The 53333-nt window shown below is 62.0% G+C and carries 48 protein-coding genes; 19 read left to right on the plus strand and 29 right to left on the minus strand.

What is annotated here, in order from left to right:
• The 5 genes from GSQ88_RS27580 to GSQ88_RS27600 all read right to left on the minus strand — a co-directional run.
• Positions 1-1745 (minus strand): efflux RND transporter permease subunit (locus tag GSQ88_RS27580; RefSeq protein ID WP_159010902.1); only part of this gene is annotated, 1745 nt, incomplete at its 3' end.
• 569 nt (positions 1746-2314) lie between these two features.
• Positions 2315-3505, minus strand: a complete 1191-nt coding sequence (locus tag GSQ88_RS27585) for a CaiB/BaiF CoA transferase family protein (RefSeq protein WP_159010903.1) — start codon at positions 3503-3505, stop codon at positions 2315-2317.
• Positions 3506-3515: 10 nt separating this feature from the next.
• Positions 3516-5759, minus strand: coding sequence for an acyl-CoA dehydrogenase family protein (locus GSQ88_RS27590; RefSeq protein ID WP_159010904.1), 2244 nt, complete (start codon positions 5757-5759; stop codon positions 3516-3518).
• 8 nt (positions 5760-5767) lie between these two features.
• Positions 5768-6577 carry an enoyl-CoA hydratase/isomerase family protein gene (locus GSQ88_RS27595; protein WP_159010905.1) on the minus strand — a complete coding sequence of 270 codons (810 nt, stop codon included), beginning with the start codon at positions 6575-6577 and terminating at the stop codon, positions 5768-5770.
• Positions 6578-6636: 59 nt separating this feature from the next.
• Entirely contained in the window at positions 6637-7401 is a 765-nt protein-coding gene (locus GSQ88_RS27600; protein ID WP_210253904.1) for a FadR/GntR family transcriptional regulator, read from the minus strand.
• Positions 7402-7596: 195 nt separating this feature from the next.
• On the opposite strand from GSQ88_RS27600, the gene GSQ88_RS27605 reads away from it, so the two are divergent.
• From GSQ88_RS27605 to GSQ88_RS27615, 3 genes are all read left to right on the plus strand, one after another.
• Entirely contained in the window at positions 7597-8736 is a 1140-nt protein-coding gene (locus tag GSQ88_RS27605; protein WP_159010906.1) for an acyl-CoA dehydrogenase family protein, read from the plus strand.
• A gap of 41 nt (positions 8737-8777) precedes the next feature.
• Positions 8778-9980 carry an ABC transporter substrate-binding protein gene (locus GSQ88_RS27610; protein WP_174248132.1) on the plus strand — a complete coding sequence of 401 codons (1203 nt, stop codon included), beginning with the start codon at positions 8778-8780 and terminating at the stop codon, positions 9978-9980.
• Positions 9981-10051: 71 nt separating this feature from the next.
• Positions 10052-11302 (plus strand): cytochrome P450, encoded by a 1251-nt coding sequence (locus GSQ88_RS27615; protein ID WP_159010908.1) that lies wholly within the window; start codon positions 10052-10054, stop codon positions 11300-11302.
• 43 nt (positions 11303-11345) lie between these two features.
• Here GSQ88_RS27615 and GSQ88_RS27620 read toward each other — a convergent pair whose 3' ends face one another.
• Both GSQ88_RS27620 and GSQ88_RS27625 read right to left on the minus strand, forming a co-directional pair.
• Positions 11346-12536, minus strand: a complete 1191-nt coding sequence (locus GSQ88_RS27620; RefSeq protein ID WP_210253905.1) for a CaiB/BaiF CoA transferase family protein — start codon at positions 12534-12536, stop codon at positions 11346-11348.
• A 68-nt stretch (positions 12537-12604) separates the two neighbouring features.
• Positions 12605-13939: an enoyl-CoA hydratase-related protein gene (locus GSQ88_RS27625; RefSeq protein WP_159010909.1), complete on the minus strand. Its 1335-nt coding sequence runs from the start codon at positions 13937-13939 to the stop codon at positions 12605-12607.
• A 322-nt stretch (positions 13940-14261) separates the two neighbouring features.
• On the opposite strand from GSQ88_RS27625, the gene GSQ88_RS27630 reads away from it, so the two are divergent.
• The 4 genes from GSQ88_RS27630 (at position 14262) to GSQ88_RS27645 (ending at position 18297) form a co-directional block, all read left to right on the plus strand.
• The gene (locus GSQ88_RS27630) at positions 14262-15434 is read left to right on the plus strand and encodes an acyl-CoA dehydrogenase family protein (protein WP_159010910.1); all 1173 of its coding nucleotides are present in this window, start codon (positions 14262-14264) and stop codon (positions 15432-15434) included.
• A gap of 121 nt (positions 15435-15555) precedes the next feature.
• On the plus strand, positions 15556-16314 hold the full coding sequence (locus GSQ88_RS27635) for a glucose 1-dehydrogenase (protein ID WP_159010911.1): 759 nt from the start codon (positions 15556-15558) through the stop codon (positions 16312-16314).
• A gap of 18 nt (positions 16315-16332) precedes the next feature.
• A complete protein-coding gene (locus tag GSQ88_RS27640; RefSeq protein WP_159010912.1) occupies positions 16333-17127 on the plus strand; it encodes an enoyl-CoA hydratase-related protein in 795 nt (264 codons plus the stop codon).
• Between the two features lie 24 nt (positions 17128-17151).
• Positions 17152-18297: an acyl-CoA dehydrogenase family protein gene (locus GSQ88_RS27645; RefSeq protein ID WP_159010913.1), complete on the plus strand. Its 1146-nt coding sequence runs from the start codon at positions 17152-17154 to the stop codon at positions 18295-18297.
• 308 nt (positions 18298-18605) lie between these two features.
• On the opposite strand, the gene GSQ88_RS27650 is transcribed toward GSQ88_RS27645, so the two are convergent.
• The 4 genes from GSQ88_RS27650 to GSQ88_RS27665 all read right to left on the minus strand — a co-directional run bounded on the left by GSQ88_RS27650 (position 18606) and on the right by GSQ88_RS27665 (position 22080).
• A complete protein-coding gene (locus GSQ88_RS27650) occupies positions 18606-19790 on the minus strand; it encodes an acyl-CoA dehydrogenase family protein (RefSeq protein ID WP_159010914.1) in 1185 nt (394 codons plus the stop codon).
• A gap of 2 nt (positions 19791-19792) precedes the next feature.
• Entirely contained in the window at positions 19793-20668 is an 876-nt protein-coding gene (locus tag GSQ88_RS27655; protein ID WP_159010915.1) for an HpcH/HpaI aldolase/citrate lyase family protein, read from the minus strand.
• Positions 20665-21117: a MaoC family dehydratase gene (locus GSQ88_RS27660; protein ID WP_159010916.1), complete on the minus strand. Its 453-nt coding sequence runs from the start codon at positions 21115-21117 to the stop codon at positions 20665-20667. The genes GSQ88_RS27655 and GSQ88_RS27660 overlap by 4 nt, the downstream gene beginning before the upstream one ends.
• Before the next feature lie 96 nt (positions 21118-21213).
• Positions 21214-22080 carry an SDR family oxidoreductase gene (locus GSQ88_RS27665; protein WP_159010917.1) on the minus strand — a complete coding sequence of 289 codons (867 nt, stop codon included), beginning with the start codon at positions 22078-22080 and terminating at the stop codon, positions 21214-21216.
• Between the two features lie 132 nt (positions 22081-22212).
• Here GSQ88_RS27665 and GSQ88_RS27670 point away from each other — a divergent pair, with 132 nt between their 5' ends.
• A complete protein-coding gene (locus GSQ88_RS27670; protein ID WP_159010918.1) occupies positions 22213-23016 on the plus strand; it encodes an enoyl-CoA hydratase/isomerase family protein in 804 nt (267 codons plus the stop codon).
• 14 nt (positions 23017-23030) lie between these two features.
• Here GSQ88_RS27670 and GSQ88_RS27675 read toward each other — a convergent pair whose 3' ends face one another.
• From GSQ88_RS27675 to GSQ88_RS27690, 4 genes are all read right to left on the minus strand, one after another.
• Positions 23031-24680, minus strand: a complete 1650-nt coding sequence (locus GSQ88_RS27675) for an AMP-binding protein (protein WP_159010919.1) — start codon at positions 24678-24680, stop codon at positions 23031-23033.
• Between the two features lie 145 nt (positions 24681-24825).
• Positions 24826-25713, minus strand: a complete 888-nt coding sequence (locus GSQ88_RS27680) for an alpha/beta fold hydrolase (protein ID WP_159010920.1) — start codon at positions 25711-25713, stop codon at positions 24826-24828.
• A 70-nt stretch (positions 25714-25783) separates the two neighbouring features.
• Positions 25784-26584 (minus strand): enoyl-CoA hydratase/isomerase family protein, encoded by an 801-nt coding sequence (locus GSQ88_RS27685; RefSeq protein ID WP_159010921.1) that lies wholly within the window; start codon positions 26582-26584, stop codon positions 25784-25786.
• Positions 26585-27466 carry an SDR family oxidoreductase gene (locus GSQ88_RS27690; RefSeq protein ID WP_159010922.1) on the minus strand — a complete coding sequence of 294 codons (882 nt, stop codon included), beginning with the start codon at positions 27464-27466 and terminating at the stop codon, positions 26585-26587.
• A 310-nt stretch (positions 27467-27776) separates the two neighbouring features.
• On the opposite strand from GSQ88_RS27690, the gene GSQ88_RS27695 reads away from it, so the two are divergent.
• Positions 27777-28295: a MarR family winged helix-turn-helix transcriptional regulator gene (locus GSQ88_RS27695; RefSeq protein ID WP_159010923.1), complete on the plus strand. Its 519-nt coding sequence runs from the start codon at positions 27777-27779 to the stop codon at positions 28293-28295.
• A 15-nt stretch (positions 28296-28310) separates the two neighbouring features.
• On the opposite strand, the gene GSQ88_RS27700 is transcribed toward GSQ88_RS27695, so the two are convergent.
• Together GSQ88_RS27700 and GSQ88_RS27705 are read right to left on the minus strand one after the other, a co-directional pair.
• On the minus strand, positions 28311-29090 hold the full coding sequence (locus GSQ88_RS27700) for an SDR family oxidoreductase (RefSeq protein ID WP_159010924.1): 780 nt from the start codon (positions 29088-29090) through the stop codon (positions 28311-28313).
• 43 nt (positions 29091-29133) lie between these two features.
• Positions 29134-29925 carry a crotonase/enoyl-CoA hydratase family protein gene (locus GSQ88_RS27705; RefSeq protein ID WP_159010925.1) on the minus strand — a complete coding sequence of 264 codons (792 nt, stop codon included), beginning with the start codon at positions 29923-29925 and terminating at the stop codon, positions 29134-29136.
• Between the two features lie 278 nt (positions 29926-30203).
• Between GSQ88_RS27705 and GSQ88_RS27710 the strand changes: the two genes are divergently transcribed.
• Complete coding sequence (locus GSQ88_RS27710; RefSeq protein WP_159010926.1) at positions 30204-30785, plus strand: TetR/AcrR family transcriptional regulator; 582 nt, start codon at positions 30204-30206, stop codon at positions 30783-30785.
• A gap of 181 nt (positions 30786-30966) precedes the next feature.
• Here GSQ88_RS27710 and GSQ88_RS27715 read toward each other — a convergent pair whose 3' ends face one another.
• The 3 genes from GSQ88_RS27715 to GSQ88_RS27725 all read right to left on the minus strand — a co-directional run bounded on the left by GSQ88_RS27715 (position 30967) and on the right by GSQ88_RS27725 (position 33835).
• Complete coding sequence (locus GSQ88_RS27715) at positions 30967-32031, minus strand: LysR family transcriptional regulator (RefSeq protein ID WP_246785045.1); 1065 nt, start codon at positions 32029-32031, stop codon at positions 30967-30969.
• Between the two features lie 181 nt (positions 32032-32212).
• The gene (locus GSQ88_RS27720) at positions 32213-33055 is read right to left on the minus strand and encodes a CmcJ/NvfI family oxidoreductase (protein ID WP_159010927.1); all 843 of its coding nucleotides are present in this window, start codon (positions 33053-33055) and stop codon (positions 32213-32215) included.
• Between the two features lie 39 nt (positions 33056-33094).
• Positions 33095-33835: an SDR family NAD(P)-dependent oxidoreductase gene (locus tag GSQ88_RS27725; protein WP_159010928.1), complete on the minus strand. Its 741-nt coding sequence runs from the start codon at positions 33833-33835 to the stop codon at positions 33095-33097.
• A gap of 53 nt (positions 33836-33888) precedes the next feature.
• Between GSQ88_RS27725 and GSQ88_RS27730 the strand changes: the two genes are divergently transcribed.
• Positions 33889-34413 carry a hypothetical protein gene (locus GSQ88_RS27730; RefSeq protein ID WP_159010929.1) on the plus strand — a complete coding sequence of 175 codons (525 nt, stop codon included), beginning with the start codon at positions 33889-33891 and terminating at the stop codon, positions 34411-34413.
• 887 nt (positions 34414-35300) lie between these two features.
• Here GSQ88_RS27730 and GSQ88_RS27735 read toward each other — a convergent pair.
• From GSQ88_RS27735 to GSQ88_RS27745, 3 genes are all read right to left on the minus strand, one after another.
• A complete protein-coding gene (locus tag GSQ88_RS27735) occupies positions 35301-36050 on the minus strand; it encodes a VOC family protein (protein WP_159010930.1) in 750 nt (249 codons plus the stop codon).
• Positions 36051-36116: 66 nt separating this feature from the next.
• Positions 36117-36722 carry a MarR family winged helix-turn-helix transcriptional regulator gene (locus GSQ88_RS27740; protein ID WP_159010931.1) on the minus strand — a complete coding sequence of 202 codons (606 nt, stop codon included), beginning with the start codon at positions 36720-36722 and terminating at the stop codon, positions 36117-36119.
• A gap of 36 nt (positions 36723-36758) precedes the next feature.
• Positions 36759-37433: a DUF2848 domain-containing protein gene (locus GSQ88_RS27745; protein ID WP_159010932.1), complete on the minus strand. Its 675-nt coding sequence runs from the start codon at positions 37431-37433 to the stop codon at positions 36759-36761.
• An 84-nt stretch (positions 37434-37517) separates the two neighbouring features.
• Between GSQ88_RS27745 and GSQ88_RS27750 the strand changes: the two genes are divergently transcribed.
• On the plus strand, positions 37518-38045 hold the full coding sequence (locus GSQ88_RS27750) for a flavin reductase family protein (protein WP_159010933.1): 528 nt from the start codon (positions 37518-37520) through the stop codon (positions 38043-38045).
• Positions 38046-38101: 56 nt separating this feature from the next.
• Entirely contained in the window at positions 38102-38482 is a 381-nt protein-coding gene (locus tag GSQ88_RS27755) for a cupin domain-containing protein (protein ID WP_159010934.1), read from the plus strand.
• A gap of 64 nt (positions 38483-38546) precedes the next feature.
• On the opposite strand, the gene GSQ88_RS27760 is transcribed toward GSQ88_RS27755, so the two are convergent.
• From GSQ88_RS27760 to GSQ88_RS27770, 3 genes are read right to left on the minus strand one after another with little or no spacing between them, the layout of a single operon-like run.
• Positions 38547-39743, minus strand: a complete 1197-nt coding sequence (locus tag GSQ88_RS27760) for an amidohydrolase family protein (protein WP_159010935.1) — start codon at positions 39741-39743, stop codon at positions 38547-38549.
• 10 nt (positions 39744-39753) lie between these two features.
• Positions 39754-41232, minus strand: coding sequence for a 4-hydroxyphenylacetate 3-hydroxylase family protein (locus tag GSQ88_RS27765; protein WP_159010936.1), 1479 nt, complete (start codon positions 41230-41232; stop codon positions 39754-39756).
• A 51-nt stretch (positions 41233-41283) separates the two neighbouring features.
• Positions 41284-41862 carry an amino acid synthesis family protein gene (locus GSQ88_RS27770; RefSeq protein ID WP_159011001.1) on the minus strand — a complete coding sequence of 193 codons (579 nt, stop codon included), beginning with the start codon at positions 41860-41862 and terminating at the stop codon, positions 41284-41286.
• Positions 41863-42108: 246 nt separating this feature from the next.
• Between GSQ88_RS27770 and GSQ88_RS27775 the strand changes: the two genes are divergently transcribed.
• From GSQ88_RS27775 to GSQ88_RS27795, 5 genes are read left to right on the plus strand one after another with little or no spacing between them, the layout of a single operon-like run.
• Entirely contained in the window at positions 42109-43341 is a 1233-nt protein-coding gene (locus GSQ88_RS27775) for an ABC transporter substrate-binding protein (RefSeq protein WP_159010937.1), read from the plus strand.
• A 56-nt stretch (positions 43342-43397) separates the two neighbouring features.
• On the plus strand, positions 43398-44276 hold the full coding sequence (locus GSQ88_RS27780) for a branched-chain amino acid ABC transporter permease (protein WP_159010938.1): 879 nt from the start codon (positions 43398-43400) through the stop codon (positions 44274-44276).
• A complete protein-coding gene (locus tag GSQ88_RS27785) occupies positions 44276-45109 on the plus strand; it encodes a branched-chain amino acid ABC transporter permease (protein ID WP_210253906.1) in 834 nt (277 codons plus the stop codon). The genes GSQ88_RS27780 and GSQ88_RS27785 overlap by 1 nt, the downstream gene beginning before the upstream one ends.
• Complete coding sequence (locus GSQ88_RS27790; RefSeq protein ID WP_159010940.1) at positions 45106-45867, plus strand: ABC transporter ATP-binding protein; 762 nt, start codon at positions 45106-45108, stop codon at positions 45865-45867. The genes GSQ88_RS27785 and GSQ88_RS27790 overlap by 4 nt, the downstream gene beginning before the upstream one ends.
• Positions 45867-46583, plus strand: a complete 717-nt coding sequence (locus GSQ88_RS27795) for an ABC transporter ATP-binding protein (RefSeq protein ID WP_159010941.1) — start codon at positions 45867-45869, stop codon at positions 46581-46583. The genes GSQ88_RS27790 and GSQ88_RS27795 overlap by 1 nt, the downstream gene beginning before the upstream one ends.
• 27 nt (positions 46584-46610) lie before the next feature.
• On the opposite strand, the gene GSQ88_RS27800 is transcribed toward GSQ88_RS27795, so the two are convergent.
• Positions 46611-47522, minus strand: coding sequence for a LysR substrate-binding domain-containing protein (locus GSQ88_RS27800; protein WP_159010942.1), 912 nt, complete (start codon positions 47520-47522; stop codon positions 46611-46613).
• A 326-nt stretch (positions 47523-47848) separates the two neighbouring features.
• Here GSQ88_RS27800 and GSQ88_RS27805 point away from each other — a divergent pair, with 326 nt between their 5' ends.
• Positions 47849-49063 (plus strand): MFS transporter, encoded by a 1215-nt coding sequence (locus GSQ88_RS27805; protein WP_159010943.1) that lies wholly within the window; start codon positions 47849-47851, stop codon positions 49061-49063.
• A 40-nt stretch (positions 49064-49103) separates the two neighbouring features.
• On the opposite strand, the gene GSQ88_RS27810 is transcribed toward GSQ88_RS27805, so the two are convergent.
• Entirely contained in the window at positions 49104-51284 is a 2181-nt protein-coding gene (locus GSQ88_RS27810; protein ID WP_159010944.1) for a PQQ-dependent dehydrogenase, methanol/ethanol family, read from the minus strand.
• Between the two features lie 253 nt (positions 51285-51537).
• Positions 51538-53333: efflux RND transporter permease subunit (locus GSQ88_RS27815; RefSeq protein ID WP_174248120.1), on the minus strand; the 1796-nt coding region annotated here is incomplete at its 5' end.

Raw genomic sequence — 53333 nt, forward strand, 5'->3', positions numbered from 1 at the left:
TGCGTCAGCTTCTTCTGCATCAGCTGAAACGAGATGCTTTGATCGGCCTGGATAGATCCGATCAAGAGCCCGGTGTCCTGCTGCGGCACAAACCCCTTGGGCACGGCGGCGTAGAGATAGAAATTCAGGCCGAGGGTGGCGAGCAGAACCAGCATCACGGAGCGCGGATGACGCAGCGCCACCGTGAGCGTCCGCCGATAGAAGTTCAACACCCCCTCGAACACACGCTCGCTCGCATGGTAGATCCATCCGTGCGGCCGTCCGCGTTCGGCGCGCAGCAGCACGGCGCACATCATCGGCGTCGTCGTCAGAGAAACCACCAGCGAGATCACGATCGCAATCGTGATCGTCATGGAGAATTCGCGGAACAGCTTGCCGACCAGGCCGCCCATCAGCAGGATCGGGACAAACACCGCGATCAGCGACACGCTCATCGACAGCACCGTGAAGCCGACCTCCCGGGATCCGACGAGGGCGGCCTCCAGCGGCGGCTTTCCCATGTCGAGATGACGGGTAATGTTCTCCAGCACCACAATGGCGTCGTCGACCACGAACCCGGTCGCGACCGTCAGCGCCATCAGCGAGAAGATGTTGAGGCTGTATCCGAGCAGATACATCACCGCGAAGGTCGCGACCAGCGACACCGATACCGCCACCACCGGAATCAGCGTCGCCCGGCCGCTGCGCAGGAACGCGAACACGACCAGGATCACCAGGATCACGGCAATGATCAGCGTGATTTCGACGTCGAACAGCGAGGTCCGGATCGTGATGGAGCGGTCGACCGCGAGATTGATATCCATCGCCGGCGAGACCGACGCACGCAAAATCGGCATCAGCGCCTTCACCCGTTCGACCATCCCGATGATGTTGGCGCCCGGCTGCCGGTACACGATCATCATGACCGCGAGCTTGCCGTTGGCGAGGCCCAGATTGCGCAAATTCTCCACCGAATTGAGCACGTCGCCGACATCGGTCAGGCGCACCGCCGCGCCGTTGCGATAGGCAACCACCAGCGGTTTGTAGTCCTCGGCCTGGATCGCCTGATCGTTGGAATAGAGCTGGTAGCGCTGGCCGCCGACGTCGATGCCTCCCTTCGGACTGTGGGCATTGGCGCTGCCGAGCGCGGCGCGAACATCTTCCAGCCCGATCCCGAATTTATAGAGCGCCGGCGGCTTGAGTTCGACGCGCACGGCGGGCAGCGATCCGCCGCTGACGCTGACTTCGCCGACGCCCTCGACCTGCGACAGCTTCTGCGCCAGCACGGTGGACGCGGCGTCATACAGTTCGGCAGGGGTCAGCGTATCCGACGTCAGCGTATAGATCAGGATCGGCGCCGAGGCGGGGTTGAACTTGCGATAGCTGGGATTGCTGCGCAGCGCGGTCGGCAGGTCGGCGCGCGCGGCGTTGATCGCGGCCTGGACGTCGCGCGCGGCGCCATTGATGTTGCGACTGACGCTGAACTGCAGGTTGATGCGCGCGGAGCCGAGCGAACTCGACGAGGTCATCTCGCTGACATCGGCGATCTGGCCGAGATGACGCTCCAGCGGACTGGCCACCGTGGTTGCCACGTCCGCCGGGCTCGCGCCCGGCAGGGTCGCCTGCACCGAAATGGTCGGAATATCGACGTCCGGCAGCGGCGAGACCGGCAGCTTGAAAAAGGCGATAGTACCGGCGACAACCAGCCCGAACGTCAGCAGAGTGGTGGCGACGGGCCGACGGATAGACGGGCTGGAAAGACTCATGCGTGAACTTGATCCCCACCCGTCTTATATGTCGTAAATTGACCTGTTCAACGGCCGTAATCTAATTTAACAAGTGTGCTCTCCCGCCCGCAGATGGCAGGATCGAAAATGCCCGAATTTATTTAGGTCAGGGGTAACCGGTCCCTCGCGGGTTCAATTATCGAACCCAGCGGACATCGCTCCCGATACGCGCTGTCGCACCGGGTCATTCACTCCGAATTTGGCTTATTTGCAGCAGGCGCGAAGGGCGTATTTTCGATAGATGGAGGGTTGGGTCATGGGATTTCCCAAACTCCCGTCGTGCCCGGCGGAAGGCCGCAACACACCGGAGCCGTCATCCCCGGGACGAACGCGGAGCGTTCCCCCGTGAGGAGCAGCCACCTGGCCGCGTCTCGAAGGATGGTGTTCAGCTCAGTGCTTGCGGCCATCCTTCGAGGCTCGCAAGAGCTCGCACCTCAGGATGACGTCGAAATAGCTTCACACGCTCGAACGCGGGGACCCAGGCCGGGACGGCGAGAGGTTTCGCAGGTCCTCGAACTTCCCGACCGATCGCATCGCAGCCGAAAGGGCTACGCCCGCGTCTTGCCGAACGCGCCCGCCGCTGCGAGGCCGGTGATCGCCTCCGCGGACAGGCCGAGGGTCTTTGAGAGCACCTCATCCCGATGGGCGCCGACACCGGGTATTTCGCGTTTCATCGCGGTATCCGCGCCGGACATCTTCCAGGGCGCATTGACGCCGGCGAAGGCGCCCGCTTTATCCGCAATCGTCGCGAAGGCGCCGCGTTGCAGCAGATGCGGGTCGGTCAGCGCCGCGCCAGGATCGCGGTATTCCGCACACGGCACCCCGGCCTTCTCGAGCGCGGCGATGCATTCGCGCACCGTGTGACGCTGCGTCCATTGTTCGATGACCTGCATCATCGCGGCCCAGTTCGCGCCCCGGGCCGGCACGGTATTGAAGCGCGGGTCGGTACCAAGTTCAGCCTGTCCCGTCACCTCACACAGCGCCGTAAAATTTCGCACCGTCACCGGCGCGATCAGGATGTCGCCGTCCAGGGTCCGCACCGGGCCGTAGGTCGGGCGCGATGCGTGGATCGGAAACTGAGCCTCCTGCATTTCGTAGACCAGGAGGTTCAACATGCAATCCATCAACGCAACGTCAATCCGCTGGCCCTGCCCGGTGCGTGCGCGCTGCACCAGCGCGGTCTGGATCGCGGAGTAGCCGAAGATTCCACCCAGCACGTCGGCGACGAAGATAGCTCCGGTCGCCGGCCGATCCCGGTCGCCGGCATACCGCATCAGCGAACGATCGAAGCCGCTCTCGGCATGAACGATCATGGCATAGGCCGCCCGCTCCGAATCGGGCCCGCTCTGCCCATAGCCCGAAATCGAGCAATAGATCAGGCGCGGATTGATCTTACACAACGCGTCATAGCCGAGGCCAAGCCGATCCATCACGCCCGGACGAAAGTTCTCGACCAGGATGTCGGTTTCCGCGACCAGCCGGTGCACCAGCTTGATCGCCTCGGTGTTTTTCAGGTCGAGCGCAAGGCTGCGCTTTCCGGCGTTGAGCTGGCCGAAATAGGCGCTGTGGCCGTCGCGAACGGGCGTCCGCAACCGCATGTCGTCGCCCTCCGGCGGCTCGATCTTGATCACGTCGGCGCCGACATCGGCCAGCAGCCGCGCGCAATAGGGGCCGGCCAGCATGATCGAGAAATCGAGCACGCGGATGCCGTCGAGCGGCGGCGTGTTTTGCTCTGGCATCCATCTGCTCCTATCTGGGCAGCCCGAGGCCGCGTTGCGCGATCAGGCTGCGTTGAATTTCGTTGGTCCCGATGCTGATGACCCACATCAGCGAATGACGAAGGTTTTGCTCGAAGCGGCCGTTGTCGAGCGCTCCCGGCATCTGCTCGGAAAGAGTGGCGCGCATGCCGAGAATGTCGAGCGCGGCTTCGCCGAAACGCTCCATCAATTCGCCGGAGAACACCTTGCTGATCGCGCCGTATTCCGGCGGCGTGATGCCGTCAGCGGCGAGTTCCGCGCAATGCACCATCAACTGACGGCCGACCTCGATCTCGCACGCCAGCGTTGCCATTCGGTCGCGGACGATCGGATCATCCGCGAGCGGCTGCGCGCCGCCACTCTGCGCCATGACGCGTTTGCGCAACTGCTCGAAGGCGTGAACCACCTTGAGCACGATGCCGCCGCCGACCAGGCCGCGCTCATAGGCGAGCGCGCCTGTCAGCACCTTCCAGCCGCCATTGACTTCGCCCACGAGATTTTCCAGCGGAATCCGCACATTGTCGTAGAAGATATTGGCAAAGCTACCGTCATACATGGTGGTCGCGGGCCGGATGGTGATGCCGGCCGCGTCCATCGGAACGATGAACATGCTGATACCCGCGTGTGGCGGCTTTGCTTCCGGGTCGGTTCGCGCCGCGAGGAACATGTATTTTCCCCACCAGGTCGTGGTCCAGATTTTCTGTCCATTGATGACCCAGCCATCGCCATCGCGCATTGCGCGCGTGCGCAGCGCAGCCAGATCCGACCCCGCCTCCGGCTCGCTGTAGCCCATCCCGTGCATGGCTTCGCCACGCAAAATCTCCGGCAGATACTTCTCCTGCTGCGCCAAGCTACCGAACATCATCAGCGCGTTGGCCTGGATCGCGGCGCCAATCCGCGGTGCTTCACCCCGCTCCATGGTTTCGATGAAGGCGATCTGCTCCAGTGGCGTGCGCGCTTGACCGCCGAATTGACTTGGCCAACCCAATCCGATCCAGCCGGTCTGGCCGATATCGCGGGCAAACTCAGGATCGAACTCGCGCTTGGAGAATGGCCTTGCGTCAAAACCGGCCTTGCGCGCGCCGGACCAGTGATCGTCCAGCCACGCCTGCGCCTCCTCACGCAACGCGTTTGCCGCAGGACCCAGATCATATTGCGGCAGGTCGTGGCCGCCGTGGTCGAACAGGAACGAGGCGACACGCCGCCGCGCTTCGCTCGCGCCACCGAGCGCAATGGTGTCGAGATGCACCCGCTTGAAATGGCCGGGCGCCTGATGTTCCTCGGCATAGCCGATCGCGCCTAGCGTATGCTGGGTTTCGAGCGAAACCCGCCGCAGCGCGTCACAGCCAAAGGCAATCGCGGTATTGGCGAAATAGCGCCAGTTCCTGTCCCCGCGATCATGTAGATGCGCGGCATGATCGAGCGTCAGCCGCACGCCTTCGAGGGCGATCAGGCCATTCGCAAGCTTGTGCTGGATCGCCTGAAACCGCCCGATCGGCTGGCCGAACTGCTTGCGCTCCCGGGCATACTCGACCGCCAGCTCGAAAGCCGCGCGCGCCGCGCCCTGCGCGCGCGCCACCAGAGCGAGCTTACCCGCCAGCAGCCGGTCATCGAGAGCGCCGGATGCCAGATCGACACGTTTCGCCGGCGCTTGCGTCAGGCGGACTTCATAGAGGCCCCAGGCGCCCATGGCCCGGGTTGCCTCCAACTCAACGCCAGGCCCCTGCAATGCGATGATGGCAAGGCTCGCCGGCGCCATCGCGGCGACCAGGTGCGTGCAACTCCCGGCCACTTCGACAAAGCGCAGTAGCCCGTTGGCGCGTCCATCGGCGAACTGGATGCTGCCGGTGTTATCGTCGGGATCGAGTGCCCCGAACGAGAAGGCGACGCGCGCCGTTCCCTCATGCAGTCTTTCGAGCAGATCGACCGCCTCTTCCGCCCGACAGCCCGACAGCGCCAGATTGGCGAGCGCGGCCGACCACATCGGCGCTGGGCACGCGGCCCGGCCGAGTTCCGTCATGACTACGACGATCTCGCGAAGTCCGCCTTCATTGAGGTCGCAGCCCAGCGCCGCGACACCCTGCCCGACCAGCTTGGTCCAGATCGAAGTAATCTCCTCCGCCGATCCCGAAGACGTCGCAGCCGTTTGCGGATTCCATTGCGCGCCAAGAAAGCGCGCCAAGGAATCGCGGAGCATCGTCCTGACGTCGTCGCTCGGCAACTCGGTCGAAGGCATCGACGGAATTACGCCTGGCCGAATTTCGGCTTGCGCTTTTCCTTGAAGGACATCGTCGCCTCCTTGTGATCGGCGGTCGCAAACGTCACCTGCTCGAGCGCCATCGATGCTTCGAGCATCAGGTTCACCCGCTCTTTCAGAATTTGGTTGATCGACAGCTTGGTCCAGCGGATCGCCCAGGTCGGGCCGTTGGCGAGTTCCAGCGCAATCGCCCGCGCCTTCGCCAGCACCTCGGCACGCGGCGCCACATGATTGACCAGACCGATCCGCTCGGCCTCCTTGCCGCTCAACAGCGTGCCGCGCATCAGGAATTCCTTGGCCTTGTTGATGCCGATCAGCAACGGCCAGATCACCGTGCCGCCATCACCGGCCACCAGGCCCACGCGCGACACGTGCGTATCGCCGATGCGGGCGTCTTCCGCCATCACCGTAATGTCGCACAATAACGCGTGAGTGGCGGCAAGGCCGATGGCGTCGCCATTGATCGCGGCGATGATCGGCTTGTCGAGTTCGAGCTGGCGGGTGACACCACGGCGACTGATCATCGGATCGTGCACCTCGCCCTCCTCCAGAACATCGCCGCCGGGCCGCTCCGACATCGCCTTGACGTCGCCGCCGACGCTGAAAAAATCACCCGACCCCGTCAGCACGACGGCATTGATCGCGTGGTCGTCGGCAAGATCGTCCCATATCGTTCGCAGCTCGCGGATCAACACCTGGTTGATCGCGTTGCGCGCCTGCGGACGGTTGAGGGTCACGGTGGCGACCTTGGCTTCGATCTCGACCTTGAGGCATTCGTATTTGGCGTATCTCGTCATGTTTCGCTCCCTATTGTTTGTTCTGGGTGTTTGTTTTTCTCGGAACTGCTCTTGAGCGTTCAGCGGTGCAGGCCCGGCTGCTGCACTTCGGCAAGTGCTACGTGAAGCGACATCGAGCCGGGATCCAGTTCGAGCATCCGCTGCACTGATTCCACGTGAATTCGCATCAATTTGGTCGCCGCGGTCACGTCCCGGGCACGCAACGCTGCAAGGAACTGCCTTCTTTTGTCGGTCAGGCGTGGCGTCGCCGCGCCGCTGGAGGCGACCTTGGCATAGACGAAACGCATGTGAATCTCGGTGACCGAGTTCACCATCATGGCGATCACCTTGTTGCCGGTCGATTCCGCCAACAATTTGTAGAACTCACGTGAGCACTCGACCCGATCAAGCAGCCGTCCTTCACGGGTCGCGACATCGGTCCGCTCGATGTTGGCTTCCAGCGCCTCGAAATCGCGCTGCCGCGCCGCGACGCAGGCCAGCCGGACCACCAGATCGATGACGTTGATCCGCGCCTCCGATAGCTCGCGCACCGAGATGGTGCCGAGGCTGAGCATGTCCCGCATGACTTCATTCATGCGGCCGGTATCGCCTTCCCGAATGAAGGCGCCGCCCTTGACGCCCTTCCGCAGCCGCAGAATGCCGGCCATTTCCAGGCTGCGCAGCGCCTCGCGCAGCACATTGCGGCTGACCCCGAGCTGCTGCGCGAGGTCGCGCTCCGGCGGCAATTTGTCTCCCGGCTTGAGAACGCCGAGCGCGAGCTGCTCGCGGATCCGCTCGCAGATTTCCTCGAACGCCCGCCGGGTATGGATGGGCCGAAACGTCACCGGAGTTGTCGCTCCCGCGGCGCGGGGATCCGGAATGCGCTCGCGGCGGGTCTGCGCAATTGTTCGAGGGCGGGCCGGTGGGCTGGGCCTTGACTTGTTCATCATGCGACGACTATTAAATGGTTCACCCATTCAATGGAAGCCCTTTTTTCGGCTTCCCTTTGGGAAACCTTGCTTGGGGAAAGAGGAGACGTCATGAGCTTCACCGAGGAGCAGATTGCTTTCCGCGACAGCATTGCGAAAATGGTGGCCAGGCACGTGGCGCCGATCGCCGCCGAGATCGACGCGACCGACCGGTTCCCGACCGAACTGGTCAAGCTGTTCGGCGAAATGGGGCTGATGCAGCTCTGGGTGCCCGAGCAATATGGCGGCCCGAACGGCAATCTGACGATGGTCTGCATCGCACGCGAGGAGATCTCCAAAGTCTCGCCCGCCTGCGCCTCGATCGCCGGCCTCAACTCGATGTTCATCATGCCGCTGCTTCACTTCGGCTCGGAGGAGCAACGGAAGAAATATCTGCCAAGGATCGCCGCCGGCGGTGTGGTCACCGCGATCGCGATTTCCGAACCGCAGGCCGGCTCCGACGTTACCGCGATCAACACCCGCGCGAAAAAAGACGGCGATTGCTATGTCCTCAATGGCCGCAAGCAGTGGTGCAGCTACGGCGTCGAAGCCGAATGCATCATCGTGATGGCACGAACCAGCGACAGCCCCGGCGCCGACGGTATCAGCGCCTTTATCGTCGAACCAAAGACAACGGCCGGCATCACCTTTGGCCGCCACGAGCGAAAAATGGGATTTCGCGGCGCGCCAAATACGCCGATCTTCTTCGACAATGTCCGGGTGCCCGTGGAGAACCTCGTCGGCGAGGAGGGCAAGGGCTTTCGGGCATCGATGCGCGCGCTCGACCTCAACCGTCCCACCATCGGCGCTCAATCGGTCGGGCTGGCGCAGGGCGCGCTCGACGTCTGCATCGCCTACGCGAAAGAACGCAAGCAGTTCAAGAAGGCCATTTCGGAGTTCCAGGGCATCCAGTTCATGCTGGCGGACATGGCGATCCAGATCGAGGCGGCCCGCGCCCTGGTCTACGAATGCGCCCGCGCCGGAGATGCCGGCGACTGGAAGCGCCTCAACCTGCTGGCCAGCATGGCCAAATGCTTCGGCAGCGACATGGCGATGAAGGTCACCACCGACGCCGTCCAGATTTTCGGCGGTTATGGCTACACGATGGATTACCCGGTCGAACGCATGATGCGCGACGCCAAGCTGACGCAGATATTCGAGGGAACCAATCAGATCCAGCGCGTGGTGATTGCCCGCGAACTGCTACGATAAAAACAAACAAAAAATAATCGGGAGGAACTGGAGTGAGCCGCATCAATTCGATCCGGGGCGTGTTGGCGATATCCGCGCTGGTGGCGACAGCGCCGGCGTGGGCGCAAAAAGCCTACGGCCCCGGCGTCAGCGATACCGAGATCAATCTCGGACAGTCGACACCGCTCAGCGGTCCGGCCTCGTCTTTCGGCGCCGGCGCCGGGCGCGCCGTGGTCGGCTATTTCGACATGCTCAATCAGCAGGGCGGGATCAACGGCCGCAAGATCAAGTTCACGCAACTGGACAACGCCTACAGCGCCCCCAAGGCCGTCGAGCAGTCGCGCAAGCTGGTCGAGGACATCGGCGTGCTCGCCGAGATCGGCACCATCGGAACGGCTCCGAATGTCGCGATCCAGAAATATCTGAACGGCAAGCAGGTTCCGCAGCTGTTCATCACGGCGGGCGGGCGGCGCTTCAACGATCCGAAGAATTTCCCCTGGACCATCCCGCTCTATCCGGACTTCGAAACCGAAGGCCGCGTGATCGCAAAGTACATCCTGAAGACCAAGCCGGACGCCAGGATCGGCGTGCTTTACCAGAACGACGACTTCGGCAGGGATTATCTGAGAGGTTTGCGCGCCGGGCTCGGTGCCAAGGCCTCGCAGATCATCGCCGAGGCGTCCTATGAAATCGCCGATCCGACCATCGACTCCCAGATCGTTCAGCTCAAATCGGCCGGGATCGACACGTTGATCGAGCAATCCTCCGCCAAGGCCACGGCGCAATCGATCCGCAAGGTCCACGAACTGAACTGGACCCCGCTTCACGTCATCGGCGGTTCGGCGGCATCGCTCGAAACCGTGCTGAAACCCGCAGGCCTCGAAGCGTCGAAAGGATTGGTCACGACGCAATTCCTCAAGCAGCCGGGTGACCCCGCCTGGAGCGATGACGCGGAAGTGAGGGCATACAAGGACTTTCTCGCGAAGTACGCGCCCTCGGCCAATCCGGACGACTATTCCGTGCTGGTCGCCTATATGAACGTGCAGGCCGCGGCCCTCGTGCTGACCCGTTGTGGCGACCAGCTCACAGGAGCGTCCCTGATCCACCAGGCAACCTCGCTGCACGGCGAACGTCTTCCCATGATGCTTCCGGGCGTATCGATCAGCATCAAACCCGACGATTACACGCCGTTCAAGACGCTGCGGATCGCGACATTCGATGGCGCGAGCTGGCGGCTGGCGGATGATTTATTGTCGGCCGAATGATTCTTTGCTGCGGAGAACATCTTTTTTGCTGATGCGCTGATCGTCCATAAAAAATTTCAGGGAGAGATAGCATGCAGGATCCCCTCGTCGATGAAGCGATCGCCAGCCACAAGACCTATGGCAGCCTTGAAGGGCAGCACGCGCTGTTCTCGATGCTGCGCCGCGACGACCCGGTACATTGGACCGAGCCAAGCGGCTACCGCCCGTTCTGGACCATCTCGAAGCACCGGGACGTCATGGAGATCGAGAAGCAGAACGACAAATTCATCAACGCGCCACGGACCAAGCTGCTCTCGATCGATTTCGAATCGAAAGTAAAGGAAGCGATGGGCGGACGGCCGATGCTGGTCCGCGCCATCAACCAGATGGATAACCCCGATCACGCCAAATACAAGAAACTCACCCACGCCTGGTTTCAGCCCAAACAGGTACGCCTGCTCGAGGAGAGCATCGGCAAGCTCGCCCGCGAGAGCATCGACCGCATGCTCGCGCATGACGGCGCCTGCGATTTCTACAATGACGTCGTGGTGCGGTTTCCGCTTAAAGTAATCATGCTGATCCTCGGTATCCCCGACGAGCACGGCCAGCATCTTCTCGACATCACGCGGGCCTATTTCGGCGGCGGCGACCCGGAGATGCAGCGCGGCAGCGATTTGATCGGCGCCACCATGGCCTACATGGATTTCTTTCGCGGCATCGCGCGGGAGCGCCGCAATCATCCCACCAACGACGTCGCAACGCTGATTGCGACCGCCGAGGTCGATGGCAGCCTGATCGGCGAGTTCGAGGCTTCATCCTACTTTGTTGCACTGGCAAGCGCGGGCCACGACACCACCAGCGCGACGCTGGCCGGTGGCCTGCTCGCTCTGATCCAAAACCCGGACGAAATGCGCAAGCTGAGGGCGAACCCGGATATGATTCCGGCCGCGGTGGACGAGATGGTCCGCTGGGTTTCGCCCGTAAAGCACTTCTTCAGGACGGCGACCGAGACCTCCACGCTTCGCGGCAAGACCATCCGCCCGGGCGATCATCTGATGATGGCGTATCCGTCGGCGAACCGCGACGACGAGGCGTTCGAACAGCCGTTCTCCTTCATTGTCGATCGCAATCCAAACCGCCATGTCGGCTTCGGCTTCGGCATCCACGCCTGCATCGGTATGTACCTCGCCAAGATCGAGATGGTGATCTTCTTTCGCGAACTGCTGGCGCGGGTCGACGAGATCGCCCTCACCGGCGAGCCCGCCTGGATCGAGACCTCGTTTCTGGGAGGCCTCAAGCGATTGCCGATCAGCTTCAAGGCGTCGGAGGCTGCAATGGCGTGAGTGCTCGGCACTCGCTCGCCACGCCGACTTCCACCGAGAGAATTCAGCCGATCACGCGTTCGCGCCGCAGATCGTCGATGCGCTGGCGCGACCATCCCAGTTCGCTCAGCACGTCGTCGGTATGCTGTCCGGCGACGGGAGGCGGCAAGCCTGCCTGACGCTGTTCGCCATTGATCAGCACCGGGTGGCCCACGGCCTTGAGGCGCCCGGCGTGCGCGTGGTCGTATTCGACGATCATCCCGCTCGCTGCGGTATGCGGGTGATCGAGCAATTGGGCAAGGGTGTTGATCGGCGAGCATGGCACGCCGACAGCGGTGAGCGCATCGTTCCAGTGCTTCACCGAATTGGCCGCCAACGCGGCTTTGACATGGCGCAGCACTTCATCGCGGTGAGTGACGCGATCCGCATTGGTCCTGAATTTGGGATCATCGGCGAGCGCGTCTAGTCCCGTCACGCCGCAAAACTTCCGCCATAGATTGTCGTTGGCGACGCCGATCATGATGGGGCCGTCCGCCGCCTCGAAAGCCTGGTAGGGACAGAGCGATTCATGGCTCGATCCGCATTTCGGCGGTTGCACACCGCGCTCCCAATAGGTCTGCAGATTATAACCGAGCAGACCCAGCGCGGTCTCGAACAGGGAAACCTGGATGGTGCCGCCCTGCCCCGTCTTCTCGCGGGCGTAAAGCAGCGACAGGATGCCGCTGAACGCGTGCACGCCGGTCATCTGGTCGATCGGAGAGATCGGACTGCGAATATACCCGCCGTCCTCGTCGCCGGTCATCGACATGATCCCGCAGAAGGCCTGCAAGATGACGTCGTACCCAGGTGAATTCTTCAGCGGTCCGGAACGGCCAAATCCCGAGATGCTGCAATGGATCAACCGATCGTTGAGCGGCCGAAGCGTCGCGGCATCGATCCCCAGCCGCTCGGCAACACCGGTGCCGAAACTCTCAATAGCGATATCGGCCGATTTTGCCAGCGCATGAACGATCTCACGCCCCTTCGCGGTTTTCAGGTCGACGGCGATACTCCGCTTGTTGCGGTTGGCGGAAAGAAAAACGGTTCCGAGGCCCGGAGCCGGGAAAGGCGGCCATCCCCGCGTTTCGTCGCCGCTGCCGACGGTCTCCACCTTGATGATGTCGGCGCCGAGGTCCCCGAGATATTGCGCGCATAACGGGCCGGCGAGGACCTTGGAAAGATCCAACACGCGAATTCCAGCGAGAGGTTTTGCCACGATCTTGTCCCCGAACGGATTTATTGGCTACGTCGACATGCGACTTGAAAAGGCAGCGGCCACCGGCCTCATAGGAGGTCGGCAGCAAACACACCGCCCAGATAGGCAGGGAAGCCGAACTCCTTCACCAGCAGATAGTCGGCCGCGCGGCGTTCTTCCTCTGAAAGTTTCGACCGCCATCGTCCCGCCGCTTCATGGACGCCCGCGAGATGCCGCCGCAACGCCCGCTTAGCGTCGGTGGCGGGTTCGGCCTCGAACCAAAACGCCTGGTCCGAGACAACGCCATCGAAGGCGGGCCTCTGCAACGAGTCCCTGCGAAAACCGGCGCGGGCCAACGCGGCCGCAAGGACAGCGTTCTCACCTCTACCGACATCCAGTTCGGCCGAGATCTCCGCCACGGCATGTTCCACCTGCGAACCCACGCCGCCCGCCTTTCGCAGGCGATCGTGGTCGAGCCTGCCGAGAAACATCGTCCGGATCATGTTGCGCGGTTCGCGCCGCTGAATAAGCCTCGCGAAGATCTGCATCTCGGCGCGGATCGCCTCATCGAATGGCTGCGGCAGCCCGGTGCCGACACAATCCAAAATAGCCAGCGGCGCCGGATAGTGCCCCAGAGTGTCCGCCAGCACGTCGGCGCGCTTCTTGTCGATGATGGCGGCCACGCGGTCTGCATCGGCCGGCCGCCAACCCGCGCGGTCCCAGGGCTGCGAAGCCCCCGGATTGCCCAGCACCCATCGCTCCGCCGCGGCGACCTCCTGGCCGGCGGGAACCAGTTCATCGATCACTCCCGCGGTCACGGCGGCCTGCCCCGTCAATCTGGCCCCTTCGAGCAGCACGGGCAGCGCGGCCTCGACACCGGCGAGCCGCGGAAGCCGCTGGGTTCCGCCCGCTCCCGGCAACAAGCCGACCAGCGATTCGGGTAGCCCGAATGCCGCGCGTGGATCGTCGGTCATGACGCGGTGATGAGCCGCGAGCGCGAGCTCGCCGCCGCCACCGAGCGCCAGTCCGGCGATCGCCGCCGCGACCGGCTTGCCGGCGGTTTCGAGTTTCCGGAACGCCCAACTCAGGCGAAAGAAATGATCATAGGCCAGTTGGCTGCGCCGGTCGGCAGGCGCGGCCATGATCATGTCGTAGGCGACGCCGAGCTCGGTGAGATCGGCGCCCGCACAGAACGCCGATGGCTTTCCCGAGCGTACCACCACGCCTCTCACGTCGCTTCCGCTGAGCCATTGGGCGAACATCCCCAATTCCGCAATGGCCGCATTGGAGAATAGGTTCATCGCGCGACCCGGCGCATCGAAAACCAGATGCAGAACATCGTTGTTGGAACGCTCGAGCCGGAACTCCTTCAAATCAGCCAACGCCACTGTCGCATTCTCCGGCTGGATCGGGATTGGCTTCATAGCATATTATGCACTGGTGTACTAGTTATGCTAGGATGATTTTGCATCGCTATGGATACCCTCTGCTGAGATCCCGTGAGTCGTCATCCTGAGGTGCGAGCTCTTGCGAGCCTCGAAGGATGGCTGCAAGCACCGAGGTGAGCACCATCCTTCGAGACGCGGCGAAGACGCCGCTCCTCAGGATGACGTCCGAGGTAGCTTCACAGGCTGTGAGCGGCCAGCGACCTGCAAAATCGGCCGAAATCCCGCCTGATGCGTTGCATTTCCGCCAAAGCCGATATACGGTACACTAGTTCACTAGTTTACGCGGGACTGCCCTGATATGATCGAGCGCACCCTTTTCCGAGAAGAGCATCAGATATTCCGGGAATCGGTGCGGCGCTTTGTCGAGCGGGAAATCGTGCCGTTTCACGCCAAATGGGAAGAAGACGGCATCGTCCCGCGCGATCTCTGGCTCAAGGCCGGCGCGGAAGGCCTGCTCTGCTGCACCGTTCCGGAGGAATATGGCGGCATGGGCCTCGACTATCTGTTCGACGTGATCGTATTCGAGGAGTTGTGGCGGTCCGGCGCCAGCGGGCCCGGCTTCCTGATCCACACTGATCTGGTTGCGACCTACCTTCTGTCGTTCGGAACCGACGACCAGAAACGGAAATGGCTTCCGAAAATGGTGTCCGGCGAAGCGATCGGCTCGCTTGGGATGACCGAGCCGCATGCCGGCAGCGATCTCAAGGCGATCCGGACCCGCGCCGTTCGCGACGGCGATGATTTCGTCATCGACGGCCAGAAGGTTTTCATTTCCAACGGTCAGCTCTGCGATTTCGTGGTGCTGGCGACCAAGACCGACGGCAATGCCGGCGCCAACGGCGTCACGCTGTTCATCGTCGAGAGCGACCGCCCCGGCTTCAAGCGTGGCCGAAATCTCGAAAAGCTCGGCATGAAGGCCCAGGATACGTCCGAATTATTCTTCGACAACATTCGTGTCCCCGCCACCAACATGCTGGGCAAGGAAGGCCGCGGCTTCCCGCTGATGATGACCAAGCTCGCGCAAGAGCGCCTCGCGCAGGCAATCCGCTCGGCGACGGTTACCGAAACGGTGATCGAGTGGACGGTCGAATACACCTCGCAACGCAGCGCCTTCGGTCAAAAGATCGCGGATTTCCAGAATACCCAGTTCAAGCTGGCCGACCTCAAGACCAAGGCCACCGTCGCGCGGGTCTATACCGACAAATGCATATCGCTGTTCATGGAGGGAAAGCTCGATCCGGTCGATGCGGCGATGGCAAAAATGTTTACCTCGGAGCTGCATTGCGAGGCGGTCGATGAATGCCTGCAACTGTTCGGCGGCTGGGGTTACATGTGGGAATATCCCATCGCACGCGCCTACGCCGATGCCAGGGTCGTCAAGATTGCGGGCGGCTCGATCGAAATCATGAAGACGATCATCGCCCGGCAGATGTTCGCGCAGCATGGACATACCCTGGCCAAAAGCGGCTGACCCCTCGCTGGTCGAAGCGGCTGCACCATGCCGTCGCGACGCACCAATCTGCCGGCCTCACGGTCGGACGCGATAACAAGAAAAACGGCAAGAAAAACAGCGAGAAAAACAGGAGGAAATCATGAAAGGCTTATCCGGCAAGGTGGCCATCGTCACCGGCGGCGGCCAGGGTATCGGGCGTGCCATCACCCTTCGTCTGGCGGAAGAAGGCTGCAAGGTCGCGATTTTCGATATCAAGCCCGAGGCCGGACAGGAGACCGCGAAGCTGGCACCGCCATCCAGCATCAGCGTCTATGCGGTCGATGTCGGCGATCGCGCCTCCGTCGATCAGGCGGTCGCCAAGGTCGAGGCCGAAATCGGGCCGATCTGGGCGCTAGTCAACAATGCCGGCTGGGATCGGCCGATGCCCTTCCTGAAGACCGACAAGGATCTCTGGGACAAGATCATCCGCATCAACCTCTATGGTCCGCTCAACACCCACCATGCGATTGCGCCGTTGATGGTGGAGCGCGGCGGCGGGCGCATCATCAATATCGCGTCGGATGCTGCCCGCGTCGGCACCAGCGACGAGGCGGTTTATTCGGCCTGCAAGGGCGGTCTGATCTCGTTCACCAAATCGATCGCCCGGGAATTGGCCCGCAAGAACGTCCTGCTCAACGCGGTTTGTCCAGGCCCCACCAATACGCCGATGATGGCGGCGGTGCTGGGCGAAGGTGAACAGGCGGTCAAGTGGAAGGACGCGATGCTTCGCGGCATTCCCTTGAAGCGAATGGGTGAACCGGAGGACTACGGCGGAATCGTTGCTCTGCTGGCGTCCGACGACGGTAAGTTCATCACCGGCCAGACCATATCGGTCTCCGGCGGCATGAACATGATTTAGGCAATGTGAGGTCGAGGCATGTCAGACACAACCAAATTTACCGATGTCATCTATGAAGTGCGTGACCGGGCCGCATGGATCATCATCAACCGGCCCAAGGTCTACAACGCCTTCCGTGGCCAGACGCTGGAAGAACTGATTCAAGCGTTCCAGCTCGCCGCGAACGATCGAAAAATTGCGAGCATCGTGCTGACAGGCGCCGGCGAGAAGGCGTTCTGCACCGGCGGGGATCAATCCGCGCATGAAGGGCAATATGACGGCCGCGGCGTCGTCGGACTGCCGATCGACGAACTACAGGGCCTGATCCGCGACGTTCCCAAACCGGTCATTGCCCGGGTCAACGGATTTGCCATCGGCGGCGGCAACGTGCTGGCCACGCTGTGCGATCTGACGATCGCGGCTGATACCGCGCAATTTGGTCAGGTTGGACCGAAGGTCGGTTCGGTCGATGCCGGTTGGGGTACCGCTTTCCTGGCGCGCCATGTCGGCGACAAGAAGGCGCGGGAAATCTGGTTCATCAACGATCGCTATACCGCCGAACAGGCGCGGGAGATGGGCCTCGTCAACAAGGTGGTGCCGGCCGCGGAGCTCGATGCGGCCGTCAAGGACTGGACCGATAAGCTCGCGCAGCGGTCCCCGACCGCGATTGCGCTGGCGAAGCGATCGTTCAACGCCGACTCCGACAACATTCGCGGCATCAGCAATTTCGCCCTGCACGCCGTCAAGATGTTCTACGACACCGCTGAATCAAAAGAAGGCGTCGCGGCCTTCAATGAAAAACGTAACCCGGACTTCCATAAATTCACCGACTGAAGGCGCTGTCCGCGAGGGTACAACATGCTGCTACACCGCGCCGTCTACGACGAAGAACACCAGCAATTCCGCGAAAGCGTACGACGCTTCGCGGCTTTGAGGATCGCGCCGGAATTTCAGCGATGGGAAGACGCCGGCATCATCGACCGTTCACTGTGGACGGCCGGCGGTAATGCCGGACTGCTGTGCCCGCAGGTCCCGGAACCATTCGGCGGTGCGGGTGGAGACTTCAGGCACAATGCCGTCGTGATCGAGGAACTCAGCTATTCCGGTTTTGCCGGTCCCGCCACCGACTTCTCGGTCCACAATGACGTGTGCTGCGGCTATCTGCTCAGCTATGGCAGCGCCGAACAGAAGGCAAAGTGGCTGCCTCGCATGGTCTCCGGGGAAATCGTCTGCGCCATCGCGATGACCGAACCGGGCACCGGCAGTGACCTTCAAGGCATTCGCACCCGCGCGGTTCGCGATGGCGACGATTATGTGATCTCCGGTCAGAAGACCTTCATTTCGAATGGCCAGATGTGCGATCTGGTCATTGTCGTCGTGCGAACCACGCCGGAGGGCGGCTCCAGGGGAATGAGCCTGATCCTGGTCGAGGCCGACCGGCCTGGATTCCGTCGCGGCAAGAATCTTGAAAAACTCGGGCACCTATCGTCCGACACGTCCGAATTGTTCTTCGACGAAATACGGGTCCCCTTCAGCAATTTGCTGGGCGCCGAAGGCGGCGCGATGGGACAACTGATGAGCGAGCTACCGCAGGAGCGATTGACCATCGCGCTGCATTCGATCGCCGCCGCCCAGAAGGCGTTCGATCTCACCAAAGACTACGTGCAGCAGCGCAAGGCCTTCGGCTCACCGATCGGCAGTTTCCAGAACACCCGCTTCAAGCTCGCCGACCTGAAGTCCGACCTCTCGGTGGGCTGGGCCTACGTCGATCAGTGCCTCCGCGAACATCTCAACCACGAGCTCACCACCTACGCGGCGTCGACCGCAAAACTATGGATCACCGAAATGCATGGTCGCCTGGTCGATCAATGCCTGCAGTTTTTCGGTGGCTACGGATTCATGCGCGAATACGAAATCTGCCGCCTCTATGCCGACGCGCGCGTGCTGCGGATCTATGGCGGCACCTCGGAAATCATGCGGGAATTGATTTCCAGAAATCTTTGACGTGAAAATCTTTGACGTCCCCGAAAGCATGATGGGAAGAGGTTAGACCGCCACGATGGCAGCTCTTCTCCCTCGCCCCGCTCTTGCGGGGAGAGGGGCGTAGGCGGCCTGCCGGCCGCCGTCCTTACTAATACAAAAACGCCGATGCGGAGCATCGGCTATGGTGAGGGGCTCTTGCACGACTTCTGACTCGCGGAGAGGCCCCCTCACCCGAAATTCGCTTTGCGAATTTCGACCTCTCCCCGCAAGCGGGGCGAGGTGACAAACTCGCTTGCCGATTCAAACAAAGCTCGTCTCGCTATTAGACCTCAATAACTTTTCGGCAGATCGAGCACCTTCTCGGCAATAAAACTTAGAATGAGCTGCTCGGTGATCGGCGCCAGCCGCGTAATCGAAACTTCGCGGAACAGCCGTTCGACATGGTATTCTTTGGCATAGCCAAAGCCGCCATGCGTCGCGATCGCCTGCCATGCCGCGTCGTGTCCGGCACGGGCGCCGAGAAATTTCGCGCTGTTGGCTTCGGCCCCGCAGGGTTTGCCATGGTCGTAGAGCCAGGCGGCGCGCATCGCCATCTGCCAGGCCGATTCGAGATACATCCAGTTCTCGGCCAAGGGATGCTGGATCCCTTGATTCTGTCCGATCGGCCGATCGAACACGACGCGTTCGCGCGCATATTTCGCCGCGCGGCGAAGCGCGTCCTGGCCTATGCCGATGGCCTCGACCGCGATCAAAATCCGTTCCGGATTGAGGCTGTGCAGGATATAGGAAAAGCCCTTGCCTTCCTCACCGATGCGATCGGATTCCGGAATAAACAACCCGTCGATAAAAATGGAGTTTGAATCGACGGCCTTGCGGCCCATTTTCGCAATGCGATGAACGTCGATCTTGGAACGATCGAGATCGGTGTAAAAGATCGTGATTCCGTCGGTCGGCTTGGCGCAATCCTCGTAGCGGGTGGTCCGCGTCAGCAGCATGATCTTGTTGGCGACCTGCGCCGTCGACGTCCAGACCTTCTGGCCATGCACGACATATCCGCCGGGGACTTTCTGGGCGAAGGTCTTGATGCGCGTCGTATTCAGGCCGGCATCCGGCTCGGTGAAACCGAAGCAGCACTGGTCCTCGCCCGCGACCAGCCGCGGAACCCACCTCGCCTTTTGGTCGGGCGTTCCCTTGACGACGATCGGATGGGGCCCGAACAGATTGATATGGACGGCGGACGCCGAGGACATGCCCCCGCCATGGCTCGCCACTTCATGCATCATGATGGCGGCCTCGGTCACGCCGAGGCCGGCGCCGCCATATTCCTCCGGCATGGTGATACCGAGCCATCCCGCATCCGCCATCGCGCGGTGAAACTCGAACGGGAAAACGCCGTCATCGTCACGCGCCAGCCAATAATCGTCACCGAAACGGCTGACGACCGAACGAACGCCGTCCCGGATCGCGGCATGATCGTCCGGCACGTCGAATTCATTGGCCAGCGCCGAACTCATGGTCAGACGCCCTCCCCGATCGAGGCCAGCGCGCGCTTCGCGGCGATCAGATGCGGCATGTCATACATCTTGCCGTCGATCCCGATGGTTCCGACATCGGGGTCGGCGGCGAAGGCGGCAACCACGCGTCGCGCATGCGCGATATCGGCTTCCGACGGCGTGAAGCATGAATTGATCGTCGCGATCTGATCGGGATGGATCGCGATGCGGCCGACAAACCCATCCCGGCGCGCAATCCGGCAGCTTTCCGCAAGCCCTGCCTGATCCCTGAAGTCGCCATACAAGGTATCAAGCGCGGCTACTCCCGCGGCACCGGCCGCAAACAGGCATTGCGCGCGCGCGACCTGGTACGGGAAGGTCCACTCTCCGTTCGGCTCCTTGTTCGACAGCGCGCCCAACGCCGCGCCAAGATCTTCGGCGCCCCAGGTCATGCCGACCAGACGCCGGCTCGGCGTTGCGTAACTGGAAAACCCGATCATCGCCGCCGGCGTCTCGGTCGCGACCACCAGCAGCTTGACGTGCCCGGGCGTAACGCCCGCCGCAACTTCCAGCGCATCGACATAATTCGAAATCAGCTCGATGTCGGCGACGCCGCTGACTTTCGGGATCAGGATGCCGTCGAGGCCGGGACGAACCACCGCTGCGAGATCCTCGATCGTGAGCCCGCTGCCGAGCGGGTTGACCCGCACCAGGAAAGCCCAGTCGCGCGCGATCTCTGCTCCCAGCAGCTCCTTCACCATGCCGCGAGCCAGCGTCTTGCGCGGCGGCGCGACCGAATCTTCGAGATCAATAATCAGCGCGTCGGCGCCGATACCGGAAGCCTTGGCGAATTTGCGCTCGCTGTCGGCGGGAACGAATAACAGGGATCGTAGCTTCATGCCGGCCGCCGCATCATCAGGCCGGTCCGGCGGCAATAGGCGATCTCCTCGTTGCGCTGGTTGAAGCCACGGTGCTCGAACGTGACGATGCCCTGGGTCGGGCGCGACTTGCTTTCCCGAACCGCCAGGATCTTGGTTTCCGCCCGCAACGTATCGCCGGCAAATACCGGGCGCGGAAACTTGGTGTCTTCCATGCCGAGGTTTCCGACCGTCGTTCCAAGCGTGGTATCCTGAACCGACAGGCCGATGATCAGACCAAGGGTGAAGATCGAATTCATCAGCGGCTTGCCGAATTCGGTCGATTTTGCGTATTCGTGGTCGATATGCACGGCGGCCGGATTATAGGTCAGCGCCGAAAACAGGATGTTGTCCATATCGGTGACCGTGCGCCTGATCTCATGGACGAAGGTCTGTCCGACCGAAAACTGTTCGAAATAAAGTCCTGCCATTTGGAGTTTCCCCGTTCGAGTTTCTTGGCATCCGTTCGATGACGCGAGCGTATCTCACATAACCTCAAGTCACATAACCTCAAGATTTGGGATATGCTACACCTTCTTCAGTGCGTCAGGCTGCTTCGAACGGTGAAAACCCTCAAAGGGAACGCTGCGCGCATGCGGTTGCAGCTTCCAGGTATTGCGTGCGTTCGGCGTTCCGCCGTCGACCCGGATGCATGATCCCGTGATGTAGGCGGCCGCCGGCGACAATAAAAACAGGATGGCCGCGGAAATCTCGGCCTCGGTCCCGAAGCGCTGCAACGGCACGCCGGCGGTGAAATCATGCAGCTTCTTCTGCATCTCCGGCGTGTAGGTGTCGAACCCGCTGGAAACGATGCCGCCGGGGGCCACGGTGTTGACGCGCACGCCCGAGGCGGACCATTCGCACGCCGCGGTCTCGGTCAGGGTCAGCATGCCGCCGCGGGCTGCCGCGGAATGAGCAAATTCGGGCCAGCCGTGCCAGATATCCGCGATGATGTTCACGATCGCGCCGCCATTGGCTTCCATCCAGCGGTTATAGACCTCGCGCATGAAAATGAACCCGCCGGTGAGGTTGCTGCGCACGACTGCCTCAAAACCTTTGGTCGAGATAGTTTTCATCGGCGTCCGGTATTGACCGCCCGCGTTGTTCACGAGGCCGTCGATGCGGCCGTAGCGGGTCAGCACCGCGTCGACGGTGGCGATGACCATCGCCTCATCGCGGATATCGCATATCCGGCTCATGACCTCGCCGCCGTCTTGTTCGATTTCCGACCTGACATCGGCGAGCTTCTCAGGCGTTCTGCCGACGATGACGACATTGGCGCCGAGCGCCGCGAGCTCGTGGGCGGTGCAGCGGCCGATGCCACTGCCGCCGCCGGTGACGATGATGGTCTGCTCCTTGAAAAGCCCGGGTCTGAAAACCGATTGATATGGCATCGCGGATCTCCGCCCTGGTAGCTTTGTCTCGTAGCCGCCTGCGGCCCATGGCTCCGGGCACATCGGCAGTGGACTACGGCGTTTGCGATACTGTACACTAGATTACGATATCTTCAACCGGAGAACAAAGTCATGGACCCGCTCAAGACGATCACGGTCGAGGCCCAGGACTCTACCGAAATCCTGTCATTGAACCGCCCCGATGCGCTCAATGCGGTGACGCCGGAGATGATCGACGAACTCACGGCCTATTTTTCCGGGCTTGGGGATCGCCTGGCGACGCGCGTGATCATTTTGCGCGGCAATGGCTGGGCCTTCTGCGCCGGAGCCGAACTCGGCTCCGAGGCCTTTTCGGCACCCGGCAGCGGCCGGGCGCAGCGGCAGCTCAGAATACAGCAGCGGTACTCGCAGCTGATCCGCCTGATGCGAAGCTGCCCGCAGCCGATCATCGGCCTGGTTCACGGGGCCGCCTGCGGGGCCGGTTTTTCATTGCTGCTGGCCTGCGATGTACGGTTCGCCACGCCCGAGGCGCGGATGAATGCGGCCTATATCCGCGTCGGTGTCGGCGGCTGCGACATGGGATCCGGATATCTCTTGCCGCGGCTGATCGGGCTCTCGGTGGCCTCCGAATTGTTGCTGACCGGGCGCTTTCTCGGAGCCGAGCGCGCCAAGGCGGTGGGACTGGTTAGCGACATCGTTGCGGCCGAGCGTTTGCTCGAGACCGGTCTGGAATTTGCCGCCGAGATGGCGCGTGCTTCGCCGATGGGGCTGCGGCTGACCAAGCAATCGCTCAATGCCCTGATTGATGCGCCAGGTCTCGATGCCGCCCTGATGATCGAAGACCGGCAGCAGGTCATTCTACTTGAGACCCAGGACCATCAGGAAGCCGTCGCCGCGTTTCGGCAGCGGCGCGATCCGTTCTATTCGGATCAATAGCGCATGATCCGCTGCTATCTCCCGGCATCGCCAAAAGCTGCGGCCAATTCCTTCAGCTTGAACTTCTGGATCTTGCCGCTCGCGGTGCGCGGCAGATCCCTCACCAGCTCGACGCGCTCCGGCCAGAACTGCTTAGCCATCCTGCATTCGGCGAGATAGGCCTGCATCGACGGCAGATCGAATGTGCAATCCGTCCGCGGCACGATGAAAGCGCAACCTCGTTCGCCGAGGCGCGCATCCGGATAACCGACGACCGCCACCGCGGCCACGGAAGGATGCTTGTAGAGCAGATTTTCGATCTCGACCACCGGGACATTTTCGCCGCCGCGGATCAGCACGTCCTTTACCCGTCCCGAAATGCGGATATAGCCTTCGTCGTCCATGTAGGCGAGGTCGCCGGAGTCGAACCACCCGTCGGCATCGAATGTCAACAATTCCGGCCTTTTGAAATACTCCTTGAACATCTGGCAGCCGCGAACCAGGAGACGTCCCGGCTGACCGGCCGGCAGCGATTGGCCATCGGAATCGACAATGCGCACCTCCATGCCTGCGAGCGAGCGTCCGTCGGTGGTCGGCGATTTGTCGGCCGCCCGCGATGGCTCGGTGAGGGTCGCCGACAACGCCTCCGTCATCCCCCACAACGAACAGACCTTGATGCCGAGGTCGCTGGCGGCGCGATCGATCAGCACGGACGGAATAGGCGCACCGCCGCACAGAAAGGAGCGCAGGCTGGCCGGGCGCGGCGCACCGGCCTTCACCACGTCGCAGATGTCGTTGAGGAAAGGCGTCGAAGCCGCCGTATACGTGACGCCTTCGCGCGCGATCAGGGACACGCCGTGTTTAGGTTCCCAGACGTCCTGCAGAACCATCGTGCCGCCGAGATAGACCGACAACAGCACGATGGCGGCAAATCCCGTCATATGGCCGACCGGCGAGGCCACCAGCAAGACGTCGCTCGCATCGAGGCCGAACCTTCCCGCCAGCGCCTTGTTGCATCCGACCAGCGAATTCGAGGTGTGAACGACGCCCTTGGGCTCGCCGGTGGTGCCGGACGTGAACATCAGCACCGCCATGTCATCGGGGCGCAGGCCCGGAGCTTTTTGCGGCGGTTCGCGGCGCGGTTCTTTGGCGGGCTCGGCAAGCAGCGCCTGTTCGAAGCCGGCTTCGCCGACACCATCGACCACAATCACATGCTTGAGGTGCGGCAGATCACCCCGCATGCCCTCGGCCATCGCGGCATAGTCGAATCCGCGATACAGCTTTGGGATGATGAAGACCTTGGCTTGGCAGAAATTCAGGATGTACAGCAGTTCCCGTTCCCGCAGGATCGGCATCACCGGATTGAGAACGGCGCCGATCTTGCTGCAGGCAAACGTCGTGACGACAAACTCCCACCAATTGGGCAATTGAACCGTCACTACGTCGCCTGGGCCAACCCCCAGCAGGCGCAACGCGCTGGCGGCCCTGTCAACCAGCGCTTCCAGCTCGCGGTAGGTGAAACGGCGAGCCCGGTCGTGGTCGGCCCGGTCCGCCACGATGGCGACCTTCTCCGGGCTCGTTGCCGCGGCCTCGGTCAGAAGCTGGTCGATCGTCTTGTCCAGCCAGTATCCGGCACGCCGGTAGCCTTCGTGAGACAATTCCCGCTGCGCGGTTGCCATGACCATCCATCCCTCCCCGGCTTCGTACTTTCGGTATTGCCTCCGAATGATCGTACGCACGTGTACTGTATATCACCTCACTATCTCTGCCAACGCCAAAATGCAGCCCTTTGGCGTTGGCAGCCGATGGTCAGCTTCGCCCGATCTGGCTTCAGACCGCCGCGACGGGGCCCACGATCCGGTCCGCGAAGGCCTGAAAGTTCGCGATCACCTCCGGCCTGTTGGTCTCGTTGAGCACCTCATGGCGCGCCCCTCCATAGACGTGCCACGACACGTCGGTCAGGCCCGCCTCACGATAGCGATCGATCAACGGCTGGAACCAGGTCAGGTTGGCATTCACCGGATCACGATCGCCTGCGAACAGGAACACCGGCAGATCCCGCCGGATCTTGCCGATCGCCGATGCGTCCGCGAGCCGCGGCGCGACCGAGAACAGCGATCCGTAGGATTCGGCGTTCACGTTAAATCCGCACAGCGGATCGGCCATGTAGGCGTCAACGGCAGCTGGATCGCGGCTCAGCCAGTCGAACGGCGTTCGCGCAGGATTAAAGGCCGCGTTGAGGTCCTCGAGTTGCCAGCGCCCCGACATCGCCGCGGCTCCCAATAGATCGAGCGCCGCCGACCCGGAAAGCGCAACGCCATCCAGCAATTCGCTGTGATCGAGCACATAGAGCTGCGCGGCAAACGATCCCATGCTGTGGCCCAGTAGCACGAGCTTCTTGCCGCTTTCGGCCTTCCGCGCCATCCGCGTGACGACAGTCATATCGTCGACCAACGACGGAAAGCCGCCCGGACCGAAGTCACCTAGCGCTTTGGCGTTCGCAGCCAGTTCGCCATGGCCGCGGTGGTCGTTGGCGTAAACCACATAACCCGCGTTGACGAGAGCGTGTGCGATCGGACGATATCGCAACGCATGCTCGCCCATGCCGTGGGCGATCTGGACCACGCCGCGGACCTGCCCCTCGCCTTTCCACGAATACACCCTGATCGCGTTGCCATCCGCGCCTGTGATGGATTGCGTCGCTTCCTCGATCTTCATGAATGCTTGTCCTCCCGTGTGATTGAAATTTGGCTTTTCTTGCTGGTAACAATTTTGGCCGCTGCAGTTGCTATTTCCCGACAAATCGTGGTTTGCGCTTTTGTTTAAACGCGGCCACGCCCTCCTTGGCATCGACCGTGCGCGAGATCGCAGCCAACGTTTGCGCCTCGTCTTCCAACTGGCTTTCCAGCGAACGATGCGGAGATTGCAGGAATAGCCGCTTGATCGCGCCCAACGCTTCGGTCGGCCCCGACGCCCATTCCCGCGCGATCCGCTCCGCCTCCGGCCCGACCGCCTCGTCGTTGACGACAAGGTCGACCAGACCGGCCGACAGCGCCGCATCCGCATCCAGGGTCTCGGCCAGCAGGAAAAACCGGCGCGCGCGGGCCGGTCCCATGCGCCGCGTCAGGGTCGTCGTCGAGCCGCTGTCGGGACTGAATCCAATTTTGGCAAACGCTGAAGCAATCCGCGCTGACTTGCCGATCACCACGAGATCGGCGGCCGCCATCAACGAGACGCTTCCGCCGGCGACATTGCCTTGCACCGCGACCGCGACGGGGGCGCGCATCCGGATCATTCGGGTGATCCCGGCGTGCAGATCCGCCGTCCATGACTTGATGGTGGCGGGAAGTGCGGCGCCTCGCTCCGCCAGCGCGTTGAGGTCGCCGCCGACACTGAACAATTTGCCGCGCGCCGAAATCAGCAGCGCCCGGACATCGTCACGCTCGCTCAGTTCGGCCATCGCAAGGTTGAACTCGCGGCAAAACGCGCCATCGATCGGGTTGCCTCGGCTCGGCTGATTGAGCACGAGATGAGCGAGGCCGTCGGCGATCTCGCATTCGAAACTTGTCGTCGGGTTCGCGAGGTTCATTCAGGCAGACCTTCCCTGTTTTTCCTTGCGCGTCGAGGCCTGGATCGCTTCGCGGGCGCGCTGCCAGTCGTCCGCCGAGAGTTTTGAAAGTCCGGCAAAGGTGCTGGGCGCCGCCAAATGATGTCCGCCATCGATGCTGATGGTGTCGCCGGTAATGTAACTGCACCCATCCGACATTAGAAAGATCACAAGGTTTCGCAGTTCATCCATCTTGCCGAACCGGCGCAGCGGCACCTCGCCGGCCTGGGTCGCGCCCACGCCGGTCTCCGCCAGCGGATTGAGCTTGTCCCAGGCGTTTTCCGTCGGGAATGGACCGGGCGCAATCGCATTGACGCGAATTCCCTTCGGGCCCCATTCGACCGCCAGTGACATCGTCATGGCATGAACGGCGGCCTTGGCCATCGCGGCGGGGACGACGTAGGCCGATCCGGTCCAGACCCAGGTCACCAGATTGCTGATGATCACGCCGGGCTGGTTTGCGGCGATCCAGCGCTTGCCGCAGGCTTGGGCTGCATAAAACGAGCCGTCCATGATGGTGGAGCGGATCGCCTCATAGCCGCGCGGCGACAGCGTTTCCGTCGGCGCCAGGAAATTCGCACCCGCATTGTTCATCAGACCGGTCAGCGGCCCCGAACGCCAGATCTCCGCAACCGCCTTTTCGATGCTATCGGGATCGCGCACATTGGCGACCAACGTGTCGGCCTGTCCGCCGGACCGCGCCCTGATCTCGCTCGCGGCCTGATCCAGCACTTCCTGGCGGCGGCCGCAGATAAAAACATGGGCGCCGTGCGCCGCGAATCCCACCGACATTTCCTTGCCGAGGCCGGTCCCGCCGCCGGTGACAAGAATTCGTTTTCCCCTGAGGACGTCGCTGGCGAACATGGTTCTGCACGTCCTTTTGTCCCGCGCGCAAGGCCACGGTGAAGCAATCCGAAATTAATACACTAATGTACTTGATCTGTAAATCCGGCCCCGAGATTTTTGACCGGGTGCCGCTGGTCCGTCGCTTTGCGCAAAACCGGCTGTAATTGAGCTACTTCCGGCCGGACAGAACGGATGCAAGCGGGGCTTCGGGGCGATATATTTCGGGCGGCTTCGAACAAGTTCGCTGGTGTATGGTATTGTCTGTCGATTCTACCGGTTCGCGCCCCCCAATTCGCGGCGTTGCGGCCGGCATAAGGAAACATTCGCCATGGACCGCCCCGAATGGGATCTTCGCCTCGGATATCTGATCCATGACGTCTCGCGGCTGCGGCGAATGATGTTCGACCGGGAGCTGGCGCCACTGGGAATCACGCGATCGCAGTGGTGGGTGCTAGCGTTCATCTCGCGCAAGGACGGGCTGCCGCAAACGCAACTCGCCAACGAACTCGACGTCGGCAAGGTCGCGGTCGGCGCGCTGATCAACCGCCTCGAGCAGTCGGGCTTCGTGCTTCGGCAGGCCGACCCGGTCGACGGCCGGATCAAGCGGGTCTATGTGACCAAGCAGGCACGGAGTTTTCTCGCCAAGCTCCGCAAGGAGACCGACAAGTTCAATGCCAGGATCGTTGACGGCATCGATCGAACCAACCTCGAAGCAACGTCGGACGCCCTGCTTGCGATGAAGCGCAACCTGCTTGCGATGTCCGAGGGTGAGGCGCCGCTGCAAATGGCCGACGAGGACAATCCGGCGAAAAAACCCAACGCCCGCAAACGAAAGAAGGCGGCCTGAAACGTTCTCCGCCGATCAGACGGCGGTGATGCCGCCGTCAACCGCCAATATCTGACCGGTAATGTGCTTGCCGGCATCGCTTGCGAACAGCACCACGGCGCCCTTCAGATCGTCCTCATCGCCGATCCGGCGCAGCGGCACATTGGCGGTCATCTTCTCAAGTCCAACCGTCTTGATGGTTCCCGCGGTCATTTTCGACGGAAAGAAACCGGGCGCCAGGGCATTGACCGTGATCCCATACTGTCCCCATCCACCGGCCAGCGCCCGGGTGAAGTTCACCACCGCGCCCTTGCTGGTGTTGTAGGCGATGGTCTGGGTTTCGCCGACGTGGCCGCGCAAGCCCGCAATCGACGCCATGTTGATGATACGTCCGTAGTTGCGGGGGATCATCGATCGCTTGGCGATCTGCTGGCTCAACAGGAACAGCGAACGAATGTTGAGGTTCATCACCTTGTCCCACGCCTCCACCGGATGATCCTCGGTGGCAGCTCCCCAACTGGCGCCGGCGTTGTTGATCAGAATGTCGATATGTCCGAATCTCGCCAGCGTTTCATCGACCAGGCGCGAGATATCCGCGCCCCTGGAATTATCGGCCGCAACCGTTTCGGCCCGGTAGCCGAGCTTCGAAAGATGCGCCCGCGCCTCCTCGAGATCGGCGGCCTTTCGCGACGAAAGCATCAACTCGGCGCCCTGCTCGCCCAGCGCCTCGGCGATCTGCAGACCCAATCCGCGCGAGCCGCCGGTCACCAGCGCGACCTTGCCGGTGAGGTCAAACGCCTTTTTTACGCTACCCATCCGCATTCCCTCCGCTTGAAATTTGTACGACCGACACCACCGTTCAGTGTCCCCTGAAATTCGCAGCCCGGCGCTCGACAAAGGATTGGATGCCCTCGACCATGTCCTGGCTGCTGAACACCCGATCCCTGATTTTCGGGATGTAATCGATCGCGAGGCGTTCGGCGGCTTCGATGTATTTCAGCGCCGCCTCCTTGGTCACCTGGATTCCGATTGGCGCGTTCTTGGCGATGGTCTCCGCGATCTCCATCGCACGCGCGATCTGCTTGCCGGGTTCGACGACCTCCTGCACGAACCCGATCTTGTAGGCGCGTGCAGCATCGAATTCGTCGCACAGCAGCAGATGATACATCGCGTCGCCCCATCCGGCGCGCGTGAGATAGCGGAAATGGGCGCCACCCAGCGGCGCGATGCCACGCTTGGCTTCCATCTGGCAGAAGCGGCTGTCGGACGCGGCAACCACGATATCGCCGGCCAGCATCATCTCGATGCCGATGGTGTAGACGATGCCCTGCACCGCGGTCACGATCGGCTTTCGGCACCGTCCCTTGAGCGCGAATGCGTCGATATTGTCGGGCGGGCTCTCGACCTTCTCCGCCTTCGGACCGAAGAACCTGGGCATGTCGAGGCCGGCCGTGAAATCGGCCCCCTCGGCGCATACCACGCCCACCCAAAAATTCTCGTTGCGGTCGAGTTCGGTGATGGCATCGGAGATCTGCGCCATCATCTGCGGCGTGAAGGAGTTCTTCTTGGCGGGATTGTCGATGATGATCTTGAAGATGCGCCCGTGGACTTCGGTTCTGATCTGTCCTGGTTGAGCCTTCTGGTCACTCATCGCTATCCTCCGCTCGGCGCGCCGGCTCTGATCCGGCCGATGCGGCTAGATGACAGGCGCCGCGCGCGGGCGGCCACAACATTCTTGTACCGCTGCTATTCAAATATGAATTTTGCTGCAGCGCCGTATCACGCTACGTTGCCGGTGGGCACGCGCGTTTCCTAGAGCCTTGTCCGTTCCAATGGAATCGGAACGGGGCTCTAGTTTCTGTTTTGACGCGTTTTCTTCACGCGAACCGGTGCCCACTTCGCTCGAAAACGCTTTAGGGGTAAAACCACATGGGGCATTCTCAGGCCGAGAAGGCAAAAAGCTATCAACGGATCCTGGACGCCGCGGCCTTGCAGCTCCGGCAGGCCGGGCTGGCGGGCGTTGGCATCGGAGACCTGATGAAGTCCGTCAAACTGACCCATGGCGGATTCTACGGACATTTCGCGTCGCGCGACGATTTGATCGCCGAGGCGCTCGACAAGGCGCTAGTCGACGGCGAAGCATCTTCGCTCCGCGCCGGCAGCGCAAAGGGCGCGCGCACCCTGAAATCCTTCCTGAACAGCTACCTCAGCAAGGCGCACCGGGATAATCCCGGCGCGGGTTGTGCGGTTTCGGCGCTGGCGGGCGACGTCGCGCGCGCCGACCAGCGCAGCCGCGAGATCATGACTAAGCATGTCGCCCACTATTTCGACACGATCGGCGATCTCGTCGGTGATGAGGACGCCACCGGGTTCGCGATGTCGGTGATGTGCACGATCGTCGGGGCGCTCACGCTATCGCGCGTGATGAGTGACGAGGAGATGTCCAGCAAGGTCCTGCTGGCCGCACGAAAGGCCATCCTGGAACACGCGGCCATGCGCGCATCGTTCTGAGATGCCGTGAAGCAATCACCGCCGTCATCCCCGCGCGCAGCAGCTCCACCGTCATCCTGAGGTGCGCGCCTCGAAGGATGGTGTTCAGCGTCGTGCTTGCGAGCATCCTTCGAGGCTCGCCGAAGACGGCGAGCACCTCAGGATGACGGCGGTGATTGCTTCACAGGCCCTTCACCGCACTTCAGGCGATACGCCGCAGGGGTTTTGCCAACTGCTGCCCCGCGAGCCATGCCCGCGAGTCCGTCAGTTCGCTTTCCAGAAAGCGGCGCACCTGCCGCGTCAGCGGTCTTAGATCGCTCTCGCGCCGACGCAGCAGCCAGACCTCCATCGACGCGGACTGCTGCGGCAGCGCGCGAACCAGCCCTTCCGCCAACGCGAACGGCACCGCCAGGAACGCAAGGCCAAGGCCTGCGGCCGCGGCAGCGAAGTGATTGGCGATCGGCATCACCCGCAAGGCCCCTCTGGCGTCGCCCGCGGCCTTGAACCGGGTGAGCAGTTCCATCTGGCCTGCCCGTTCACCGTGAAGTCCGGCAAAGTCGGCCGAGTTTCCGATGATGTCGTGGCCGGCCAGTTCCGCCAGCGACCGTGGCGCGGGATGCTCGGCGAGATAGGCCGCGGACGCGAACAGGCCGAAGGCGACCGTGGCGATCCTTTTTCCGATCAGCTCATCGTCGCCCGGATGGCCCAACCGAATGACGAAATCGAGATCGCTCGAAGCCAGGTTCTGCTGTCGGACGGTGGAATTTATCTCAAGCCGGAGTTCGCTGTTGAGCGCGCGCAATTTCCTGACGCGCGGCAGCAGCCAATGCTTGGTAAAACCTTCCGTCGCCGATATCTTGACTTCGGACGATCGATCGCCAACGCGACGTGAAAGCTCGCGATGGAATGTTTCGAACGACCGCACCATGCCTTCGGCGGATCCGCGCAGCGCCTCGCCTTCCTGCGTCAGCTTGACACCCGAGGATATCCGGAAAAACAGCGGAGCGCCGACATATCGTTCCAACTCCTTCAGTCGCCGGCTCAGCGTCGGCTGGCTCATGCCGAGTTCGCGAGCCGCGCGGTTCACGCTGCCGGTTCCAGCCACCGCAAAGAACAATCTGAAGAGGTCCCAGTTGGCCTCGGTCATGCGACCCGTGCGGGACGACACCGCGGGGCCGGGTTGCTCGGCGCTTGGCACAGACGGGTTGGCCGGAAACACCGCGTCGGCACTGCCCGCACTCGGCTTCGCGGTCCAAAGCTCGGCCATTTTCTAACCTTCAGCCGCTATCTGCATGACGATCGTCATGCTATCATCAGCATGACGATTATCATCCAGAACGTCAAGCCGGGTTTGATGGCGCGGCCGAAATTCCAGGGCGCAGGGGGCACGGCTCGGAATCCACGTGGCACAGGGGCAACGCCTGATACGCCGCCCCTGTGCGATGGTCTCAGCGCGGGTGAAACACCAGCGTGCGCAGTTCGATGCTTTCGCGCGGCGCCGCGTTGGCAGGCGTTGTCGGATCGACAAAGGCCGTGTGCGGCGCAAAGCGAGCGCGGCCGTCGGTCTGGGAGTCGAAGCACTTCAGCAGCAGGATTTCGTCGGCCGTCATTTCCGGCACGTAGAACCAGCGATGTTCGGGGCTGTACTTGACGGAATAGGTTTCGCCGACGCGGTTGGGATAAACCAGGTCGGAGCCAACCAGTTCATCGAACTTGACGGTTTGGGCGTCGCAGACCGCCAGCGGCGCATCCTGTAGCGGACCGCGGATCGGACGCCAGAGGTTGATGATCTGGACCCGGCCCTTCAGCAACTCGTCGGCTTCGTCGGGAATGAGATCGCGAACGCGTTGCGGCCCGGATTTCGCGGTGTGATCGACATGCACGCGCCAGGCCGGCTGGCGCGGGCCGCCGCCTCGATCGGCCGCGCCGGCGACGCGCTTGCGCACGGTATGGTCGAAGATGAACACCCGGCTGGCGCCGGTCGCCTCCTTGATCAGTCGTTCCGCCTCGGGATAGTAGGTGCTTTTCACCTCGTCGTCGTTGTAAAAATCCTTAACCGCGCTGCGCTGCCGGACCAGTGCGAACCCCTCGCGGTCGAGCGAGATCGAATCGACGATCGCACGCGCATCGTAGATCGGAAGTGCATGTGGCTCCGGCACGGTGTTGGACTGGGGCTCGCCGGGCGGCGGCGCGAAGGTGAAGGTGCGCGGCCTGGATTTGGTCGGTGCGAGATAGTTGAGCTCGGCGGTCACGAATGACAATGCCTCTATCTTCTGGTTTTGCAGTCCCATGTTGTTCTTCTCCTGATTTCCTATGTTCAGCTCTCGATTCTAGAACGGCTCCTTGAACGGCCGGAGGTCGAGTTCGTGCGTCCATGCGGACGAATGCTGCCGATGCAGATGCCAATAGGCGTCAGCGATCGCATCGATGTTGAGTAACCCGTCCGCGCCGCGCTCGATCCTGCGCTGCGGCGCCGCGGTATTGAGCTTGTCGCCATCGATACCGCCATCGATCACGATGTGAGCGACATGAACGCCCAGCGGTCCGAATTCCCGCGCCATCGATTGCGCGAGGGAGCGTAGACCTGCCTTGGCGGACGCGAACGCGGTAAACGGTGGCCGGCCTCGCAGGCTTGCGGTCGCACCGGTGAAAATGATCGTGCCCTTGCCCCGCGGCGCCAACCGCCGGGCGGCTTCCCGTCCCACCAAAAACCCGCCAAGCGTCGCGACGCGCCAGGTCTGTTCGAAGAACTCCACCGGCATGGTCCGAAAATCATGCGGGGCGTTGTTGCCCGCATTGAACACCGCCAGGTCGAGGCGCCCGGCCCCATTGGCTTCGGCGCGATCGAACAACGCAGCGACGTCCGATTCGACCGTGACATCGGCCTTGAATGGCTCCGCGCTGCCGCCTTCGGAGACGATGGTACGAACCGTCTGCGCGAGCTTTGCCTCGGTGCGCCCGGACACCAGCACATGATAGCCCTCACGGGCAAAACGGCGCGCCAGCGCCGCACCAAGACCTTGTTCCGAGCCGACCCCCGCGACAATAGCGGTAGCTTGACGTGCTGCCATTCCGGACACCCTGCTCGCCGAAATTCATTCGCCGGCAAGCTTGATCTCTCAAGTTGGATGGCCTCGTCGATGTGGCCAATGGGGCGTCGAAAATAAGATCGCTTGTATGCAAAACGCCAGCAATTGAGAAAAATCCTTCCAATCCGCTTGCCAACGGCGTGACGTTCTCATCGCGTCAGTTGGATCATCCGGAGGTGAGCGACGCGCATAACGACGTCGTGTCCGCAATTGCCGAGGAGTTGAGGGATGTCGCGTGGGTGACGCGATGGAGGTTTCGACTTTCAACACGCACCCACGCGACGTCAGATCAGTTCCGGGACGCCGGCTGGCGTGCTGGTTCGCCGGCCGGGCAACCCAGAACTTGTCCTCCCTCCAGGAGGAAGTTCAGCGACCAGAGCTTCCGTGATTGCGGTGTCGCAGGCATCGTTAGTCTTGCGATGAGCGAGCGCCGCGACCCGTTCACGGATGGTCACCCGAAAAAACTAAGACGCAGAACTTTTCGTGTCCATGTCAAATTGCGCGCCGCCGATAGACGATTGCTGTCACACGACGGCATCTTTCGAGAGACTTCGACCTGATCCTTCTCCCCTCTCCCCTTGTGGGCGCGAGACGAGCGAAGCTCGCTCTTGGGTGGCTCGCATCGAAGATGTGGGGCGGGTGAGGGTTGCGGCCTCTCGTTGTGTTGCGACCCCTCATCCGCCTTCGCTTCGCGAAGGTACCTTCTCCCACAAGGGGAGAAGGAAAAAAGGATGCATCGCATCAGCAAATAAAACTTGACAGCATTTCACTGATTTGCCCGTCGTGCCAATGTGTCGCAGTCGACCACTGTTGATCTCGAAGGCAAATCACCTTCACTTCTATCGCCATCCCGTGCCCACCAAGAGGGGCGTATCGCGATCGTCACGGACGTTGGGCGCGGGGAGCGATGGACGCGAAAGCTGCGACTGACGAGCGTGGCGCAAGCGGACGGCAAAGTCGTGTGGTCCTGACGCCCCAGTGGTTGGTGTCAAGTTCTTGAGAGGCTCACGCTTCTTGGGGATGACGGTGACAAACAAGCCAGGTCTCGCCGGGGAGAGCACGATATAAGCTGTAAAACCATTGCGCGGGGAAGGCCGGAGTGTTTCCGCTGAACCTGTATGCTCGTGTGCGTTTTTGTTTGCTACTTTGGCACACGAGACCGCGGGTGCAGCGCGCACCCGGTCTTCCCTGCGCCCTCTTCTTCTGAGGGTCGCCTGCGCCCTCTTCTTTTTTGGGGGCAAACGAATTTTGCAAAACTCGGGCGAATGCCGTCACGAGAACGCGGAGTTATGTTCGTGACCGTAGCCCGGATGAGCTCTTGCGATATCCGGGTCTTCGCCGCGTTCCCGCATATCGCGGAGCCTGTCATCGGGCGCGCATTCGCGCGACCCGTTGGCTCATGCGGGCTACAGGCTGTTTGAAATTTTGAATCAGCTACGAAAAGGCCCTAGCCCACGATGCTGAGATCGGCGCCGTGCAGGCATTTCGGGTCGAATGCGCCCGGCGTCGAACCGCGCAGATCGAGCGACAACACGCCCTCACCGCGCGCCGCGAGATGGCGGCGGGCGACGTCGTTATCCGGTCCGATCAGTTCGAACACGGTCCCCTTGAGGTCTATCCGAGGAATTCCATTGAAGACGCTGACGGCTTCGGGACCCGCCAATGCCTTAAAACGCGCGATGCTCACGGCGAGGTCCGCGACCACAATCCGCACGGTCGAAATTCCCGTGATCCCGTTGGCGTGCCGGCGAATAGCTCCCTCGGGAACACGCAATTCGCGCGGCGTGACATCGCCGCACCAGAACGGCAGGTCGGTTGTCGCGGGGCGCACGATTTGCCAGTCGAGCCGCACGCCATCCAGCCGCAGCCGGCCGCCCGGCATCGGTCCCTCGACGTCCAGGCCACGGGCCCGCGCGGCCTCGACATCACGTTCGGTATTTTCCGGCAACACCGCGAAATCCACGATGCCCTCGCCGGCGGCCGTCAGAACCTGCCACCATCGATTGTCCGGCGCGGCTTGCCGATAGGCGATGATCTCGAAATAGGCGCCATCCGCCAACACCACGAGCGCATTGTGCGACACCCCGCCATGATGCACGCCGCCGGGATAGACCGTGAACCCGAGCGATTGATAGTCGGCGACGGCGCGGTCGAGATCGCCGACGGCGATCACGACATGATCAAGGGCGAAAGCCATGTTTTGCATTCCTGATGGCGAGGAGCCGTTCGATAGACTGGCCGTGCCTCTGTGTCTACTCCACCTTCAGGCGACCTTGCTGTCATCCTTGATCGAGGATTTGTAACGCTGCAGGGCAACCGCCTCGTCTCCGGACACGATCAAATCCTCCAACACCTTCGACAGGAACCGAAAGTCATCCTTGCTCAGCAAACCAAATTCAACGTCGTTGATCTCGCGCTGGTACGGCGCCAGCTTGCGCAGCAGCGATTTTCCCTTTTCCGTCGTCAACAGGGAAATACGCCTCCGGTCGACACTGTCCTGAGTCTTTTCGACCAGGCCGAGCGCCTGCAATTTGCTGGTGACGGTGGTGATGAATGCGCCGCTCATGTGCAGATGGTCGGCAACCGTCTTGACGTTCACGTCACCATCGAGCGCGAGATGACCGATCGAAATCAGGGTCGTGTACTCGATTCCCGCCAGCCCGATCTGGCGGGCGTGGCCATCGCGGATGGCTTCGTGCCTCGCCATGAAGGCGAAGATATTATGCACGAGCCGGCGGAAATCGCGATCGGTGCCGTCATTGAGCAGTTCGGGTCGGGTCACGGTCGGCGGCAATGCCCCCTTCGACTTCGCGGCATCGCCGCGGCGGGGAAGCTGGTTACGTCCCGATTTTGGTTTCTCACGCGCCAAAATGCTTCTCCAGGATTGAGGTGGCCCATCGAGAGATCAACTGATGACAGGCAATGCGTCGATGTCATAAGCGTGCCGCAACATGCGCCCCAGCACGGGATCTTCGAGCTCCAGTTCAAAGCGGCTCGCAGGCCGGATTCCACCGATCGCGGCGAGCGTTCCACAATACATCACGCTATCAGTCTTCAGGCTGGAGCCATAACGCGCGATCAGGTCGGCGGGCGGGCGCATCCCCGACAGCGTGCCATCCTGATAGGCCACACGCTTGCCATCGATCGTTGCGAACGATCTGAGCTGGAGACGATCCCAATGGCCGGCAATATCTTCCAGCGCCCAGAGATCGCTGCCGATCGGCTTGGCACAAAGCTGCTTCGAAAGCGCGATCCCCTGCGTCTCGGCCTTGCGGTCGGTGTGGTCCGAGCCGACGGCCAGGCACAGGCGATCGCCGAGCGCCACGATGACCGGTTCGACCTCGCCCGACGTATCCGGCCCGAGAACTTCGACCACCGGCGCCTGGGTAAGATTGAGCAGGCTGTTGCGATAGAACACCGGAACGGACGACGGACGCGGCACGCCGATCGCGGCCAATTCCTCGATATGATGGCGCAGCGCCGCCTCGTCGCGGCCAGTCCAGCCGGCGACGACCAGTGCCGACGGCTGCAACGAGACCGGCTGTACCGCTTGCCGGGTATGAAGATCGAAATTCAGCATAAGACCTGACGTCCCTTTCGCAAAAAAGACTTTGAAAACTAGCTAAGTTATACCGTATATTCGATTGCCACAGCGGAGACCAGTATGAATTCCCGCGAATTTCGCCATGCTCTCGGGCAATTTCCGACCGGCGTTGTCATAGCGACCGCGCGCAGCGCGGGCCGGCTGATGGGGATGACCCTGAGTTCGTTCAACTCGGTGTCGCTCGAGCTTCCTTTGGTCCTGTTCAGCGTGCTGCGTCAAGCCCGCGGCTTTGCCGAATGGCAGGCGGTCGACCGCTACGCCATCAATGTGCTCACCGAAGACCAGGAAAAGCTGTCGAACCAATTCGCCGGCGCCGGCGGCGACAAATGGGACGGCATTGCCCCGGGGAACGGCGATAGCGGCGTGCCCACGCTGCCGAACGCCGCCGTCGTGTTCGAATGCCAGGCGCATGCGCAGTTCGACGGTGGCGACCACGTCATCTTCGTCGGACGCGTGACTGCGATGCACCAGCATGCCTTCAATCGCGGCCGGCCACTGGTATTTTTCGCCGGGCGCTACCGCCAACTCGCCGACCCCGCCGGCGCGCATTCGCCGCCACCCGAAGCCATGCTTCTGCACGGCTGGTGACCTCCAGGATACGCAACCCAAGCCGCACGATTAGATAGCAAAAGGACAATAAGCCGATGGGCGTCAACAAGGAACACAAGGAATTTCACGCGGTCGATTTCGCGTCCGGTTGGGAAACTCCGGCCGGATACCCCGCCGGCATCCAGCAAAAAATCCTTTCCGGCGCGCTCGACGAAACCAACAGACGCGGCTCGCGATCGCGGCTGCTTCGTTTTGCGCCGGGCGTCTACACCACCAGGCCTTTCGTGCATGAATACTGGGAAGAAGTTTATCTGGTCGAGGGAGACCTTACGGTCGGCAACGACGAGAACGGCGAAGGCGGCACGGCATTTGCGCCGAACACTTATGCCTCGCGTCCGCCGGGGGCCTATCACGGACCCTTCAAGTCCAATAAGGGCTGCCTGCTGTTCGAGATCCACTATTTCGACCCGGTCTGACACAAGCCTCTTGGCAGGCTCGTCTCGGTCAGGCTCGTCTTGGTCGGGCGAGTCTTCGTCAGGCTCAATGTGATGCGGCGGCGAAGTCCTGCATCACATTCGATCTGGCGACCCTTGCCTTGCGGGTGGTGGCCGGAGTGTTGCGGCTGCGGCCGACGAAGCGCGGAATGCCCGCGCTCACGACCGCACCGATCGCGGCAATGTCGCCATGCTTGATGGCCGCGAGCGCGGTTGCCTGCGTACCGCCGTCCGGCGCGTCGAGCAGCACGATATCGGCGGCACATCCCGGCTTCAGGAAGCCGCTGTCGAGCCGATACACTCTGGCGTTGTTGCCGGAGGCGGCGCAAATCGCCTGCTCGGCGCTCATCTCGGTCAGGCTGGCCAGATGCGCCATCGTGTAGAGTATTCCAAGCGGCATGATACCGCTGCCGGTCGGCGTGTCCGTTGCGATAATGAAACGGTCGAAGGCATCGAGTTGCATGGCGAGCCGGCCGCAGAGCAAGGTAGTGCGCAGATTGCCGGCGGTACACACCTGCAGCGCCATCACACTTTCCTTGATGACCCGCTCAAAATCCCGGTCCGGCATCGCCGTCGGGCCGCCATTGATGTGGAACGACACGTCCGGATGCATCTGGAGCAGATGATCGCCAGTGATAGCGCCAGAGCCGGGAATCGAAGAGCCGCCGGTGTGGCAGGTCGTGATAAGGCCAGCCGCCTTCGCGTCCGCGACCATCGGCACATAATCGTAAGCGGTCTGGACCGCACCGAAGCCGGCTTTCGCCAGGCCGACGCCGAGGCTGGCCAGTTCGACGAAATCCTCTCTCTGCAAGCCGGGCTCCAGAATCACCGAGCCTGCGATCACCCGCATGCCGCCGGGACGGTAATCCGCAAAGCATCGTTGCGCCGCCACCGCGAGCGCCTTCACGCCCTCGACGTCGCGCGGACGGCCGGGAACATGAACTTCGGACGCCGATATCGAGGTCGTTACCCCGCCATGCAGGTAGCTCTCGAGATAGCCGACCGTACGCTGGCGCGGCGTATAATCGCCGAAGGTGACGTGAACGTGCGAATCGATCAGTCCGGGGATCGCCGTCATCCCGCCGGCGTCGATCACGACATCTGCGCTCTCGACAGCGGCTGGCGATGCAGTCCCGACACTGACAATCTTGCCGTCGTCCGCAATGATCGTATCGCCGGCGACGAACGGCGCGCGCCAGTCGCCGAAAATGATTTCGCCGAGATTGACGATTGCCACCCTCATGCTCGCCCCCTCAATGTTTCCCCTCGCCTAGTTCGTCGGCCAGCGAATAGGACGACAACATATTTTCCACCATGTCAGTCGCCGAGTTCCAGTCGTAGGTCCGAAAACTATGGCCAGCGGTAACGAAACGCGCTCCCGCATAGAACATCTCGTATTGCTGGTGCCGCGATCCGAATTCGGAGCCGACCGCGTCCCAGCATGCCTTGAGGAATTTTACCTTGTCCTCCGGCCCCATCGCCGCGGCGCGTTGGGTCGTGTGAATGATCTTCTTCAGCATCGGATCCTTGAAGTCCTCAATGGACGACGGCAGCATGACGAGCGCGCCGCCCGAAAGTTCACGGATCGAATTGACCAACAGCGGATAGAGATCCTGGGTCAGGACCTGGGCGGAATACATGAAGTGCTTGTTCGGTACCCAGAACTCGCCGGATTTCGAACCGCTGGCCTCCATGCCCGACAGCATTGCATCCACCATGCACGCCTGCGCGGCCATGTAGCCCAGCTTCTCGCTCACGGATGGTATCTTCGTGGTGCCAATGACCTCCGTGAGACGCCGCGCCAGGCCGATCAGGAACTTGATCTTCACCGACAGACGAATTTGCGCCTGGTAATTCTGGTAGGAATGACCGTGGGTGTCGTGGAACTGCTGACGGCAAACATCGGTATCGCGATAGACGAACAGCCGATCCCAAGGCACCTTCACATCGTCGAAATAGACCAGCGCGTCATTTTCGTCGAACCGCGAGGACAGCGGATTGTCGAACATCGACACCGCGGACGCCTCATACGATTTGCGCGAGAGAATGCGAATGCCTTTGGTATTGATCGGCAGCGCGCAGGAAAATGCGAGGTCTTCCTCGCCCGGCTTCAGTGGCTGCAGATTGGCAACCAGAACCTCGTTGGCCATGATCGCGCTGGTTCCCAGCATCTTGGCGCCGCGGATGGTGATGCCGCTACTATCTTCATCGACGATGCGGGCGACCAGATCGTCGGTCTGCTGGCCCCAGTCCTTGGCTCGCTCGGCCTGGGGATTGATGATGACATACGTCAGGAAAACATCGTTCCTGGTGGCGTAGTCGAAATAGTCCATAAATGCCTTGGCGCGGTCGGGGCTGTGTTTCCTGAACACATCTATTCCCATGCGCTGACCAACGAGTGCCGAGGCGACGTGATCCGGCGAACGGCCCATGAAGCCGCAATGGACCCCGGCCCAGGCTTGAAGCGCCTTGCGGCGCTGCACCATCTCGTCGTAGCTGCGCGGCATCTGCCAGGCGCGATTGACACGACGGCTCGAACCTTCGGGCAGGAAGGTCATCAGCTCGATATTTTGCGGCTGCGCCTGAAAATCGTACAGCGCACCCGCGGACTGCACCGCATTCCTGAAGGCCGGATGCGTCGTGACGTCAGGAACAAGCTTGCCGTCGATATAAACCGTGCGCCCGTCTCTCAGCGACGCAATGTGCTCTGCGCCAGTCTTGGCAACCGTCATGTTTCCACCCCGCTCCGAAAACTGCCCGCCCGATCCGCCTCGGGGCGCGCGTCACACCAGACCATCTTCGCCCTTGATGTCGGCTGCGGCCAACCCGCCGACGCGGTGATTGGGACGGCCGCGCGTGGCAAACACCGCTATGATTGCGATTTCGTCGGGCAACGGCGCGTCCGGCAGCATGATTGTCATTCCATCATAATGCGACCTGACATAAAGCGCATCCTTGTGGGCGAGCGGAATGTCGATCGAGCCGCCGGGCGACCCGCGCTTGGTCATCGAGGAAATCCAGGCTTTTCCGCCGCCGATCGCCTCTCGCATCACATTGCCGAACACCGTCGTCAGCATGGCGTTGCCGTGCTCCTGTTCGCCATTGATCCCGACGATGGCAGCCTTGCCGTAACTGACTGCCTTGTCCGGAGCCAGCAATTGCACAGCGATCGCGCAGATCTCGCGCCCGACGGCCTCGCTCGCCGTGGTGAGCGGCGAGAGGTCGCGTTCAAAACGGCCCGCGAACGGGTTGTCGAGAATGGCGACAGCCGCCGCTTTCCTCAACCGCGGGGAAACATCATGTCCGGCGTCGCTGCGAACCTCGTCAAGAAACGTAAGAACCCGCTTTATCTTTATCTTCATCATCGTCGCGTCCGTGCTGTCGGTCGGAGCCAAACTCTGTTCATAAATTACATAGTATACGAAGCTTTTCAAGCTGGCTAATTAATGGTAGCATCGTCGGCACCGGGTTCGACGTCGGCAGCCTCGCCGATTTCGAATTTCGACAGGACTGGCACGCGGCATGCATCGCGGCTCGACGAGCAGCGCCGAAAGTGTGCCGACTGCGGGCGTGGCATAAATGGGGTGATGGCAGTGAGGAGACCTCGCATGACGTCGAACTTAAGCAGAGCACTTTGCGTCGTCGGACTGAGCGCGGCGTTGACCGCCGCCGCTGGGGGCCCAGCTTTTGCCCAAGGCGCCGAACGCCAGATCCTGTTGGGCGCCGTCGTCCCCAGCAGCGGGCCATTCGCGGAATGGGGCCGCGCCAATACCGTGACGCTTCAAATGCTGGAGCAGCAGATCAACGACGCCGGCGGGATCAATGGCGCGAAACTGCACATCTCGATCCTCGACGACGCCACCAAGCCCGCGCAAGCAACCAACGACCTGCGCAAGCTCGGCGGCGATGACAAAGTTCTCGCGGTTGCGGGGCCCCTTACCAGCAGCGCGGCGGAGGTCGCGTTTCCCGTCGCCAACGAGATGAAGTTCGTCTCGACATCACAGGCTTCCTCGAAACCGGGTGTAGCCAAGCTCAACCGGCCCTGGGCTTTCCGCAATACCATCGATGAGGGCGTGCTCGGCCGCACGACCGTCCCCTACTACAAGAAAACCTTCAACATCAAATCGGTCGCGATCATCTTTGACGCCAAGGATGCGACCGCAGCGACCGTCGGCGGCAAGATCATGCCGGCGCTGATGAAGGAGAACGACATCGAGGTGCTGAACGCCGACAGTCCGCTATCGTTCAACACGGGCGACCTCGACGTCAGCGCACAGGTCACCAAGATGAAGGCGCTAAACCCGGACGGCGTGGTGGTCAGTGCCGACTACAGCCAGGCGGTCACCGTGATCCGCGAAATGAAACGGCAGGGCATGATGAAGCCGGTGGTCGGATCGACCCAGCTGATCTCGTCAGCGATCCTCAAAGCCGCGCCAGAAATCCCGATCGTCGCGCCCGCCACCTTCTATGCCACCATGACAGGCGAGAAACCGGAAAAATTCGTGAAAGACCTGCAGCCGCTGCTGCGCAAGACCAGCGGTCTGCCGCCGGAAATCGAGCCCAGCATGTACGATGCCAACATCTATGAGATCGTCAGCATCTATATCGACGCGATCAAGGCGACCGGCGTCACTGGCAAGCCGGAAGACCTGGAAGCCGATCGCAGTAAAATTCGGGATCACATGGCGAAGCTTGCGGGCTTCCCCGGGCTCGGTGGACCGATCGGTTTCAACGACGACGGCGATGCCATCAAGGCGTTCTACATCCTGCAAGGCGAGAACGGCGCCTGGCAGTCGAAGGTTCGCGGCTGCAGCGCCGCACCCGGCCATCCCGGCTGTTAATGCCGTAACCTAAGGCGCGTCACGCTTCCTCATCAGCCAGAAGGCAAACCAGACCTTTGCTTCTCCAGCAGCTTGTCAACGGCATTACGCTCGGAGCGATCTATACGCTGATCGCTTTGTCGTTTTCGCTCGTGATGGGGATTCTAGGAGTTCTCAACCTGGCGATTGCCGAGCTTTTCATGCTCGGCGGCTATTTCGGTTTTGTCGCCATCTCGGCGGGGTTGCCGCTGCCGATCGCGCTGCTGTTCGGAATGGCTGGCTCCGCTATCCTCGCAGGCGTGATCGAGAAGATCGGCTACCAGCCGTTCCGCAATACGACGGTGGTGACGCCGATGCTGAGCACGCTTGGTTTCTCGATCATTCTGCAGAACGTTGCCACCAATTTATGGGGCTCCGATCCGTTGCAACTGTCTGACGAAGTCCTTGGCGGGCGATTCATGATCGGCCCTATCGGCATCAGCGCGATGCAGCTCACCTTGCTTGGTGCCACCGTCATTCTGGTCGCGCTGCTGGCTTTCGTCGTGCAGCGCACCTCCATCGGGCGCGCTTTGCGCGCCGTGGCCGAAAATCGTGACGTCGCACGGCTGCTCGGTGTCTCAGCGGATCGCGTTACGCTACTGGCGTTCATGCTATCGGGCGCACTGGCCGGCGCTGCCGGCGTATTGATCAGCCTGCATTACGGCGCGATCACCCCTTACATCGGCGTAGAGATCGGCCTCAAGGCCATTGCCGTCATGGTGGTCGGAGGCACCACGCGCATTTGGGGTGCATTGATCGCCGGGCCGCTGATCGGCGTGGTCGAAGTGATAACGATCGCCTATGGCGGATCGCAGATTCGCGACTTCGTCGTCTACGGCTTTATGATCCTCATCCTGCTCTTGAGGCCAAAGGGCATATTGGGCGGCGCCGCTGCCGACCGGGTACAGCGGATATGATGTCGACCTATTATGCCGGCCTGCTGGCCGATGTCGGCATTCTGCTGCTTGGCGCATTGAGCGTTTATATCATTCTGGCCACTGGCCAATTGTCGCTCGGCAATGCCGGCTTCATGGGTATCGGTGCCTATCTGAGCTCGTATCTGACTGTCACCGTCGGTATCCCCCTGACCTTGGCGCTGGTGATCGCCGCCGTCACCGCCGGCGCGATCGGCGTGATCGTCGGCTTCCCAGCGTTGCGACTGAACGGAATATATCTGGCGATGGCCACGCTCGGTTTCGGCGAAATGGTGCGCAGCTTCTTCCTGAACTTGAGCCCGATGGGAGGCTCCGAAGGCTTTCACGGCATGCAGCACATCTCGAACGGCTACATCTGGTCATGGGCAAGCGCTATTCTCCTGCTCGTCATGATCCTGGAACATTCGCAGGTCTGGCTCGAAATGCGTGCGGTCCGTGACGATGAAACCGCGGCGGGATTGGTCGGCCTCAACACCACCATTATCAAGGTCGGCGCGTTCGGCTTTGCCGCCGCGGTAGCCGCGGTTTCCGGCGGCCTGTTTGCCCATCATCATCTCTATATCGAACCCGGCAATTTCAGCTTTGAACGCTCGATCGACTTCGTGCTCGCCGTCATCCTCGGCGGTTCGACCGTCAGCCCGGGCGCCCTGATCGGCGCGCTGCTGCTGGTCATGCTGCCCGAATATCTCCGCTTCCTCGCCGAATGGAGATTTGCGGCGTTCGGCGCGTTGCTGATCGCGATGTTGCTGCTGCGCCGACAGGGTATCCTCGATCGCTCCCTGTTCCGGGCGTTCGCCTTGCGGAGGCCCGCATGACCGCCGGACAACAACCGCTTCTGGCGTTGTCGGCGGTCACCAAGGTGTTCGGCGGCGTTCACGCACTCGACAACGTTTCGCTCAATGTCCTGCCGAAACAGATTGCCGGCATCATCGGCCCCAACGGCGCCGGAAAGACCACGACCTTCAATATCATAACGGGCGCGTACCGCCCAAGCCGGGGCACCGTGATGCTTGGCGGTACCGACATCGGCAGCGAGCCATCGCACCGGATCGCGCGCGCGGGAATATCGCGGACGTTCCAGAATATCCGCCTGTTCGCGGATTTGACCGTATTGGAGCATCTGCTGGTAGCCCAGCCGCATGGTGAATTTGCGCTGCGTCGCCTGTTGCCCACGCGCTGGGCTAATCCACAGGCACTGCGGCGGGCCCAGGAAACGCTAGAATTCTTCGAACTTGAAGATGTGAGGGAACGGATTGCCGGCTCGCTGCCGTATGGCGTCCAGCGCCGGGTGGAGATGGCTCGCGCGATCACGGCTCGGCCCAAATTGCTGCTGCTGGACGAGCCCGTCGCCGGAATGAACCATGACGAAGCCGAGCATATCCGACGGCTGATGCTGAAGTTGCGCGACGGCGGAGTTAGCATTCTGCTGATCGAACACGATATGTCGTTCGTGATGAACCTCTGCGACTATCTGTATGTGCTGGATTTCGGAGTAATGATCGCGCAGGGACCGCCGGATCAGATTCGCACCAATCCGGTGGTTCTGGACGCCTATCTCGGATACGCCGCCTGATGCTTCAGGTCCGCAATCTCCATGTCAGCTACGGCAGCATCGCAGCCGTTCGCGGCATCGACCTCGACATCGCCGCTGGTGAAATCGTTGCGCTGATCGGCGCTAACGGCGCCGGCAAGACAACGATTGCCCGCGCCGTCGCCGGACTGCTGCCCTATCGAGGAGAAATCACCTACGCCGACCGGCTGCTAAAACCGAACAGCGCCGAACGCAATTTACGGCTGGGCATCGCGCTGGTGCCGGAAGGCCGCGGTATTCTCGGCAGCATGACCGTCCAAGAAAACCTGCTGATGGGTGTTTACACCCGCTCCGACCGGGCGCAAGCGGCCGACGATCTGGCCGAGATCCAGGGCCGCTTTCCTATCCTTGCGACCAGAAAAAACACGATGGCAAACCTGCTAAGCGGCGGCGAGCAGCAGATGCTCGCCATCGCACGCGCGTTATTGTCCAGACCGAAACTGCTGTTGCTTGACGAACCATCACTCGGCCTTGCGCCAAAAATGACGGATACGGTCTTCGAAATGATTGCGCAGCTGCGCGATGAAGGGCTGACGGTTCTGCTGGTGGAACAGAAGGCCAGGCAGGCTCTGAAGATCGCCGGCCGGGCCTATCTGATGGAGACGGGACGAATTTTGACCTCAGGCCTCGCCAGCGATCTGGTCGGGGACCAGCTTCTGTCAAAAGCCTTTTTGGGCGGAGGGCCGTTGCCCGCCTGATACGGCGATCTGACATTTCAGTGCGGCTCAGCCCGTGCGCCGGCCCTGTTGTTCGAGCCAGTCACAGAACACGGTGATGAGCGGATCGGCGCCATGCGCTTCGGGAACATAGGCGAAGTAGCTGCGCGCCGGCAGACTGACCTCGGGAAACGGAGCGACGAGACGCCCGGCAGCCAGATCATCTGCTACCAGAGCCGTCGGACCCATCGCCACGCCGAGACCGTCGATGGCGGCCTGAATGGTCAGATAGAAATGATCGAATGTCAGCGATGCCGCCGGCTCTGGCCCGACATAGCCCGCGGCCGCCAACCAGTCGTGCCACAACCTCGGCATCGTCGTGACATGCAGCAGCGTGTGCTGCGACAGCTCCGCAACATCCCGCAACCGCAGCTCTTCGACGAGCGACGGCTTGCAGACTGGCAGCCGCCGCTCCGACAGCAACAGGCGCGATGCAAAGCCGTGGAAGATGTCCGGCCCACCGCGGATCACGACGTCGAACGGTTCGGGCAATGCGTCGATTGGATCGTTGGAGGTGGTTAACCGGACCTCGATATCGGGACGTTCCGCTCGAAACAATGTCAAACGCGGCAGCAGCCAGCGCAGGCTGAACGTCGCGAGCGCGTTGACGCGCAACACCGCGGCAAGTGGCGCACCCCCTCGCCCGCGGTGCTGCTGCACGGCGGTCGCGATGCGATCGAGCGCCGGGCCGAACTCCGCCAGAAGAGCCACGCCGCTTGGCGTCAATACGACACGGCGGCTCAGTCGACGGAACAGCGCGGGCAAGCCCAGCCATTCCTCCAGTAAGCGAATCTGTTGACTGACCGCGCCGTGGGTGACGCCAAGTTCGACAGCTGCATCCTTGAAGCTGCCGTGACGGGCGGCCGCTTCGAAGGCGCGAACGGCGTTCAACGGCGGCAGGTCGCGGCGGCGAAGGGGCATGATGGCAAGGTCTAATGAAATAGTTTTTCTAGCTTATTGATACAGCATTACTCGTTTGTGACAGATATGTGAAGCATGCATAATGCCAAAAGAGCCCGAAAAATCGAGGATATACAACCGAGACCATATGGAGGCCCGCCATTGTCTCAGCAACCTATTATAGAATTTCTGTCAGAAACGACCTCAGACCCAGATCGTCGCGGCGATGTCCAATGCGCGGCCATTGAAGCCGGATATCGCGCGCCATCGCCGATCGGCGTGCCGCTACGGCTGGTGATTCGTGATCATCCTGATGCTCCCACCGCTTCTGCGACACTGGTGAAGACATGGGCGAATTGACCGCCGAACACGCCGGCACGGTCGCACCCGGTCGCGCCGATGCCACGCGCACACTTGTCGTTACCGGCGTCAACCACGCCCTTCACGACGGTTACACCGACCTGATCTATGTGCTGTTACCGATCTGGCAGGCCGAGTTCGCCCTGAGTTACGGCGTGCTGGCGTGTATGCGCGCGCTCTATGCCGGCGCCATGGCCGGATTGCAGATCCCGGTCGGCAGGCTCGCGCTCTCGATCAATGGGCGGACGATCCTCGCACTCGGCACCGCGCTGTCGGCCCTCGGTTATTTCTTTGCCGGGTTCTCCGGCGGCGTGTTCGGGCTCGGCATTGCGCTCACTTTGTCCGGCGCAGGTTCGAGCACGCAACACCCGATCGCGTCCGCCGCCGTGGCACGGGCGTATGGCAGCGCTTCCCGAGCGCCGCTCGGCATCTACAATTTCAGCGGCGATCTGGGCAAGGCTGCTATTCCCGGCGCGATCTCGCTGCTGCTGCTCGTGATGTCCTGGCGGCATGCCTTGCAACTCGTGGCCGTCGCCGGATTGCTGGTCGCGGCCGGCGTCATCCTGCTGATGCCGCCGGTCGGCGAGGCCATCGCGCCGAAGCGTGCGGCCACCGAACCCGGTGCTGCCGGTCGCGGCGGTTTTTTCTGGCTGTTCTCGATCGGAGTGCTCGACACCGCGGTACGAATGGGTTTGCTGACCTTCCTGCCGTTTCTGCTGCATGCGAAGGGTACGTCGGTTCCGATGAGCGGGCTCGCGCTGACGCTGGTCTTCATCGGGGGCGCCGCAGGCAAGTTCGTGTGCGGCTGGCTGGGCGAGCGTGTGGGCACGCTGCGAACCGTGCTGCTCACCGAAGGCGGCACGGCGGCCTGCATTCTCGCCGTGCTGGTTCTGCCGCTCGCACCCGCCATCGCACTGCTGCCGTTGCTCGGCTTGATGCTGAACGGCACATCCTCGGTGCTGTACGGAACGGTGCCCGAGCTCGCGGCTCCGCATCGCACGGAACGCGCTTTTGCCGTGTTCTATACCGGCACGATCGGATCGGGCGCGATTTCACCGGTGCTCTACGGCATTCTCGGCGACGCGCTTGGCCCCACCATCGCCACCACGGCAACCGCCCTCACCGCGCTGGCGATCATTCCGCTGGCGTTCGCGCTTGCCCGACATCTCGCACCAGATCCGGCCGAACATTCAACGCGATGATGCCGCGACTGCGCGCGGTTAGCGCGCGCAGTCGCGAACCTCACTTCGGGCGCACGGCGTCCGCGGTACCCTGAATGAAGGCCTGGATTTTCACCACGTCCTCATCGGTCAGCTTACCGGTAAAGTCAGGCATGCCCATGTCCCGGAACGGCCCCTTGAACACGATGTCCTTGAGGTTGGTGATGTTCTCGGTCGTGGTGTAACCGAGGTTCTTGACGTTGCCGCCCTTGTCGACGCCGGGCACGCCATGGCAGGTCGCGCACGCCTCGACATAGATCGCGGTTCCATCCGGAACGTCCTTGGGATCGTATTTTACCCCGCTGAGCAGATTGCCGATCTGGTATTTGGTGAAGTCGGGCAGCGCAGCCTTGCCCCCGACGGCGAAGGTATAGACCGTGCCCGGTCCTTCCTTGTCGGCGACGTGCTGCGTGATGCCGAACACACCGCCCCAGCCGACCGCGACCGAGACATACTGTACTCCGTCGATCAGGTAGGTCGAGGCCGCGGCGACGACACCGGTGCCGGTCGGGGTTTCCCAGAGCTTCTCGCCGGAGGTTGCGTTGTAGGCGATGAAGCGACCGTCAGCCGTCCCCTGGAACACCAGATTGCCGGCAGTGGTCAGCGTGCCGCCATTCCACGGCGCCACGTATTCGGCATGCCAGGCTTCCTTCTGCTTCACGGGATCCCATGCGATCAGCCGCCCGAACGGCAAATTCTTCGGCGGTGTCGCGTTCAGTGTGAACCCGACATTCCATCCGGTGGTGCTGCCGAACTTGAACGGCGCGTTGGCATTCTGCGCCAACGACTTCTCGCCCGTGAGGTTTATCGGCACGCCCTGCGCTGGCAGATAGACCAAACCGGTCTGCGGGTTGTAGGACATCGGATGCCAATTATGCGCACCGAAGGGACCGGGAATAGCGTCGAACGATTTGTCCGGCGATCGCGATTCCACAACCTCGATCGGCCGACCGTTCGCGTCGTAACCGGTAGCCCAGTTCACATCGACGAAATTCTTCGCCGAGATAAACTTGCCGTTGGTGCGGTCGATGACGAAGAAGAACCCGTTCTTCGGCGCGTGCAGGATGACCTTCCGCGGCTTGCCGTCGATTTTGATATCGGCCAGGATCATCGGCTGGGTCGAGGTGTAGTCCCAATTGTCGCCCGGCGTTTCCTGATAATGCCAGACGTATTTTCCGGTGTCGGCATTCAGCGCCACCAGCGAGGCGAGATAGAGATTGTCGCCGCCGGAGGGGCTGCGCAGATTGCGATTCCAGGGTGCGCCGTTGCCGGTGCCGATGTAGATCAAATTGAGGTCGGGATCGTAGGTGATGGAATCCCACGGCGTGCCTCCGCCGCCGTTGATCCACCATTTGCCGGCGGGATCCCAGGTCTTGGCCGCCGCGGCCATCGATTCGTCTTCAAACGGCTTGCTCGGATCGCCGGGCACCACGAACCAGCGCCACGCCTGGGCGCCGGTCTCGGCATCATACGCCGTAAGGTAGCCCCGGGCGCCATATTCGGCACCGCCATTGCCGATCAGAACCTTGCCTTTGACCACCCGCGGCGCGCCGGTGATGGTGTAGGAATGCGAATGATCGATGACGGTGTCTTTTTCCCAGACCTTCTTGCCGGTCACCGCGTCGATCGCGATCAGCCGTCCGTCATAGGCTCCGACAAAGACCTTGCCCTTGTAAAGCGCGACGCCACGGTTGACGACGTCGCAGCAGCCCTTGTAGCCAAGCGAACGATCGACGCCGGGGTCGTAGGTCCATATCCGTTTTCCTGTCCGCGCATCGATCGCGTGCACCACGCTCCATGACGCCGATTCGTACATGATGCCGTCGACCACCAGCGGCGTCGCCTCGACCCCGCGGACGGATTCGAGATTGTAGGTCCACTTCAATCCGAGATTCTTGACGTTATCCGTGTTGATCTGATTGAGCTTCGAAAAGCGCGTCTCGGCGTAGTCGAGCCCGATGGTCGGCCAATTCGCGGTCTTCGCCGCATTGGCCTCGATCGCCTTGCTGTCGATAGCCGACGTCACCGCCTTGATATGCTGTGGCGATCCTTTGGCATCCTCCGCCCGCACCCCAGTGCCGAGCGCGAACGAACACAGCCCGATCGCGACGGATGCCCGCGCCAAAGTGCGTAGATGGCCAAAACCACGGGCGCCGATGGAATATCGGCAAGCAAAATCTATCTGTTCAGAACAGTCTCTCATGCGTCCCTCCAAACGGCCTCTAACGGGCCCGCAGGTGACGAGATCGGTCTGCGCACAAAGCAGAGAGCGCGCCCTAACTGACGAGCGCGATTATGTTTTCAAACGCGCCGAACTATCACCCGACGCAAAGTGTATCGGCTATCGCCTCCTCTTCAACTTCCGAAAGACTGCCAACATTCGGGAAAAAATTCATCAGAACACTTCCAATTTTTCCCGATACACGCAAGGACCCAACACCCCGGCCCTCCCACGTCTAACCTGCGCGGGAAGCCTGGCTTGCATGAACCGCCACCACCGGCTCGCTGTTCTTGCGCCGGAACTTGCGTACCACCGTGTAAAAGGCCGGCGTGAACAGCAAACCGAACCCGGTTACACCGAGCATGCCGGAAAACACCGCGGTGCCGAGCGATTGCCGCATCTCGGAGCCGGCGCCGGTTGCCACAACCAGCGGCGCAACGCCGAGAATAAACGCCAGCGAGGTCATCAGAATGGGGCGCAGCCGCGTGCGTGCCGCGCTGACCGCGGCTTCGCCGGGGCTGAGGCCGGTGTCTTCCGCCTGTCGCGCGAACTCCACGATCAGGATGGCGTTCTTGGCCGCCAGACCGACCAGCACCACGAAGCCGATCTGCGCCAGCACATCGATCGACATGCTTCGCGCCAGCAGTCCGGTCACCGACGCCAACAGGCACATCGGCACGATCATCACCACCGCAAGCGGCAGTTTCCAGCTCTCATATTGTGCGGCAAGTACCAGGAAGACGAACAAGGCTGCCGCGCCGAACACCAGCAATGAAGACGTTCCCGGCTGTTGCTGCTGGTAGGCCAGCTCGGTCCACTCGAAACCGATGCCGGGCGGCAGAACCTCGTGGGCGAGTTCCTCCATCCGGCGCAGCGCAGTGCCTGTCGCAACGCCGGGCGCGGCGACGCCCATGATCTCGGCGGCAGGAAACAGATCATATCGCGGCACCCGATATGGCGCATTTTCATTTTTGAGGCGCGCGACCGTGCCGATCGGTACCATTTCTCCGGAGCTGTTGCGTGCCTTGAGCCGGGCGATGTCCTGCGGATCGCGCCGATAGCTGCCGTCAGCCTGCGCAATCACCTGGTACGTTCGGCCGAGATAATTGAAGTCGTTGACGTACTGAGAACCAAGATAGACCTGCAGCGTCGAGAACACGTCGGTCGGCGTCAGCCCGACCTTTTCGGCCTTTTCCCGATCGATATCCGCATAAATCGACGGCGCGCGGGTACCGAACAACGTGAAAACGCCCGCGAAACTCGGATCCTTGTTGGCGGCGGCAACCATCTTCTGGGCGGCCTTTGCCAGCGCGTCGGAGCCGAGCCCGGCACGGTCCTGCAGCATCATCTTGAATCCGCCGGCACTCCCCAGCCCCTGTACCGGCGGCGGCGGGATGGTCAGCACATAGGCGTCCTGGATCACCGACAGTCGCTTGCGCAGGTCCGCGAGCACGGTCGCCGCCGTCACGCCGTCGATGTGATGGCTGTACAGCGACGGCAGTCCGGAAAAGATCGTGCCCGAGTTGGACGCGACGGTGAATGTCGTGGCATCGAGCCCTGCGAAGGGAGCGACGTGCTCGACCCCTTGCGTCGTCATGATGATCTCGACCGCTTTCTTCACCACCGCTTCAGTCCGGTCCAATGTCGCACCCGGCGGCAACTGCACCACGGAAATGAGATAGCCCTGATCCTGTTCGGGAATGAAGCCGGTAGGTGCGCGGGCAAACTGAACGCCGGCGACGCCGATCAACAGCGCGTAGGCCAAAAGGATCAGACCGGTAAACTGCACAAACCGCCGCGTCATGCGGCCGTAGCTGTCCGATAGCCATTCGAAGCCGAGATTGAAGCGGCTGAACGCCGCTTGTACCAGGCGAACGATGATCGAAGATTGCACCTTGTGGCCGGGCTCATGCGCCCTGAACAGGACCGCGCAGAGGGCGGGACTGAGCGTCAGCGAGACGAAGCATGAGATCAATGTCGACGCGGCGATCGTGACCGCGAACTGGCGGAAGAAAAGCCCGGTGATGCCGG

The organism is Bradyrhizobium sp. S69 (genome assembly GCF_009766005.1).
Classification (GTDB): Bacteria; Pseudomonadota; Alphaproteobacteria; order Rhizobiales; family Xanthobacteraceae; genus Bradyrhizobium.

Coding starts and splice junctions, on each gene's coding strand:
- GSQ88_RS27585 (WP_159010903.1), bottom strand. CDS start 3,505: ATGCCAGAGCAAAACACGCCGCCGCTCGACGGCATCCGCGTGCTCGAT.
- GSQ88_RS27765 (WP_159010936.1), bottom strand. CDS start 41,232: ATGACGGTTGCCAAGACTGGCGCAGAGCACATTGCGTCGCTGAGAGAC.
- GSQ88_RS27785 (WP_210253906.1), top strand. CDS start 44,276: ATGTCGACCTATTATGCCGGCCTGCTGGCCGATGTCGGCATTCTGCTG.
- GSQ88_RS27690 (WP_159010922.1), bottom strand. CDS start 27,466: ATGTTCGCCAGCGACGTCCTCAGGGGAAAACGAATTCTTGTCACCGGC.
- GSQ88_RS27705 (WP_159010925.1), bottom strand. CDS start 29,925: ATGAGTGACCAGAAGGCTCAACCAGGACAGATCAGAACCGAAGTCCAC.
- GSQ88_RS27665 (WP_159010917.1), bottom strand. CDS start 22,080: ATGCCATATCAATCGGTTTTCAGACCCGGGCTTTTCAAGGAGCAGACC.
- GSQ88_RS27650 (WP_159010914.1), bottom strand. CDS start 19,790: ATGAGTTCGGCGCTGGCCAATGAATTCGACGTGCCGGACGATCATGCC.
- GSQ88_RS27725 (WP_159010928.1), bottom strand. CDS start 33,835: ATGGCAGCACGTCAAGCTACCGCTATTGTCGCGGGGGTCGGCTCGGAA.
- GSQ88_RS27685 (WP_159010921.1), bottom strand. CDS start 26,584: ATGAACCTCGCGAACCCGACGACAAGTTTCGAATGCGAGATCGCCGAC.
- GSQ88_RS27755 (WP_159010934.1), top strand. CDS start 38,102: ATGGGCGTCAACAAGGAACACAAGGAATTTCACGCGGTCGATTTCGCG.
- GSQ88_RS27735 (WP_159010930.1), bottom strand. CDS start 36,050: ATGGCTTTCGCCCTTGATCATGTCGTGATCGCCGTCGGCGATCTCGAC.
- GSQ88_RS27660 (WP_159010916.1), bottom strand. CDS start 21,117: ATGGCAGGACTTTATTTCGAACAGTTTTCGGTCGGACAGACCTTCGTC.
- GSQ88_RS27810 (WP_159010944.1), bottom strand. CDS start 51,284: ATGAGAGACTGTTCTGAACAGATAGATTTTGCTTGCCGATATTCCATC.
- GSQ88_RS27770 (WP_159011001.1), bottom strand. CDS start 41,862: ATGAAGATAAAGATAAAGCGGGTTCTTACGTTTCTTGACGAGGTTCGC.
- GSQ88_RS27645 (WP_159010913.1), top strand. CDS start 17,152: ATGCTGCTACACCGCGCCGTCTACGACGAAGAACACCAGCAATTCCGC.
- GSQ88_RS27590 (WP_159010904.1), bottom strand. CDS start 5,759: ATGCCTTCGACCGAGTTGCCGAGCGACGACGTCAGGACGATGCTCCGC.
- GSQ88_RS27635 (WP_159010911.1), top strand. CDS start 15,556: ATGAAAGGCTTATCCGGCAAGGTGGCCATCGTCACCGGCGGCGGCCAG.
- GSQ88_RS27605 (WP_159010906.1), top strand. CDS start 7,597: ATGAGCTTCACCGAGGAGCAGATTGCTTTCCGCGACAGCATTGCGAAA.
- GSQ88_RS27775 (WP_159010937.1), top strand. CDS start 42,109: ATGACGTCGAACTTAAGCAGAGCACTTTGCGTCGTCGGACTGAGCGCG.
- GSQ88_RS27710 (WP_159010926.1), top strand. CDS start 30,204: ATGGGGCATTCTCAGGCCGAGAAGGCAAAAAGCTATCAACGGATCCTG.
- GSQ88_RS27675 (WP_159010919.1), bottom strand. CDS start 24,680: ATGGTCATGGCAACCGCGCAGCGGGAATTGTCTCACGAAGGCTACCGG.
- GSQ88_RS27795 (WP_159010941.1), top strand. CDS start 45,867: ATGCTTCAGGTCCGCAATCTCCATGTCAGCTACGGCAGCATCGCAGCC.
- GSQ88_RS27630 (WP_159010910.1), top strand. CDS start 14,262: ATGATCGAGCGCACCCTTTTCCGAGAAGAGCATCAGATATTCCGGGAA.
- GSQ88_RS27615 (WP_159010908.1), top strand. CDS start 10,052: ATGCAGGATCCCCTCGTCGATGAAGCGATCGCCAGCCACAAGACCTAT.
- GSQ88_RS27745 (WP_159010932.1), bottom strand. CDS start 37,433: ATGCTGAATTTCGATCTTCATACCCGGCAAGCGGTACAGCCGGTCTCG.
- GSQ88_RS27715 (WP_246785045.1), bottom strand. CDS start 32,031: ATGGCCGAGCTTTGGACCGCGAAGCCGAGTGCGGGCAGTGCCGACGCG.
- GSQ88_RS27695 (WP_159010923.1), top strand. CDS start 27,777: ATGGACCGCCCCGAATGGGATCTTCGCCTCGGATATCTGATCCATGAC.
- GSQ88_RS27760 (WP_159010935.1), bottom strand. CDS start 39,743: ATGAGGGTGGCAATCGTCAATCTCGGCGAAATCATTTTCGGCGACTGG.
- GSQ88_RS27655 (WP_159010915.1), bottom strand. CDS start 20,668: ATGAAGCTACGATCCCTGTTATTCGTTCCCGCCGACAGCGAGCGCAAA.
- GSQ88_RS27670 (WP_159010918.1), top strand. CDS start 22,213: ATGGACCCGCTCAAGACGATCACGGTCGAGGCCCAGGACTCTACCGAA.
- GSQ88_RS27680 (WP_159010920.1), bottom strand. CDS start 25,713: ATGAAGATCGAGGAAGCGACGCAATCCATCACAGGCGCGGATGGCAAC.
- GSQ88_RS27750 (WP_159010933.1), top strand. CDS start 37,518: ATGAATTCCCGCGAATTTCGCCATGCTCTCGGGCAATTTCCGACCGGC.
- GSQ88_RS27595 (WP_159010905.1), bottom strand. CDS start 6,577: ATGACGAGATACGCCAAATACGAATGCCTCAAGGTCGAGATCGAAGCC.
- GSQ88_RS27720 (WP_159010927.1), bottom strand. CDS start 33,055: ATGGGACTGCAAAACCAGAAGATAGAGGCATTGTCATTCGTGACCGCC.
- GSQ88_RS27700 (WP_159010924.1), bottom strand. CDS start 29,090: ATGGGTAGCGTAAAAAAGGCGTTTGACCTCACCGGCAAGGTCGCGCTG.
- GSQ88_RS27790 (WP_159010940.1), top strand. CDS start 45,106: ATGACCGCCGGACAACAACCGCTTCTGGCGTTGTCGGCGGTCACCAAG.
- GSQ88_RS27640 (WP_159010912.1), top strand. CDS start 16,333: ATGTCAGACACAACCAAATTTACCGATGTCATCTATGAAGTGCGTGAC.
- GSQ88_RS27800 (WP_159010942.1), bottom strand. CDS start 47,522: ATGCCCCTTCGCCGCCGCGACCTGCCGCCGTTGAACGCCGTTCGCGCC.
- GSQ88_RS27805 (WP_159010943.1), top strand. CDS start 47,849: ATGGGCGAATTGACCGCCGAACACGCCGGCACGGTCGCACCCGGTCGC.
- GSQ88_RS27625 (WP_159010909.1), bottom strand. CDS start 13,939: ATGAAGCCAATCCCGATCCAGCCGGAGAATGCGACAGTGGCGTTGGCT.